The sequence below is a fragment of the Thiocapsa marina 5811 genome (assembly GCF_000223985.1).
GTDB classification, from domain to species: domain Bacteria; phylum Pseudomonadota; class Gammaproteobacteria; order Chromatiales; family Chromatiaceae; genus Thiocapsa; species Thiocapsa marina.
Map to the genome: position 1 here is coordinate 111,895 of NZ_AFWV01000001.1, position 57,671 is coordinate 169,565.

Below are 57,671 nucleotides of genomic sequence, written 5' to 3' on the forward strand. Positions count from 1 at the left end.
GATCCACACCGTCTACGGCGGCAAGAACCCCCATCCGAACTGGCTGGTCGGCGGGATGCCCTGTGCCATCAATGTCGACGGCACGGGCGCGGTCGGCGCGATCAACATGGAACGGCTTAATCTGGTCAGCAGCATCATCGACCAGACGATCGAATTCATCGACAAGGTCTACATCCCGGACCTGATCGCGATCGCCTCCTTCTATAAGGACTGGACCTACGGCGGCGGGCTGAGCAGTCAGGCGGTGATGTCCTACGGCGACATCCCGGATCATGCCAACGACCTGTCCTCGGAGAACCTGCTCCTGCCGCGCGGCGCGATCATCAACGGCAACCTCAACGAGATCCACGAGATCGATCTGCGCAACCCCGAGGAGATCCAGGAATTCGTCGACCACTCCTGGTTCAGCTACAAGGACGAGACCCGCGGCCTGCATCCCTGGGACGGGGTGACAGACCCCAACTTCGTGTTGGGGCCCAACGCCGTCGGCACGCGCACCCGGATCGAGGCGCTCGACGAGCAGGCCAAGTATTCATGGATCAAGGCCCCGCGCTGGCGCGGACATGCGATGGAGGTCGGTCCGCTGGCGCGCTATGTCATCGGCTACGCCCAGGGCAACCCGGAGTTCAAGGAGCCGGTCGACAAGCTGCTGACCGATCTCGGACTGCCGCTCGAGGCGATCTTCTCGACCCTGGGACGCACCGCCGCACGCGGGCTGGAGGCCTCCTGGGCGGCCCACAAGATGCGTTATTTCCAGGACAAGCTGGTCGCCAACATCAAGGCCGGCGACACCGCAACGGCCAACGTCGACAACTGGGACCCCAAGACCTGGCCGAAGGAGGCACGCGGTGTCGGAACGACCGAGGCCCCGCGCGGGGCGCTTGGACACTGGATCGTGATCAAGGACGGCAAGATCGACAACTACCAGGCGGTCGTCCCGACCACCTGGAACGGCTCGCCGCGCGATCCGGCGGGGAACATCGGGGCCTTCGAGGCGTCGCTGCTCAACACCCCGCTGGCCAAGGCGGACGAGCCCTTGGAGATCCTGCGCACGCTGCACAGCTTCGATCCTTGTTTGGCCTGTGCGACGCACATCATGGGGCCGGACGGGGAGGAGCTGACCCGCGTCAAGGTTCGCTGAAACGTGTCTCGAGGACGTTTGATGGGGTCGGGGTGAGCTTGGCCTCGACGCCGCATGCGAACTTGGCGGACGCGTTTCAGGTGATTCGTTCGACGTGAAATACCCAAAGAACTCGTGACATCCGCTCCGCGGTGTCACGCATGCCCCGTGGCGCTCTGCGCCACGTGAAACGATGACCAAAATGACGAACGAGGCCTGGGGTTTTCCTGTGTACACCCCGGATTCATCGCTCACACTCGGGACGACAACATGAATTCCAGCCTTCCACAGGTCAGACGAACCGCGGTCTATGTCTATCAGGCACCCTTGCGGGCCTGGCATTGGATCAACGCACTCTCGATCACGATCCTGGCCATCAGCGGCTATCTGATCGGCAGCCCGCTCCCGACCTTGCCCGGAGAGGCGAGTGATCACTATGTGATGGGCTATATCCGCTTCGCGCATTTCGCCGCAGCCTATGTCTTCGTGATCGCCTTTCTCTTCCGGATCTATTGGGCATTCGCGGGCAATCGCTATTCACACCAATTGTTCACCTTGCCCTTCTGGCGTGCGAGCTTCTGGCACGAGCTGATTCACGAGGTCCGCTGGTATGCCTTCAAGGAAACCGAGCCGGCCAAATATATCGGCCACAATCCGCTGGCTCACCTCTTTATGGTGGTCATCATCACCGTGGGCGGTCTGGTGATGATCGTCACCGGGTTCGCGCTCTATTCTGAGCAGACCGGGCTCGGGAGTTGGCAGGACGAGCTATTCGGCTGGGTCATCCCCTTCGTGGGCCAGAGCCAGGACGTGCGCATGTGGCACCACTGGGGGATGTGGGTGATCGTCGTTTTCGTGATGCTGCATGTCTACACGGCGATTCGCGAGGACATCATGTCGCGCCAGAGCCTGATCAGCACCATGATCAGCGGCTGGCGGATGTTCAAGGACGATCGGCCATGAGCGACCGAGCCATCGGGAACAACCCCGCCATCCTGATCCTGGGCATCGGCAACCTGCTCTGGGCCGACGAGGGCTTCGGCGTGCGGGCGGTGGAGGCGATGCAACGCGACTGGCATCTGCCCCCGAATGTTCAACTGCTCGACGGCGGAACCCAGGGGATCTATCTGGTCGACCGGGTGCGCACGGCCGATGTGCTGGTGGTCTTCGATGCGGTCGACTATGGCCTGCCGCCGGGCACCATGAAGCGGGTGGAGGGCGACGAGGTGCCGCGCTTTCTCGGCGCAAAGAAGATGAGCCTGCACCAAACCGGCTTTCAAGAGGTGCTCGCGCTCGCGGCCATGCTCGGCGAGTATCCGGAGTATCTGCTCCTGATCGGCGTGCAGCCGGTCGAGCTGGATGACTTCGGAGGCAGCCTGCGCCCGCAGGTCAAGGCGCGGATCGCCCCGGCGATCGCGATGGCCCTGGAGTATCTCGCGCAGTTCGGCGTCGTCGCCCTGCCGCGCAGCGACTCAAGCGCCGAGAACCATGATCTGCCCCATCCATCGCTCGATCTGGACGCCTACGAAGCCGGCCGACCGGCGCCGGAGATCGCCTGCCGCATCGGCGACGAGCGCGTCCTGGCAAGCCTGCCCGGCCGTACGAGCCAACCCCGAGATCCCCACGGAGAATATCAATGACCACACCGATAGACCTCACGACGACGAGGCGGATGCCGGGAACGCCCTTCAGCGTCGTGGTCGACGAAGGTCCCGACTATCTCTCGATGCCGAAGGGCATGGCGACCTATCAGCCCCCGCCGCTGCCCGAGCCGGAGTTGCTCGACGGCTGCGCCGCCGGACTGGATCTGTTGCGGCGTCTGCATGCGACACTGGCGCGGCATCGCGTGGGCCAGCCGGCGGAGGTCCTGGATCTGGCTCCACTCGACCTGATCGATCGCCAGCTCGTCGACCAAACCCTCGGCGAGGGTGAGGTCAGCGTGATTCAACAGGGTTTGGAGGGCACCCGTGCGCAGGAGACACGCCTCGCCGGGGTCTGGCGGCTGCACGTCCCCGCGTCGGACAGCGGCCCGGGCCGCGAGGTCATCGAGGTATCGGAGATCCCGAGCTTCGTCCGGGAGACCGCTTTTGCCGATACAGCGGAGACGATCGGACCCGTCGGCGATCTCGCGGACGGCGTCATGAACGCCCCGGCGCTGATCGTCGAGATCGAAGCCAAGGTCGCCGAATGGCGTCCCGGCACCCCGACCCACATCATCAATCTCACCTTGCTTCCGATGACCGAGCAGGATCACGCCTATCTCGACGAGCGACTCGGTCGCGGACACGCGACCATCCTCTCGCGCGGCTACGGCAGTTGTCGGATCGTCGCGAGCGGCATTCGACAGACCTGGTGGGTGCAACACTTCAACTCGGACGATCGGCTCATCCTGAGCACGCTCGAGGTGACGGATGTCCCCATCGCCGCGCTGGCCGCACAGGAGGACATCGACGACAGCCGCGATCGGTTGGCGGAGATTCTGGAGACATTGGATTGAATCCGAGCCGAGGTCTCGACGGGCCGGATCGGCGCAGCGCATTTCCGCGGACGACATCGCAAGGGTTTGCCGGCGTCGATGCGGGGTGACGAGGCGCACCGACCTCGACGCTGACCCGCTTTGGGCAGCGGGGCGTGTCATCCGGTCCCTACCCCGATAAACGACAGACCTTGCGTACTAGGCGCCTTTGCGGGTCAAATCCATGCCGAAACCCTAATCGACCGCAACGGAAACGCCACCCGAAACGATGCCCAAACCCGAGACCCCGGCGTGAGCGCCGCCCGACCGACTGTTCTGCTGGTCGACGACGAACCGCTGTCGCTCGAAACCCTGACCAGGACGCTCGACGAGTCGTTCGAGGTGTTGACGGCAACCAGCGCCGCCGCCGCCGAGGAGATCCTCGCGCAGGAATGGGTCCAGGTCATCGTCACCGATCAACGGATGCCCGAGACCACCGGGGTGGAATTCCTCGCTCGGGTCAGGGAGCGTTGGCCGGACGTCGTGCGCATCATCATCTCGGGCTATACGGATCCCGGAGACATCATCGAGGGCATCAACCGCGCAGGCATCTATCAGTACATCACCAAACCCTGGCATCCCGACACTCTCCTGCTGACCGTCGGGAACGCCTGCCATCTTTATCGCCTCCAGCGCGAGCACGAGCTCCTCTCGCTCGAAACCCGCCTCACCGCCGCGACCCTGGAGCAGAAACTCGCCGCACACCGCGCGCGACTGAAACGGACCTTTCGGCTCGACGCCATCGTGCGCAGTCCCGGCGGCCCTCTCGACGCGGCGTGCGACCTGGTGGAGCGCGTCGCACCCTACGACATCCCGGTGTTGTTGACCGGCGAATCCGGTACCGGGAAGGAGCTCTTTGCGCGAGCCCTGCACTACAACAGCCACCGAGCCGACAAGCCTTTCGTCGCGGAGAATTGCGGCGCCATGCCGGATCAACTCCTCGAGAGCGAGCTGTTCGGACACAAAAAAGGCGCCTTCACCGGCGCCGTCAACGATCGGATCGGTCTCTTCGAGCAGGCCGACGGCGGCACGATCTTTCTCGACGAGATCGGCGAGGTCTCGCGGGCGTTCCAGGTCAAACTACTGCGCGTCCTGCAGGAGGGCGACGTGCGCCCGCTTGGAAGCAATCAACGTCGCCGCGTCGACGTGCGCGTGGTGGCGGCGACGAATCGGTCGCTGGAGACCGAGATCGACGCAGGCCGCTTTCGGGAGGATCTCTATTACCGACTCGCCGCGGTTCGCCTCCATCTCCCGCCGCTGCGCGAGCGCCCGGGCGACATCCCGGTGCTCGCCCGTCATCACCTCGAGGCCGCCATGGCCGCGTTCGGAAAACCCGTGACAGGACTCAGCGACGCTCTGATCGACCGCCTCCAACGCCATCATTGGCCGGGAAACGTACGGGAGCTGCAGAACGAGATCCAGCGCATGCTGGTGATGTGCGACGACAACGAGCTCGGAGCGGATTTGCTCGATCCCGGCATCCTCGGCGCTACCGCGCGCTCCGAGCCCCCGGCCTCCGAACCGCTGCAGGCGCAGACCCTCAAGGCACGCATCGAGGCACTCGAGGTCAACATCCTCGGCGAAGCACTCGAGCGCAATCGCTGGAACAAATCACAAACCGCGGCGGAGCTGGGCCTGTCACGCGTCGGCCTCAGTGCAAAGATCGAGCGGTATGGGTTGTCGAGGCCGCAGGGGAACGATCGGCGCGATCCGTCCTAAACCGCGTCCAGAGCGAGATGCTCACTTTAGCGTGAGTTCGACGTCGGGTGCATCCACGGCTCTTAGCGGAGACGCGGTTTAGAATTTTATATCTTTTAATACTTTAAACCGCGCCGGCTCCGACAATGATCGGAGCCGGCGCGGCCAAACCAAATCAACAAACGACGCATGCCGCGCTGGGCGCGGTTTAAACCTTGAAGATCCGACGCCTCACCCGCCGGGTCGCGGCCGCTACGACCTGATCCGCGCCGGGCAGGTTAGGCCCGACGCGAGCTGCCGCTAATGCGTATGCGCCTTCATCATCAGCTTGAGGATCTTCAAATTGATGACGATGAAGCGATAGAGCTGCCATACGATCGATGTGCGCATGTATCGCGTCACGCGCGTGGGCACCGGCGGATAGTAGGCCTGTTGATAGGGCTCTCGGTTCTTTGCGGTCATGAACGTGTCTCCTCGATGATCTGATGTTGTCTCCCGAGCGCAAAACCCACGCGCGCTCGGCCTATCAATCGGGCAGCATCGACCAACCCGGCCGGAGCTTGGCCTGATAGATGAAGACGTGGTGCAGGATGTATTTCATCCAATGCCCCGCCAAACCGATCTCGCCGAAGGTCAGATCCATGTCGCGACCGTATTCCGGGTATTTGTCGTAGTCCGGCACCACCGGAAACACGGTCATGGTGGCTGCGGTCCCTTTGAAGATATCCGATCCGGTCGAGGCCACGCAGGCCGCGCCGATCTCGGCCATCGACGCCGTGTGCGTGGGCGCGGAGGCGCCCTTGATCATGTCCCGAATGCTCGTCGCCACGGCCTTGCCGATCGCCGCGGACGGCATACCGGTGCGTGGCGGTGTCGGGTTGATCGGGGTCCCGTTGGCGCTCTTCATGGGTTTGCTGATCAGATGCGGAGGCGCAAAGGCGATCCCGACCGCGAACATGTTTTTGTACAGCGGGGTCTGATAGGTCTTCGGCCAGTCCTGCGGACCCCAATCCTCGTAAGGCTTCTGCTCGTAGTCCGCGTCCACCTTCATGAAGCCGTTCGGCGCGAAGATCTTGGCGGTGATGTCCTCGCCTGATTTGTCGTACGCCTTCAAGGGCTGCCCGGCAAACGGCGGGATCAGCATGGAGAAATCGAAGTCGAGCTCGTGGAAGCTGCCGTCGAGGATCTCGTAGTGGATCTTGCCCGGCTCGACCTTGGTAACGGCCGCACGGGTGATCCATTCCATACCCCGCTCGACCATCAGGGACTCGGCGAAGACCTTGCCGTTGGTGACATAGCCGCCGCGATGGATATGGACGCCGCCCATTCCGAAATCGCCGAGCTCGTACTCGTTGCTGATCCAAACCAAGCGCGCCTTGTCGCGCACGCCCGCCTCGCGCAGCGCATGATCGATGTTGTAGATGTATTCGAAGGCGGCCCCTTGGCACGTACACATGCCATGGCCGGTGCCGACGACAAAGGTCTTCTTCGCACCGGCCTTCATCTCCGCGATCATCTTCTGCAGGTGCTCGTTGGCCTCCTTGGCATGGTCCGGGGTGCAGACCGAGAGGCTATAGCCGCCGTCCGGCCCGAGGCCCGGGGTTGCACCGAAGTTCAGTTTGGGGCCGGTCGCGTTGACCAGATAATCGTACTCGATCGCATCGGTCTGGCCGAGTCGGGCCGGATCCGTGTATTCGATCGTGACATAAGGCGCGGTGTGCTCTGCGCCCCCCTCGGGATGGATCGAAACGGCACCGGCCTGGCGAAAATCCACGCCGAGCTTCTTGTAGATCGGCGCCAACTCGAAGGTCACCTGCTTCTCGGTCATCTCGCCGACGCCGACCCAGATGTTGGACGGGATCCAGTTCCACTTCGGCTTGGGCGAAACAACCGTGATCGAATGCGACTTACCGAGCCATTTTCCGAGATATCGAGCGACCGTATGCCCGGAAATGCCCGCCCCGAGGATAAGGATTCGTGCCATCTGTGTAGCCTCGCAATGGTGGTATCAAGCCATAGACGCTAGCAAGACGCGCAGCCCCTGGCAAAGACATGGATCAATGGATTCGACATCCGTCAGGGGCTTGCCGGAAGCTTGCGCTGACCGGCTCCGCACTCGATGAAGATGGGCTGCGGACAGGTTGCGCAGATGGACTTGTCCAGCTTCTGGTAGATCGCACGGATGGCAGCGTTCTTGGCCTGGAAGACATTACGCCCGCCGGTCGCGTCGATGCAACCACAACGTTCAAGGGCATCCCAGAGCCCGGCCTTGACGTTGATGAGATAAAGCCCGCCACCCTCGGCTTGGCGCCGCTTGGCCTCGCGCACCAGCGTCTCCCCGCCCTGCAGATCCACGAAGTTGATGCCCTCGGCAAGGACCGCCAAGTGCTTCTGCGCCGGATGCGTCGCGCGCAGCCGGTCGAATGCGCTCTCCACATGTGCCACCGAGCCGAAAAACAGCGAGCCGTCGATCCGCATGATGTGCAGCTGCGGGCATTGGGCGACGTCCGGCTCGCAGGAGAAGGCCCGATTGGGCAGGCGCGGATCCGGCGCCAAGTGAACGATGCGCGGCTTGGAGGTGCGATCCAGATAGAGTACGAGCGAGAGCAGAACCCCGGCGAAAATGGCAAACTCAAGCTCCAGGAAGAGCGCCGAGAAGAAGGTCACCGCCAAGACCGATGTCTCGCGTTTGGAGGCTTTGAGGATGTGCCCGATCTCTTTGAAATCGACGAGCCCCCAAGCGACCAGGAACAGCAATCCCGCCATTGCGGCCGTCGGCAGATAACTCGCGTAAGGCGCGACCAAGGGCACGATCCCGATCAGCAGCACGCCCGCGAAGATGGCCGCCAACGGCGTGCGCGCGCCGGCGGCATAGTTCACGCCGCTGCGGTTGAACGAGCCGGTCGCGACGTAGGCCGAGAAGAAGGAGCCGGCGATGTTCGAGAGGCCTTGGCCGATAAATTCCTGGTTGCCGTCGATGCGGTAGCCCCCGCGCGCCGCGAGCGAGCGGCCGATCGACACCGCCTCGGTGAGTGCGAAAAGCGTGACCGCCAGAGCGGTGGGGGCCAACTCCTTGATGTGATCGAAGGTCAGATCAGGGGCCGACAGCGGCGGGAATCCCGCAGGCAAGGCCCCGACCGTCGCGATCCCGGTCACCTCGTTGCCGAGCCAGGCGTCGAGTCCAAAGGCGACCAGGCTGCCGCCGAGCATGGCGGCGATCATATATGGGATCTTCGGCAACCAACGCTTGAAGGCGATACCGATCAGAAGGGTCGAGACCGCGACCAACGTGGTCGCCGGGCTGATCTCGAGCACGTGGTGACCGAACTGGATCAGGATGTCGTGCAGGTGCCCCCCGCTGTCCATCTCGATACCGAAGAAGTGCTTGAGCTGCTTGGCCGCAATCAAGAGCGCCGCACCGGCCGTGAAACCGACCACCACCGAATGGGAGATGAAGTTGACCAGGGTTCCCATGCGCGCCAGACCAAGCGCAAGCTCCATGAGCCCGACCATGAAGGTCAAGGTCAAGGCAAGCGTCACGTAGTCCGGCGAGCCGGGCATCGCCATGACCGACAAGGAGGAAAACAACACGACCGACGCCGCCGTCGTCGGCCCCGAGACCAGGTGACGCGAAGACCCGAACAACGCCGCGATGATGGCCGGCACCATCCCGGCATAGAGCCCGTATTGGGGCGGCATGCCGGCGATGGTCGCAAATGCCACGGCCTGCGGCAGCACGACCAAGGCGCCGATGACGGCGGCGAGCGCATCGCCCTTGATCTCCGTGCGCCCGACCCCGGGCAACCAGGACATAAAGGGAACGAGCCAGGACCAACGATGCGAAACCGAGTACGACATGATTGCGGCATCTCAATGAGGAAGATCGGAAGCGACGACCGACAGGTGCCGCCGATGTTGCCGAGGTGACCGACCTGCGGCTCGGCGGCGATCGTTACAGGCCGAACACGCCGCGCACCAACCCCCCGAATTGTACGCGATTCAACCCCGGCACCGTCGTGTCGATCGTGTCGATCCGCCGAACCGACCATGCGCCTACTTCTGCGTTGCAACCCGGGACGGTTATATTGATCTCCAGCGCGACCACAGGGACCGCCGAACATGGCACATCGGACATCGCTCGCTATCTTGATCTGCACCTACAACAACGCACGGCTTCTGGAACGCACCCTGGATGCGCTTCGCCGGCAGCGGGTGGCGCCGTCCGTGGATTGGCGGGTGGTGGTGATCGACAACAATTGCACCGACGACACCCCGGCGGTCGTCGATCGCTTTCGACCCTTATTCGATGTCCCCTTGACCCGCGTACCCGAGCCGCGGCAAGGGCTCACGCCGGCACGGGCGAGAGGCGTGCTGAGCACTCAAAGCGACTGGCTTGCGTTCGTCGACGACGACTGCCTGCTTGCCGATGACTGGATTGATCAAGCCGCGATCTTCGCGTCGGAACACCCCGAATGCGGGGCATTCAGCGGAAAGGTCATTCTCGAATGGGAGGACGCCGATCCACCCGCCTACACCGACGGTTACGGCTGGGCCTATGCCGAGACGGACCTCGGCGACCGGCCGCTGCGCCGGGATTGGCTCGCAGGGGCCGGCATGGTTCTGCGTCGCACCACGCTGGCGCAGAGCGGCTGGATCGATCGGCAGCTTCTCGACGACCGGATCGGCAAACGCCTGATCTCGGGCGGGGACGTGGAGATCGGCCTGCGCATCGCGCGCATCGCCGAGGTCTGGTACAACCCGGCTTGCCGGCTGCGACATCTGATCCCGGCTGACCGCACCACGCGGCGTTACCTGCGCCGGATGATCTTTGGCTTGGGTGCGAGCGGCCACAATACCGGAGCGCTGACCTGGACCGGCACCTATCCGGGCTGGCTTGTGCGTTCTACTGTTCAGTCGATGCGACTCTTCGGTCAGGAGCTGCGGCGCCTCGTCGGCGATGTCTATCATCGCCGCCCCGGCCGCGACATCGGGATTGCACTCGGTTTCGTCGCAGGCTGGTGGTGGGCGATGTGGCAGATGCTCTTCATGAGCCGGCTCGCAAGGCGTCGGCTGCTCGGCGGCATCCTCGCGGCGCCCGCGAGCCGTTCAGTCCGGGTTTGACGACCCGACCGATTCCCCGATGACGCTGAAGATCTGCCATCCCCTGCGAAGATCGGCACCTCTCCCTGTGCCGAGGGTGAGCCTGACTCCATCGGCGTCTCCATACTCGGACGCGCGCCGCGCTTGAAGCCGCGCGGTCAGGACCCCGCTGGACAAGAGACCCGATGGACATCACGAACCAGATTATCCTCGTCGCCTCCCTGGTGCTCTTTGCGAGCATCCTGGACAGCGTCGTCACCAGCCGCTTCGGTGTGCCCCTGCTGCTGGTCTTTCTTTTTATCGGGATGTTGCTCGGGGAGGAGGGGCCAGGCGGAATCCACTTCGACGACGTCCAGATCGCACACCTGTTCGGCAGCTTAGCCCTGGCGATCATCCTCTTCGACGGCGGTCTCGTGACGCCGTTTCGGAACTTTCGCGTCGGCCTCAAGCCTGCGGTCGGTTTAGCCACCGTCGGCGTCCTGATTACGGCTGCGGTGACGGGGCTCTTCGCAGCTTGGTGGCTCGGACTGCATTGGATGGAAGGCCTCTTGCTGGGCGCGATCGTCGGATCGACCGATGCCGCCGCAGTCTTCTCGCTGCTGCGTTCGCAGGGGCTCGAGCTCAAGCAGCGGGTCGGCGCCACGCTCGAGATCGAGTCCGGCAGCAACGACCCCATGGCCATCTTTCTGACGATCGTACTCATGGAGCTGATCATCAGCGGCAGCGACGATATCGGCTTGGTGCTGCTGCTGGAGTTCGTGCGTCAGATGGGGCTCGGCGCCCTGTTCGGGATCATCGGCGGCTTGGGTCTGGTGCGCCTGATCAATCGCCTGGAGATGTCGACCGGGCTTTATCCGTTGGCCGTCATGGCCGGCGGCCTGAGCATCTTCGGGATCACCTCGGTGCTGCAGGGCAGCGGTTTCCTGGCCATCTATCTCGCCGGCCTGGTGATCGGCAACCGGCCGCTGCAGTCGAGCCAGTACATCAAACGCTTCCACGACGGCATCGCCCGGCTGTCGCAGATCGGGATGTTTCTGATGCTCGGACTCCTGGTGACTCCTTCCGAGCTCTTACCCGTCGCCTCGGATGCCTTGTTGTTCGCCGCGGTCCTGACCCTGGCCGCCCGCCCGCTTGCGGTCTGGCTTTGCCTGCTGCCGTTCCGATTTCCATGGCGCGAGCAGGTCTTCGTCGGCTGGGTCGGGTTGCGCGGGGCAGTGCCGATCATTCTGGCGCTCTTCCCGCTTCTCGCCGGGATGGACCAGGCGTCCATGTATTTCAACATCGTCTTCTTCGTGGTGCTGGTGTCGCTGCTCATCCAGGGGTGGACGGTCGCCTCCTCCGCCCGCCGGCTGGGGCTGGAGGTGCCGCCGACCAGTCATCAGGTGCAGCGTGTGGAGCTCGATATTCCGGGCCAGCGCGAGCTCGAGCTGGTCGGTTATCGTCTGGCGAAAGACACACCCGTCGTGGTCGAGCGGCGCGATGCAGTGCGGCTCCCGAAGAACGCGCGGGTGGCGGCGGTTCTGCGCGGGAAACACCTGATCGAGACCCTCGACCTGTCCGACCTGAGACCGGACGACTATCTTTACCTCATCGCCGACCCGGCCGACCTTGCCGATTTGGATCGGCTCTTCGTCGCAAGCGCGGCGCCCGAGCGCTTATCGGATCAGGTCTTCTTCGGCGAGTTCGTGCTCAACGGCGAGGCGCGGGTCGGGGATCTGGCAGCCGCCTACGCGCTGGATCTACGCGGCTCGGACCATGCCCTGACATTGGATGCCTTCATCAGGCGTGACCTGCACACCGCCCACCCCGTGATCGGCGACAGACTCCAACTCAAAACGGTCGATCTGGTGGTACGGGAGGTCGAAGGCGACCGAATCCTCAAGGTCGGCTTGAAGCTGGTGCGCAGCGGCTGATCTCAGCGCGGGAGTCTTTGGTCGTTTTCGGAATCGGCCCTGAAGCCCATCCCGCAAGCCGCGGCGAAAACCCGCCGCGGCACGGGGCGATCGACACCGCGCCTCACCAATCAGCCGACGCATTGAGTGCGGCCCTGGCCTCCTCGCTCGGAAACAGGACGACGCCCGCCTCGTCGATCAGCGAGATCGCCAGGGTGGGGCAACCCTCCGCAGCGGCTCGCATGATGTGCTGGTCGCCCAGCCCCCCCGTCGGGAGAGCCTTAAGGTCGTCCCCGACTATCGTGCTCTTTGAAGGCTTGGGGGCAGGCCACCCAGCAGGTCCCGCAGCCGATGCAGGCGGCGTCGATAACCTCGATTTTACTGATCATAAGTGCAAGCAATCCGTATTCGAATTCGTTGAGCGGCCCGAGCCGCGCGCGTCGGGCGCAAAGATTACGCCGCACGCCGCCATGGCGCAACGCTGCAAGCCCCAACCTCATCCCGATGCGGGCCTGACGAATCGCGTCCGCGGGTGTACCTTACGCGATCCTCAAGATTCAGGCGAAACGCAGGAGACGCTTCATGTCCGACGCCCCGTTCGAGCTCGTCGACGCCAAAGACAACTTCATCGACAGCGACTGGTTCCATCAGTGCCGCGAGACCCGCACACCCTTCGTCGTCGTGCGTAGCGGCGAACACTCGGCGGATGTCCTCTGGGATTACATCACGTTGCCGCCCGAGTGCGACGCGGCGCTGCGGGAGAACCTGCCCGCATTGGAGCGTGACGCCCGCGCCATCTTCGATCGCTACGCCATTCCAGAGTCCTATCTCCGCGTCAAGGCTACCCTGATCGGCTTCGATCGCCTGCCGTTCGATCGCGCCAAGAGTGCGGCGGCAGAGCTCTACAACCTGATCGCCGCCTACCTTCCTCCGGCGGCCGAGGCCGTCCCCGCCGGCACGATGCTGCACGACGCGCACGCGGAAACCGACGCACGTCGGGACACCGCAGCGTCGACATCGCGCCGCCTCTGGGTCGAAGCGGTCAGCACCTCCTCTGCGGCCTGACATCCGGCAGCGCACGAAAACACAACATAGGGTTCAGCGTTTCCGGATTCTCCACAAGATATTGTGTTCATGAGCACTGGACATCCGCGACGAATGCCCTAAACTCCCGTGTCACGAACGCACCGGAGCGACCACCGACATGTTTGGCCGACGGCCGTCGGAAGCCCCCTGCATGCCGAGCTCGCCAACCGAATCCCATCGAGGAGACACATGATGCTGAACTGGGACGACCCACTCGCCACGACCGGATCCGCCGCCCGAGATCACCGGGGGTCTTGCCTCGTCGATCCGACCGCCCCCCGCGAAGACTGGTCCACCGACGAGCCGTCCCGCACGCCGACGGCAACCGCGCCTCGCCCGGCCCTCGGCAACGCGCATGTGCGTCCCGGCCAAGGCTTGGTCAGCAATACCGACTTGATGGCGACGGCCGGCGCAGCCCCTGTGGTCGACCCCAACCCATTCCCTGCGTCCGCAACGCAGCAGAGCGAGCTGCCGATCGGCGACACACTGCTGCCGGCCGAGCCGCGGTTGCACAGTCAGCAGACGGATGACGGCATCGTGGGCGGTGCCACTGGTCTCGAGTCGCTCGAGATGGGCGCGGGACGGGTGCGCGTCGACGACAAGAAGATCATCAACTGCCACGCGGATCTCAACCAACTCGTCCCCTTTAAGTACGAGTGGGCCTGGCAAAAGTATCTCGACGCCTGCGCCAACCACTGGATGCCGCAAGAGATCAACATGAACGCGGACATCGCGCTCTGGAAGGATCCCAACGGCCTGACCGACGACGAGCGCACCATCATCAAGCGCAATCTCGGCTTCTTCTCCACCGCCGATTCCTTGGTCGCCAACAATCTGGTCCTGGCCGTCTACCGCCACATCTCCAACCCCGAGTGCCGCCAGTATCTGCTGCGCCAATCCTTCGAGGAGGCGCTGCACACCCACGCCTATCAGTATGTCGTCGAAAGCCTGGGCCTGGATGAAGGCGAGATCTTCAACATGTACCGCGAGGTCCCCTCGGTCGCACGCAAGGCCGAGTGGGCCCTGCCCTACACCCAGCACCTGGCCGACCCGCACTTCAAGACCGGCACCCCCGAGAACGACCGCAAACTGCTGCGCGAGCTGGTGGCCTTCTATGTCATCTTCGAAGGCATCTTCTTCTACGTCGGATTCGTGCAGGTCCTGAGCATGGGGCGGCGCAACAAGATGACCGGCACCGCCGAGCAGTTCCAGTACATCCTGCGCGACGAATCCATGCACATGAACTTCGGCATCGACGTGATCAACCAGATCAAGATCGAGAACCCGCATCTGTGGAGCCCGGAATTCAAGCAAGAGCTCATCACCATGATCCGCGATGCCGTGACCATGGAATCGCGCTACGCCCACGACACCATGCCCCGCGGCGTCCTCGGGCTCAACGCACCCATGTTCGAGGAATATCTGCAATTCATCGCCAACCGGCGTTGTGCGCAGATCGGTCTGCCGGAGCAGTATCCGGGCGCATCCAACCCCTTCCCCTGGATGTCCGAGGTGCTTGATCTGAAGAAGGAGAAGAACTTCTTCGAGACCCGGGTGACGGAATATCAGACGGGCGGCGCGTTGAACTGGGATTAAACCGCGTTTTGTGGGTCACTTGCGGGATTCCATCGAGCCCGGCCCGCTGGAGCCCCAATGGGTCTTTGAGTCACGCGGTTTAAGGTTTTTTGGTCAATTATCGACTTAAACCGCGTCTGCTCCGAGATTGGCTGTTTCCTTCGACGCTGACCCAGCGCGCATAGAGCGCATTTCACAGGGAGACGCGGTTTAATGCGCGCCGAAACGAGCCTTTATATCTCGATGACGGACGAGACAAACCTGCTCTCCGCCGTCTCTCCACAACCATTCTCACTCGACGGCGCCGAATGGCCCACGGCCGAGCATTATGTCCTGGCCATGCAGTTCGAGGATCCCGCGCTCATGGCCGAGATCCGCTCGTCGCTCGACCCGCAGCAAGCCCGCAAACTCGCCAAGCGTCACAAGCGCAAGATCCGCAGCGACTGGGAGTCGGTGCGGCGTGTCTATGTGACCCGCGCCGTCTACACCCGCTGCCTCAGCCATCCCGAATCCGCGCAGGCACTCCTCGAAACCGGCGACAAACGCATCATCGAGAGCAGCCTCTATGACTACTACTGGGGCTGCGGCCGGGACGGACGTGGACTCAACACCTATGGAGAGGTGCTCATGGACGTCAGGGAGAAACTCCGCTCGGTGGCGGCCGTCTCTGCGGTATAGTGGTCCGCCCGGGCTCATGACCCGACGGGGCGAGCTTGACCGACCGCATCCGCCACGAGCGCATTCAGCTCCCGAGCTGATTTAGCCGCTCGACACTCGACAACGAAACCACGCCGCGACGCATCCAGGAATGCCGATTCCAGACACGGGCCAACATGATCACACTTGAATCGATGGAGCTCGGTCTGAGACAGGGTGAGTTCTTCCTTGAGTATCTCCCCACGATTTCTCTCGTGGATGGACGCTGCACAGGTGCAGAGGCATTGATCCGCTGGCGGCGATCCGATCAATTAACCATACCCCCTGGCGACTTTATCCCCTTCGCCGAGAACACCCGCGTTTCCGGAACACTCACGTACTGGGTCATCGAGACTGTCGCCGTCGAGTTGACGCCATGGCTCCGAGCCAACCCCGACGCCAAACTCGCAATCAACATACCGCCGGAAATCGTCGGGCGCGGCGGAATCCGTTACGCGGCTGATCGAAGCGGCCTCAGTGAATTCACGGATCAAATCATCCTGGAGATGACCGAGCGGGGAATACCGGACATGATGGCGGTCACGGCGATCAACGACTATCTGTCGACCGGCGGTTGCGTCGCCCTCGACGATGTCACCCTGGTCGGCGGCGGCAACCTGGCCGTTCTCGCGCGCTGCCACATCAGCATCATCAAGCTCGACAGGTCCCTTGTCTCCCAAATCGTCGAGCATGAGCCCGCGCCCGCGTGGCTGGAAAGCGTCACGGCATTGCTGCGCTCCTCCCAACTGAAGGTCGTCGCCGAAGGGGTCGAAACCCAGTTTCAGCTTGCCTCACTCCGCGCCGCGGGTATCCAGGAGGCACAGGGCTTCTATTTTTCCCCTCCCGTCCCGGCAGCGGAATTCGTGGCCTTTCATCATAAGACTCGCGGTTCTTGATTTAGGGTGACTCACCCGACCACGATGCCCGTTTCGTAAAGAACGCGCTTGTGACAGCTCGCTGCACGCGCAAGGCCTCTTGATGCCGCCCGCTTGCGCATGAATCCTTTAGCCGAGTGCAGCAAGGCGGATGGGTCGAAGCCGCTCGTTGTCGTTGTCGCAATCGACCACCGATATGATCGCGATTACGACAACGAGAATAATCTCGGGCGGTCTCGAATTCCCTGCTCTGCACCGCAGCGCCTGGAGAAAGTGCTTGAGACCTAAACCGCGTCACACCGAGATCGAGGACACCTCCGAAGCCAAACGCAAGACGAAAATGTCGCATGTCGCTCTAGGCGCGGTTTAGGTCGCGCGCGGCCGCTTCCAAGTGTAGACGGCCGTCACCGCATAGTTCCAAACCGCACCGACCAGGATCCCGGCGAGCGCCGAGAGGAACCAGCCTGAGTGCCCGCCTTGGAAGAGATAGTCGGCGATGCCGACATTCGCCAGAGCGCCGACGCTGCAGGCGGCGACGAAGGACAGCCAGCCTCGGATCAGCTGACGGCCGCGCAGACGCATGTCGCGATACGTCAGGATGTTGTTCAGGAAGAAGTTGCTGGTCATGGCGACCAGTGTTGCCGTGGCCTGACTGATCAGGAAGGCGTCCGTCCCGAGCAGGGTCAGCATGGGCCAGAGCACGGCCATGTGGACGAAGACACCGAACCCGCCGATCGCCGAGAAGGCGATGAAGCGCACCGGAATCACCGGGCCGATCAGCTTCTGAGTCAGCATCAGCAGGTATTCCCAGAGGACAGCGTTGTCGAGCTTGCTGCTGCCGGCCTCGCGCGCACGGAAGGTGAAGGGCAGCTCGCGAAAGCGCAGGGGATGCTCCGCCTCGGCGAAGATGTCGAGCAGGATCTTGAAGCCGACCCCGCTGAGACGCCGCACGCACCCCTGGACGACCGAGGCACGCACCAGAAAAAACCCGCTCATCGGATCCTGCAGGTCCGCATGGATCAAGTACTGGCCGATCCGCGTCGCGAACCGGCTCATGGATTGGCGGCGGGCGTTCCAGTCACCCATCCCTCCGCCGGAGACGTAGCGGCTGCCGACCACGATGTCCAGGTTCTCGGCCTGGATGACCTCGAGCATCTTGGGCAAAAGGGTCTCGTCGTGCTGGAGGTCGCCGTCCATCACCGCCATGAAGGGTGCGGCGGTGGACATCATGCCTTCGATGCACGCCGAGGAGAGTCCGCGTCGCCCGATACGCTGAACCAGCCTGACACGCGAATCCTGTCGCGCAATCGCGCGGACCCGGTCAGAGGTCCCGTCGGGCGAGTCGTCGTCCACGAAGATCAACTCCCAGTCGATCCCCTGCAACACCGCCTCGACCCGCCGGACGACCTCGTCCACCATGTCCGACTCTTGGTAGGTCGGTACGATGACGGCTAACTCGGGCGGAGGGCAGTTGTGTCGGGGCATCGGCTGATCGGAGATCCTAGTGGCCATGAGCGGAGGGTCGATTCGTCGCGGGAAGGAACGTGCGGTGCGCGCCCTTTCAAGTAGACTGCCGCCCGCGGCCGCGGTCACCGGAGCGGTGCCGAGACCGCAGAGCCGAGCTCCGAAGTCGTTCTATTCTAAACCGCGTCAAGAGCGACATGGGTCATTTTCATTTGGTGTTGGGCTTAGTGATTTTTCCGACTTTTGCGGAGGCGCGGTTTAGAATTTAATTTTTTTAATGTCTTAAACCGCGCCGCCTCCAACGAAAGTCAAGTCTGCGGGCGCCGATCCCATCCAAAAACGTCGCATACCGCGCTGGGCGCGGTTTAACGCGATCGTGTCACCGGCACCTCGACCGATCGCGACCGACCTCCGCCGAATCAGATCACCGACCGAGTCACTGGACCATGGAAACGACCCGAGGCATCGATACACCCCGTCAGGCTTGGGGCCTACTGCTCGCCCTGATCGCGGCCATGACGGCTTGGCGGCTGAGCATCGCCGCAGTCCTGCCCGTCACGCAGGACGAGGCCTATTACTTCGACTGGGCCCGCAGCCTTGCCTGGGGCTATTTCGACCATCCCCCGGGTGTGGCACTGCTCGGGATCGGCACCTGGCTCGCCCCGGCGTCGGCGCTCGCAGCACGCGCGGGCACACTGATCGCCGGCGCATTGACGCTGCTCGTCCTTGCACGCTTCTTCCGCAACTGCGGCCTGACGGCGACGCGCGATCTGGCCTTGGCATTGGTCCTGGTCTTCGCGACCGTTCCCGGATTCGCCGGCGGCGTCATCACCACGCCCGACACCCTGTTGGGCCTGGCCTGGGCACTGGCCCTGCACGAGAGCGAGCGCGCGCTCGCCGGGGAGCGTCGGCGGTGGATCACCGCCGGAGCAGCGGTCGGTCTCGGCCTGCTCGGGAAATACACCATGGTCCTGATCGGGCCGGTCCTGCTGTTGGCCATCATTTTCAGCGACCCGCGCGCGCTGCGCACCCGCTGGCCCTACGTCGGCGGACTCGTCGCACTCTTGGTGTTCGCGCCGAACATCCTCTGGAATCAGCACAACGAGTGGCTGACCATGCGCTTTCAGTTCGGCCACGGCTTCTCGACCGAGGTCGGCGCGCTGCCGGTCGGCGCGCCTGGTGCCATCGCGCACGTCGGCCCCCAATCGACCGGAGAGCGTCTGGGCAGCCTTTCGGGTTATCTCGGCACCCAGCTCGCGTTTTGGGGACTGATCGCTATTCCCCTGCTCCTTGCGCCTTTGATCAACCGGGCGCGACGCAACAAACCGAGCCAGGAGATGGCCGGGACACTCGTCCGCCACGCCACTCCTCTGCTGTGGGCTGCAACCCTCTTCCCGTTGGGCTTCTTCGCCCTCGTCGCGACCGGCAGCGAAGTGGAACCGAATTGGCCCGCCGTCTATCTCATCTCCGCAGCGCCCTTGGCGGCGTTGCTGTTGCGCAATCTGCGTCCCTGGGTCATCGCGGCCGCACTGGGCAATCTGCTGCTTCTGAGTCTCTACGCGGTCCATGCCGCGACCGCGGCACTGCCGCTCGGTGACAGTCAGAATCGCGTCCTGCGCGAGACCCATGGGTTTCGGGAGTTGGCCGAAACCGTCGGCAGGCTCGAGGAGCCCGTCTATGCCGACCGGTATCAGACGACGGCGATGCTGCGCTTCTACGCGCCGGGCTTGGACACCACGACCCAATGGCCCGGACTCACCCGACCCTCCGAATATCTCCGAGGACAGATCGCGCCGCGACTGAATCCGGAATCCGTCGACTCCCCCTTCTGGCTCGTCTCCGGATTCGGCGCACCGCCGGCCATCGCGGATTTTCGCAGCGGCACCCATCGACGGCTCTTCGATTGCGCCGGGCAGCCGCTGAGCGAAGCCGCTGAAGCGCCCTGCCTGCGTCCCTTACACACCTGGAATCTGTATCGGTACCATCCTGAGGGCTGAGGCAAACCGATGGTGTAGGTGCACCTTGCACCTATTGAAGGGCAGCGAACAACGGCCTTGTCATGCTCGCGGAAGTCGCTCGCATGCCGACGGGCGTGGCGCGGAGCGCCAATGGATGCGTCACACCGCCAGAGCGGTGTCACGAGTATCTCCTGCAGAGCCCGGTCGCCAATCCTGCGAGCCGGCCTTGGGGATCTAAACCGCGTCCAGAGCGAGATGCTCACTTTCGCGTGAGTTCGACGTTGGGTGCTTCCACGGCTCTTAGCGGAGACGCGGTTTAGAATTTTATATTTTTTAATACTTTAAACCGCGCCGGCTCCGACGATTATCAGAGCCGGAGCGGCCACGCCAATTCAACAAACTACGCATACCGCGCTGCGTGCGGTTTAATTCGACGCACCTGACCGCAGCATGTCACGGACCTCTTCGATCGAACGTGTGCATCCTCCAAGATGGATGACGGCATGGCAGTTCGGGCAGACAGGCCGCAGGTCAGTGATCGGGTTCACGGCATATCGAGCGACGATCTCGGATAAGGGTGTGAGATGGTGCACTTTGATGAAGCCCTTCGCAGCGGGGCCAAACGACGTCAGGAAATCGAAGCAACAGATGACACACGAGCACCCGTAGTGTTCGATGCAGCGTTGGCGAGCGGCAGGATCACGTTCGTAAGTAACGATTCACTAACAAGTAAGGCATTTTACCTCAGCCATCTTGTATGAAAAGTGCGTTAGCGACTTGAAAAAGAATCGACGTGCTGCGAGCATCGCTCCCGATGATCCGAACGGGAGTGGTTGCCGCATGAACGAATTTCCGGGCTACGGCGCAGCGCACGAGGAGACGATGCGGATGTTCTCGCGCACCTTGGACGAGGACCATCGCCGCCGCTACGCGGCGATCGAGGCGCTGAAGATCGGTTTCGGCGGGATCGCCTACGTGGCGCGCGTGCTGGGGATGAGTCGACGCACGCTCTACACCGGGATTCGCGAGTTGGAGCAGTTGCGCGAAGACGACCCGGACCATCCGCAGCGCCCGAGCGGCGATGCCAAGCGGGTGCGCCGCCCCGGCGGCGGTCGCCCGCCGATCACCGAACGCAAGCCTCAGCTGGAGTCGACTCTCCACGAGGTGCTCGACGCCCACAGTGCCGGCAGTCCGACCGACGAGCGGGTGCGTTGGACCGATCTCAAACCGCTGCAGTTGGCCCATCGCCTGCTCGAGCGCGGGTTCGAGATCAGTCGCAACACGGCCGCCGCGTTGCTGGATCGGGCCGGCTTTCGCCGCCGTGCGCTGCGCAAGGAGTTGATCACCGGCGTGGTCGACCCGACGGCACGCGACGAGCAGTTCCGCCACATCGCCGCGCTGCGCCGTCTGGCACGTCAGCGCGGCATTCCGGTGTTCAGTATCGACACCAAGAAGAAGGAGGTGCTCGGCACCCTGTCGCGGCCCGGCCAGTGTTACACCACCGCACCGCAAACGGTCTTCGATCACGACTTCCGCCACCTCGCCGACGGCGTGCTGGTGCCGCATGGCGTCTACGACGTGCTCGCCAACGTCGGCTTCATCACGCTCGGGACCTCGCGCGAGACCAGCGCCTTCGTCTGCGACGCCATCGCCTTGGCCTGGACGGTGCTGTTCAGGGCGATGTACCCCAACGCGACCGAACTGCTGTTGCTGTGCGACTGCGGCGGGGCCAATGCCGCGCGCTCGCTGCGCTTCAAGGAGGACTTGATCGAGCTGGCCACACGCTTGGGCGTGCGCCTGCGCATCGCCCACTATCCTCCTTATACCTCCAAGTGGAACCCCATCGAACATCGCCTGTTCAGCCAGGTCGAGCGCGCTTGGAGCGGGGTCATGCTCGACTGCCCGCAGACGGCTCTGCGCACCGTCGAGCAGACGCGCACACAAACGGGGTTGAGCGTGACCGCGCGGATCCTCGACGCGACCTACGAGATCGGCCGTACGTGTTCCGACACCTTCCGCGACGTCAAGGATCGGTTCATTCGCCACGATTGCGTGAACGGACAATGGAACTACCTCGTCGATCCAAATGGGTTCGCTTGTTAAAATGTTTAACTAGTTTTTGAACCGTTACTAAGCGTTGACCGTTACCCGGCGTTTGGCACCCTCGAAAAATGTCGAGCCATCGGTCAATTCCCCCGGCCATGAGAATGCCTTGGCGATAATGGCCTGACACTCGAGCAGATGACTGTGCCGCTCGACGCCGGCATATTGCGACAGTTCGGCCCAGTTCGTCCGCCTGCCCGTCTCTCCGGCCGGGCGTCCCGTCAGCCTGCGTTGCATCGGGTTTCGACTGATCCCCGCGTCGTCGCACATCGCGACGATGTTCTGGATCTTCATGCTGATCGATGCAGGACTGCGTGACTGAAGCGCGCGTATGGTCTCGATGCCTCCGATCTCGGCGATGTCGTATCGCGCCGCATAGATGCAAAGCACGATTTCATCTCGGGTGAATGCTTTACGCGTTGCCATTGACGTCCTTCGTTTCCCGCCTCACGCGTTCATCTCGAAACGTCGAACCACCCGGTTCCGCCGTCGAGCACAGGTACCGCGATGCGGTTCGCTGGCTCACCGCATCTTACGGAATGTGTCGGCCTGGTTCGTAACTCCCGGCCATCGAGGCATGTAGCGCAGAACACGACGAGGCATGCGTGACACCAGGGAACGGATGTCCCGAACCCCTAAAGGCTCGGATGGCAGGCCGAGTGAGCAAGGTCGGATGGGCGACCGACGTACTCGTGATCGGGACGGACCATGTCGATCAATGATCGTCTCCGCGATTGCTCGCCTTATCCGCCGAGATCCGATCCATCATTGCGAACAGCAGCCCGGAGACGACGAAGGTCATGTGGATGCCGACCTTCCAGGCCAGCTCTTCGTTGGTCAGGCGATCCACGTACATGAAGGCCTTGAGCAGCTCGATACCGGAGATGGCAACGATGGAGCCGATGAGCTTCATCTTCAGCTCGGCGAAACCGACGTGTCCCATCCACCCCGGGCGATCTTCATGGTTTCCCGTATCGATTCGGGAGACGAAGTTCTCGTAGCCGGCGAGCACGATGATGAGCACCAGATTGGCGATCATGACGACGTCGATCAGGGAGAGCAGCCCGATGATCACCTCGCCGGCCTCGGCATTGAAGACCAGCGGGACGAAGTGGATGAACTCCTTGACGAACTTGACCAGCAGGAGCGCGATGGCCAAGACAAGGCCCAGATAGAAGGGCGCGAGCAGCCAACGGCTGCTGAAGATCACCAACTCCAGAAAGTGTTCGATCTGTTTCATGTCGAGGTTCCGGTTTGCCGTCAAGCCGTTGAGTCCGAGTGCGGCGCTTGCGCGCGGGGGCGAGCGACCGAGCGGGCGGGATCCTACGCGGGGGCGGGCGCCACTTCAACGGCGTTCGATCGATCGGCGCTCGGGCCTCGGCTCGGGCGCGTGCTCAGGGTGCCGGCGGCTCCTCTTCGAAGGCGATCGACACGCTCGTGCAAGCTGCCAGCGTGCGATAGACCGGGCTGCGGGCGGCAACCTCGAGCAGTCGGGTACGCTCCTCGGGCGTGAGCGCGCCGAGGATGTTCAGACGCACATCGATATTCTCGACCCGACCTTCCTCGTGATCGCAATCCCGGCAATCCCGGCCGTGAACCCGCTCCTGACTCAGACGCACCTCGACGTCGTCCAACGCAAGGCCCTGATGCCTCGCGTAGGTCCGCACCGTCATGGAGATGGAGGCGCCGAGCGACATCAAGAGCAGATCGTAGGGCGTCGGACCCAGATCGGACCCGCCGACCGACTTGGGCTCGTCGGCCAGCCATTGATGACGATGGGTGTAGAGTCCGCGCTGGAAGCGGGTATCCAGCTCGGTGACCAGGACCTCTTTCTCGGCCACACGCGGTGCGGTCCCGATGCTCTGCTCGAAGCCGTGCTTGCCGAGGCCCAGATAACGGCTCGCCCAGGCGACCAGGGTCTCGGCGACGTACTCGGCATCTTCGCGATTGCCGAGCAGATGATCGGCCTTGTCGAGCGAGATGAAGCTCTTGGGGTGCCGCGCCGCCTGGTAGATCTTGCCGGCCTCCCCGATCGAGACGATGGTGTCGAGCGGCGAGTGGAACACCAGAAGGGCGCGGTTGAGGTGACGGATGTGGTCCGCCGAGGCGTATTGATCCAGGTCGTCGAGCAATTGCTTGCGAATGCGGAAGCGCCGCTGCCCGATCTGGACCTCGGCCTCGCCCGTCTCCTCCAACTGCCCGCGCGCCCCGCTGAGGAGGTGCTGAACATGGGAGGCGGTGGCCGGGGAGGCGATGGTCACCACCGCCTCGACGGACGGGAGCGCATGCACGGCGGCCAAGACCGCTGCGCCGCCCAGGCTGTGCCCGATCAGGAGCGCCGGGGCCTCGTACTCCTCCTCGAGCTTGCGCGCCGCGGCGAGCAGGTCGGCCACGTTGGATGAGAAATTGGTGTTCGCGAAGTCGCCGTCGCTGTTGCCGAGACCGGTGAAGTCGAAGCGCAGCACGGCAATCCCGCGCGCGGCCAATGCCCGGCTGATGCGCGTCGCCGCGGCGATATCCTTGCTGCAGGTGAAGCAGTGCGCGAAGAGGGCATAACGCGACGTCGGCACGCGATCCGGAGGGGTCTCGAGCAGACCGACCAGCGTGTGCCCCTCGGGATTCGGAAATTCGAGCTTGATACGAGCCATGCCAGTTCCTCTCGTTGGAGATCCGTCGATCCGGGAAAAGCCTCCGGCTTCCAGCCGCCGGCCGCCAGCTTTTTTTATTCATGGTATGGATAGGGTCGGCCGACCGGATCCTTGGGATGGACAAGCGCCAAGGGTGAACAAGCATCGTAGGGTGGACGAGCGGGAGCGAAGTCCACCGATCCCCGCGCCGGCGTTGGTGGACTGCGCTGCGCTTGTCCACCCTACACCTCTACGGCTCGTCGACCGTCCGACAGAGTGCCTGGAGACCCTCCAGCTCGACCTCGTCGAAGCCCGCCTCGCGCCTGGCCGGGAGGTTGAGCGGACAGCGGATCTCGGCGCGCATGTACTCGCGCAGCAGATCGAAATAGAGCGGCCCGGGGTCGAGGCCGCGATCCTCGCACAGCCGCTTGAACCAACGCGAGCCGACGGCGACGTGCCCGACCTCATCACGGAGGATGACCCCAAGACTGGCCGCCGTTTCAGGATCGCCTGCCGCCTCGAAACGCGCGATCATCCCGGGCGTCACATCCAATCCGCGCGCCTCGAGGACACGCGGGACCAGGGCCATGCGCACGAGCGGGTCGTGGGCGGTCGCGCGCGCCATCTCCCAGAGTCCGTCATGGGCGGGGAAATCGCCGTAGTCATAGCCGAGATCCCGAAGTCGGTCGCGCATGAGGCCGAAATGCTCCGCCTCCTCGGCCGCGACCCCGATCCAATCAGCATAAAAGTCCGTCGGCATCGCGCGGAAGCGCTGTACCGCGTCCCAGGCGAGGTTGATGGCGTTGAATTCGATGTGAGCGACCGCGTGGATCATCGCCGCTCGGCCCTCGCGGCTCGTGAGCTTGCGCGCCTTGAGTGCACGCGGCGCAACCAGCTCGGGCCGCGCCGGACGCCCCGGCAGATCCCGGACAGGGTCCGCGCCCGACGCATCCGCATGCAGGCAGCCGTCCCGCCAGTACTCGGCCGCCGACTGCGTTGCGGCCTGTTTGCGGGCCGGATCCGGCTCGGCCAGACAGGCGGCTGCCACATCGAAGAGATTGCCCTGTCTTTGCGTCATCCGCGCCACCCCAGAATCAGATCCATCACGTTGGTCCCCGTCGGTCCGGTGCGGATCAGGTCGCCGCTGGCCTCGAGCAGCCGGCCTGAATCGGCGTGACGCAGCCCGTGGGCGGCGTCGAGTCCGGCGTCTCGGATCCGCTCGAGCGTCGCGCCATCGACCAGGGCCCCGGCGTCCTCGGTGGGACCGTCGGTGCCGTCGGTGCCGGCGCTCAGCAACGCGGCATCGGCATGACCGGCAAGCTCGATCGCCGCAGCCAAGGCCAAGTGTTGATTACGACCGCCCCGCCCCGGCGCATCGGGCAGACGCAGTGTCGTCTCCCCGCCCGCGATCGAGAGCCCCGGCGGGCCAGCCAGCAAGGCACGCGCGAGGCGTCGGCCGGCGAGCACGGCATCACCCTCGAGCGGTTGAGCCTCGACCCGGACCGCAAGACCCGCGCGACGCCCCGCCTCGGCTGCCGCGGCCTTGGCTGTGTCCAAGGTCGCGACCAGCTCGACGCACGGACCGGGCCTCGGCAACGGGCCCCGCTCCGTTAGACCGCGCTCGACCCAATCCGAAAGCCAAGCCGGCAGATCGAGCCGTGCAATCCCCTCGGCCAAGCCGACCTCGGGGACCAACAACCCGGAGCCGATGACGCCCGGATCATCCCCCGGCACATCCGAGATCGCGAGCACGCGCGTCGGCCGGTCCCCGAGCGCGCTCAGCAGCCCTCCGCCTTTGATCCGAGAGACCGACTTGCGCACCCGATTCACCGCGTCGATCGGCAGACCGCTGCCGAGCAGCCATCGGTTCATGCGGCGCAAATCGGCGAGATCCAACCCGGCGACCGGGACCTCGACCAGACTCGAGGCCCCGCCGGAGAGGAGGAAGAGCACCTCGGTCTGCGAGCGCAACTCGCCGAGCGCGCAGAGGAGGCGTTGGCCGGCCGCCAGACTGCCGGCATCCGGCACGGGATGACCGCCGAGCAGACATTCGATCCCGCGCCCGGCGAAGGGCGCGGGATCCAGATGGCCGGGCTTGGTGATCAGCAGGCCGCCGACAAGTCCCGAACCCAGCGCATCGCAAGCGCCTAGCGCCATGGACTGTGCGGCCTTACCGATCGCACAGATCCACACCGGGCCCTCCGGGGGCCGCGCGACGAGCGCCTGCCCGACAACCGCACGCCCCTCTACCGCACGCAGGGCCGCGGCGAAGACATCGAGCAGCAGACAACGAGCGAAGGCCGTGTCAGCCATCGAGACTGCGCCGAACGACGGGTTGGAAAACGGCAACCCGAGCCTCCAAATTGACAATCCTCAATGTCATCTTCCGAAAAGACATGTCTAAGTGTCGGCAAGGTCTGAATGTCGTTACGCAAAGGGTCCGGCAGCAACAAAGGGATACAGACAGCCGGAGTCGCCCGAGAACAAAAAGGATCCCCACTGAACCCATTTCCAACGAGTCCAACCCATGAAGCTGTGCCCGAAATGTAGTCGTTCCCCGCTGCCCTTCGTCATGGTCTTGCTGATCTCCACCGTGCTGGCCTTTATCACTTGGCTGGTTTTGGGGCTCTCGCAGGTCGAGCCCACCGCCAGATTGGCCGCCGCCGCGGCGGTCTTCCTCGCCGTCGGCGGAACCCTGCTGCACTATGTCATCAGCTGTCTAAAGCGCCACTGCCGGCATGACCAGAAGCATCAACGCGTCCACGGCCATACCTTCAGCCGACCCGCGTGACGCGATCCCTCAGATAAACCGGAGCCGCCAGCTCGGGCGGCACCCTATGCCCCGCGGCAAACTCGGCGGCGCCGAGTAAGAGCAGATCCCGAGCCTCGCAGATCGACTCCTCGGCATGGATGTCTGCAACCGCGCCGGTTCGTGCCGCGAGCTCGGCGCCGTAGACCGACCAGCCCGGCCCGACACCGAGCCACCCATCGCCGTGCGGGGCCTCGACTGCCTGCGGCGGGCAGACACGCTCTTCGCCGCAGGCCACGGCCAAGCCGCTTTCGTCGATCTCGAAACAGCCCCAGTAGACCTCGGCCATCCGCGCATCCAGAGCCACCAGGAGACGCCGCTCGCCGCTGCGTCGAAACGCGCCCTGCGCGATTGCGGCCAATGTGGAGATCGGCACGAGCGGCAACCCGGCGCCGAACGCGGCCCCCTGCGCGACGGCGACCGCGATCCGCACCCCCGTGAAGGATCCGGGACCGCGCGCGAAGGCGATGGCGTCGAGTGCGTCCAGACGCGTCCCGGCGGCCTCCAGGACCTGCTGCATCATGCCCAGGATCAGCTCGCCGTGCCGACGCGGGGCGGTCTCGAGCACCTGCTCGATCCGCTCGCCCGAGAGCAGGGCCGCCGAGCAGGCGTCGCCCGAGGTATCGATCGCGAGGAGAGTTGTCATGGGTGAAGAAGGGAGCGCTGCAGCCAAGTAACCTTGGCTGCGATTCTATACGGAGTCGGCGCCGAGCTGCGGATATCCGATCGAGCCGCCGTGCGCGGCGTCAATCCTTACGACTGGAACGCGCTATCCCCGAGGCCGTGCTCGGATGTCTCGGGAAGGCGCGCCGAATCGAGCATGCGGACGAAATCCTCGGGCGGAAACAGAACCCAACCGCGAAAATCCGGGCTCAAGGGTCCGGCGCACTCGCAAGGCGGGGCATCGTCGGCGAGATCCACAAGCCATAATCCACGCTGACCGGACAGGCCGAACGGGGTCTCCAAGCGGGTTTCGGCCGCCCATCCGTGCAACCCGCTCGTGCGATCACCGATCGCGTTCACGAAGACTTGCGCGATCAGCCCGAGCAGAAGGACTTCCTTATATCTGAGCTCGACCGACCTGGTGCGGTGATACCCGACATCGGGGCCGGCGACCCCTAAAGCCTCGGCCGACCGAGGATACCGAGAGCTGACCACAAGCCGCACCGACAGTGCATGAAGATCACGCCAGGATCCCGCAGGGAGCGGAATCCGCAAGCGCGCGGCCTGTCGGATCTGCTGTTGAAAAAAATGAAACAGGTTATGAACCGCCCAAGCGGTTAAATCGGCGTCGGGAGCACGTTGACGATCCGCGACGCGCTCGATGGCCGCTGCAAGGTTGCGGAACATCAGCCGATAGAGACGCCCCTCGAACACCGACCCCCCGGACCCGCCGCTGCGCGTACCGGCATCTGCACCGATGCGGTCGCAGGCCCCCAGTAAGGGAGCCTTCCAAGCGTGGAGAAGCCGGAATCGTTCGGCGGCGTTCAAATCGCTCGCCAGCAACGCTTCCAACATCTCGATCAGCTTGGCGGGAGAGATCCTGTCCCCGACCGAGGGCAGAGTCGCAAGCGTGCCGCTCGCGGATTCCTGACGAGGGGACGAGACCGGCTCGCCGATCGCGATGGACAGGTTCATCCCCGCCGGCAGGCCGGGGGCGGGTCGAGCAGAGGTCTCGAAGGTCATCATGCCAAATCCGCGGGTCGATGACGAACCGCCGCGGATCTCTCGATGGACAGGTCCGCGGATATCGCCCCCCTTGGCGCAAGTCCGTACACTGATCAGAATCCATTGGCTGAATCCTAGACCCGTTGGACGGCATCGAACTGCCGACCGCTCCGCAGATTCGAAAAGCGGTCGGATCGTTCAGCGGTCGAACTCTTTCAGGATTGCCTGTGTTTGGTCGGCGGAGATCCTCGGGCCGAGACTGGTCACCAGCTTCGCCGACGCGGCCGACGCGAGATTGCCTGCCCGTGCGTAGTCCCAGCCTTGCCCGAGGCCGTAAAGGAAGGCGCCCGCAAACATGTCTCCCGCACCGACCGTATCAACGGCCTTGACCTTCACCGGTGCGATCTCGATCAGTGTCTCACCGTCCCAGACCAATGCACCGTCCGGCCCGCGCGTGACGGCGAAGGTCCGACTGATGGTCTTGAGATAGTCCACCGCGACATCGAGGTCCTCGCTGCCGGCCATGCCCATCGCCTCGAACGCGTTGGCGAACAGCAGATCCACGCCGGAGCCGATCATGTCGAGCAACCCGGACTTGAAGAACTTCACCATATTCGGATCCGACAGGGAGATCGCGGTCTTCACCCCGGCGGCATCCGCGATCCCCTTCGCGAGGATGGACGCCTCCCGAGCGGCCTCCGATGTCACCAGATAACCTTCCGTGTAGAACCACTCGGAGTCGCGCAGGGCGTCTTCGACAAGCTCGTTGGCGGACAGGGCGCCGCTCACCCCCAGGAAGGTGCACATGGTGCGATCGCTGTCCGGCGTCACCAGGACGACGCAACGACCCGTATGTCCCTGGTCCTTGCGGGTGTGGTTGTTCGTATCGACACCGCCGCGCACCAGATCGTCCATGTAGAAATGACCCAGCTCGTCGTCGGCCACCTTGCAGGAATAGAAGGCCTTGCCGCCGAGCTGGCTGAGCGCGATGACCGAGTTCGCGGCCGATCCTCCCGAACCGCGCCGGGGTCGGTGATGCTTGAGATGCGACATGATCGCCGCTTGCTGCACCTCGTCGACCAGGGTCATGACACCCTTGTCGATCCCGAGGATGCCGAGATCCGTCGCATCCACCTCGTATTCCATATCCACCAGCGCGTTGCCGATGCCGTAGACCTGATATTTCGCCATAAGTCCCTCGTCTCCTCGCTCAAAAGCCGTCAGTTTATACCGAGCGCGCGATGGGTCCAGAATCGGCCGGCGCGCTCGCGCCATGTCGAGGGGCCATCGATGGTGCCGTCCGGCCGAAGTCGCAGCTCGATCGCGCCGACAAGACCCGTGTCCAGTGCGGGGATTGCGCGCGCCGAGAACCGTTCACGCACCTCGGCGACCGGAAAGCCGAAATGGTTGGCATAGCCGGAGGCAAAAAGGACGAGCCCGGGCGCGACCGCATCCAGAAACTCGGGATGTGTCGAGGTCGCACTGCCGTGATGACCGGCGACAAGCACATCGCTCGCAATCATCTCGCCCGATTCGCGTGCCAGGCGACGCTCGACACGCGCCTGGATATCGCCCGTCAGAAGGATCGAACGGCCACCGGTTTCGACACGCAGCACGCAGGAGGCGTCGTTGCCTCGGAACCCTGCATCGGACGGGTGGATAAACCGAAACGACACACCGGACCAGCTCCACCCCTCGCCCGCCCTGCACGGCTCGACGCCCGGCACACCCAGACGCGCCGGCTCTCCGCTGTCGATGCGATCGATCGGGATGCGTTCGGTCAAACCGGCGAGACCGCCGGCGTGGTCGCGATCGGCATGGCTGATGACCAGGCGCTCGATCCGACGCACACCTTGGGCCGCGAGAAAGGGCGCGACCACCGCACTGCCCGTATCGAAGCCGCTCGGAAACCCCGGCCCGGTATCGTAGACGAGCGTGCCCTCCCGAGTGCGCACCACGGCCGACAGACCGAGCCCGACGTCCAGCAAGGTGAACCAAGCCTCGCCCTCGCCCGGCTGCGGCACGCGCAGCACGAACATCGGAACAACGAGCAGCAGACCCGGCCAGCGCCCCGGCAACCCGCGCGGCGCAAGCATCAAGAGAGCCCCGGCAGCCGCGGCCGGCCAGACCCAGAGCGGACGCTCCGGCAGCACCATCGCAGCCCAAGGTAAGGCCGCGATCCAGGCGAGTCCGTCCAGACACCACCCGAGCAGATACGCCGTCCACTGCAGGGGCCACCAAGTGACCGTGCCGAATCCGGGGATCAAGCTGAGCAGGCTCGTCGTCAAGACCAACGGCAGAAGGATCAGACTGAAGAGCGGGACGGCCACCAGGTTCACCGGCGGCGCAATCAGTGAGGCCCGCCCGAACAGCAGAAACAGCAGCGGCAACAGGCCGATACCGACCGCCCATTGGGCCCGACCCCAGCGCGTCCAGAGATCGCGACTCGGCAGACGTTGCCCGAGGCTGAACAAGAGCGCCGCGACCGCGCCGAATGACAGCCAGAACCCGGGCGACAGGACCGCCCTTGGATCGACCAACAGCACCCCGACCAGCGCGAGCACGAGGGCGTGGTAAGGCCGCAGCGTCCGTTGCCAGAGGAGCGCCGCGAAGACCACCGCGATCATCACGAGCGCACGCTGAGTCGAGACCGCGAAGCCCGCCAATCCCGCATAGCCCAGCGCGGCGATCAGGGCGCCGACAGCCGCCGCACGCGGTGCGGCGAACGCGACGGCCAGACGCGCACTGCGCGACCAGAGCCAACGCACCAGAACGAACATCGCGCCGGCGATCAGGCCGACGTGCAGCCCCGAGATGGCGACCAGATGATTGGTCCCGGTGCGCGTCAGCACCTCCCAGTCGTCCTGATCGAAGCCCGAGCGATCGCCGATCACCAGGGCCTGTACAAGCGGCAAGGCCGGCGCACCGTCCAGGACCCGGGCCAGATGCTCGGACAGGGCCTGCCGCCGACGGTCGAGCCAATAGCGACCGGCGCCGGCATCGAGCCGCTGCGGCGGCTCGCCCCCGCGCAGATTACCCGTCGCGCGCACCCCCTGCTCGAACAACCAGCGCTCGAAGTCGAAGGTGCCCGGATTGGCGAGACCATGCCGGGGCTTGAGCCTTACCGGCATGCGCCAGCGCTCGCCTGCACGCAAGGGCGATGCATCCTCGTACCAGGAGAGTCGGACGAGCCCGGTGAAGGGGATGAGCTCCCCCTCGTGCCAAGCCTGCTCCACCTCGAACAGAAATCGCCGCGCAAGACCCGAATCGGTCGGGATCGAGGCAATGCGCCCTTCCACGATCAAAGGCGCACGGGCCAGCGCATCCGGAAAGGGCGCGCAGAGCAGGAGGCAGGCATTCCAGTGCGCCCAGAACGCGCCGAGCAACAGCCAGAACGGCAATCGAAGCGGACGCCAGCACCACGCGGCGACCCCCAAACCGACAATGACGAGTCCGACAGCGGCAAGCGGCGGCAGCCATGGCAGCAGGTAAGCGACGGCAACACCGGAGGCGAAGGCGAGACCCGGGCCGATCGTGCTTGCGGTCACCGTCGGGGTGCCGCGAGCGGTTTACGGCAGCGACTCGACGGGCTGCGAGGATCGCGAGAACGCGGATCAAGGCATCGGTCCATGACTGCTATATACTCCCTGCTCTGTCCCTCTGACGTAAGATCCCCCGGACTTGCGGCGTGAAACGATGGCTTAAGCGAAATCTACCCGCCGCCGGAGCCATCCGGGCCAGCGGCCGTTTCGGGGTTTTCGGCAAGCTCCTGCATGACCCGAACCTCTGGCATCTGAACCGGCATTCGGTCTCGGGCGCGACCGCGCTCGGGATATTCGTCAGTTTTCTGCCGCCCTTCGGCCAGTCCCTCATCGCAGCCGGGGCAGCCATCATCCTGCGCGTGAATCTACCGATTTCGGTCGCGCTGGTGTGGGTCACCAATCCGGTGACCATCCCGCCGCTGTTCTATTTCACCTATCGACTCGGCTGCTGGATGCTGGGGATTGAGCCCGGCGAGTTCGAGCTCGAGTACTGGCTGAACTGGCATCACTGGATCGCGGTCATCTGGCCGTTGGCGCTCGGCAACCTGGTGTGCGGAACCCTCTGCTCCGCACTGGGCTATCTGACGATTCAGCAGATTTGGCGCCGGCGGCTGATGCGCCGCATCCGCGAGCGGCGCGAACGCTATCGCGCCTCGGCGTCGCGCGACAACCGTCCGTCGTCCAATCGCCAGACCTGATCCATGCGCCCGGCCAGCTCCTGGTCGTGCGTGACGATGACCAGACTCGTGCCGATCGCGGCGTTGAGCTCCAGCATCAGATCGAAGACCCGAGCAGCGGTGACCCGATCGAGGTTGCCGGTGGGCTCGTCCGCCAAGAGACAGGCCGGATGGGTCACCAAGGCGCGCGCGACGGCGGCGCGTTGACGCTCGCCGCCCGACATCTCGCCGGGCTTGTGCCGGGCACGGCTCGCGAGACCGACGCGATCCAGCAAGGCCGCCGCACGATCGCGCGCATCGCTCGGCCGGCTGCCGCCGATCAGGAGCGGCATGGCGACGTTCTCGAGCGCGGTGAACTCGGCAAGCAGGTGATGGAATTGATAGACGAAACCGAGGTGGCGGTTGCGCAGCAGGCCGCGCTTGTTTTCCGAAAGCCTGCCGACCTCCTGACCGAGCCAGCGCAGGCTTCCGCTGCTCGGGCGCTCGAGTCCGCCGACACAGTGCAGCAGCGTGCTCTTGCCCGAGCCCGAGGCCCCGACGATCGCGATCCGCTCCCCGGCACCGACGCGAAAATCCACATCGCGCAGCACCTCGACCTCCAGCGGACCCTGGCGGAAGGTCTTCGACAACCCCTTAACCTCCAACACCGGCATGAGATCACTCATAGCGAAGGGCCTCGGCCGGTTGGGTCGCGGCTGCACGCCAGGCCGGATAGATGGTCGCAAGCACCGACATCAGGAAGGCTGCACCGCCGACGAACAGCACATCATTCAGATGCACGTCGGAAGGCAGCGCGCTGATGTAATAGATGGTCGGATCCAGGAAGTGAACGCCGAAGAGCCCCTCGATCCCGGCGACGACGCTCTCGACATTGAGCGCCAGGATCACCCCGGCCACCATCCCGATCAGGGTTCCGACCAGACCGATGGCCGTCCCCTGCACCATGAAGATCCCCATGATGCGCGCGGGCGAGGCACCCAGGGTGCGCAGCACGGCGATATCCGCCTGCTTGTCGGTGACGACCATGACCAGGGTCGAGACGATGTTGAAGGCGGCCACGGCCACGATCAGGAAGAGGATGATGCTCATCATCCGCTTCTCCATCGCCAACGCACTGAAGAAGTTGCTGTGGACCTGCGTCCAGTCCAAGACGCGGTAGACCCCGTCCAGCTCATAGGCGATGTCGCGCGAGAGCTGCGGGGCCAGCCACATGTCGGTCAACTTGAGCCGCACACCCGAGACCGCATCGCCCAGGCTCAGCAGCTTGGCCGCGTCGTCCATCTGCATGAAGGCGGCATTGCGGTCGTAATCCGCCATGCCGACCGAGAAGACACCGCTCACGGTGAAGCGTTTGAGCCGCGGCATGATCCCGACCGGCGTCGCGCTCACCTGGGGCGTGACGACGGTGACCTTATCGCCGGGCACCACGCCGAGGAAGTTCGCCAGATCCTGTCCGAGGATGATCCTGAACTCGCCGTCGACCAGGTCGTCCACCGAGCCCGTGACCATATCCCGTCGCAGCTCCGCGACCTGGTCTTCCTCGGTCGGAACGATGCCGCGGATCAGCGCGCCGCTCACCTGCGAGCCGTTGACCAGCATCCCCTGAACCTCGACGAAGGGCGCCGCGCCGACGACGTCCGGATGGGCTCGCACCCGCTCGAGCACATCGCGCCAGTCCTCGATGCCTCCGCCGTAGGGATCGGCAAGTGTGGCGTGCGAGGCCATGCTCAGGATGCGAGCTTGGATCTCCTTGTGGAAACCGTTCATCACCGAGAGCACCACGATCAGCGCCACGATGCCGAGCGTGATGCCCACCATCGAAGTACCGGAGATGAAGGAGATGAAATGATTACGGCGCTTCGCTCGCGTGTAGCGCAGGCCGATGTAGATGGCGATGGGATGGAACATGGCGCGGGATTTAACCACAAAGGTCGCCGCAGCGCCCGAAAACCGTGAAGGCCCGTAGGGTGGACAAGCACAGCGCAGTCCACCCAACCCGCGCCGGCGCTGGTGGACTGCGCTACCGCTTGTCCACCCTACCGCGCTCGTCCACCCCTAAGGCTTCACCACAACGCCGAAAATCACTCCAAATCCCAATCTCGCAGATCCCCGGGCTCGATGCCGCCCCATTCCGGCGGATACCAACCCTCGGCGACCGCACGACGGAAAGAACTATAGGGCCAATCCCCGGCCGCACGCGCGAGTCCATGTTTGACGGGGTTGTAATGGACATAGTCGATATGTCGACGCCAGTCCTCCTCGTTTCGAATCGCATGCTCCCAGAATCGCCGCTGCCACACCTCCTTTTCGCCCCGCCGATTCACGGGCGCATCGGCGCGGACAGAGACGTCGTGTTTGATATCCCTCCAGCGTCGGGAGAAATCGGCATCTCCCTCGGGGAGCTGCCAGACGGTGTGAAGATGGTCCGGCAGCACGACCATGGCTTGAATCTCGAACGGCCGACGCCGTTTGACATCCCGCATCGCCTCTCGCAAAAGCTCCACAGGCTCGGGTCGACCGAAAAGCGGCCGTCTGCCGTATGTCACGACGGTGAAAAAATAACAGCCGCCGGGGAGGTAACGCCGCCTGTAGTCGCTCATGCTGCGGATTACGTTCTGCTGTGCGAAGTCGAGGCATTGGCGGGTCTTCTGCCGTAGGGTGGACGAGCGGGAGCGAAGTCCACCGATCCCCGCACCGGCGTTGGTGGACTGCGCTGCGCTTGTCCACCCTACGGCGTTTGTCCACCCGGCGGCGTTTGTCCACCCGGCGGGGTTTGTCCACCCGGCGGCGCTTGTCCACCCGGCGGGGTTTGTCCACCCGGCGGGGTTTGTCGATCATACACGATTCGCAATTAAGCTTCGCCGATGGTTCTCCCGTAGGGTGGACGAGCGGGAGCGAAGTCCACCGATCCCGGCTCCGGCGTTGGTGGACTGCGCTGCGCTTGTCCACCCTACGGCGCTTGTCCACCCTACGGCGCTTGTCCACCCGGCGGCGCTTGCCCACCCGACGGGGTTTGTCCACCCGGCGGGTTTGCGGGGCGCTCGGTGGTCGCAAGCGCGTAGGGGTTTCCGTGCGTGTCCAGCAGTGCGGTGGGATGGATCAGCACGGATAGACGGCGGCCGTCGGCATGCAGCCGCGCGCTCTCGAACGGCTCGACGCGCTCGCCGCGCTGCAGGCGCTCGATCGTCGTGCGATGGAGCTCCATCGCCTCCGGCGGTATCAGGCGTTCGATCGACATCGCCAGGGCGTCGCTCTTGCGGTATCCGTAGATGCGCTCGGCCGCCGGGTTCCAGGCACGGATGGACCCGTCGAAGCCCTGCACCGTCATGGCATCGTCGGCATCCTTCACCAGGACCGCCAGACGCTGCTCCTGCCCCAACGCGTTGCGTAGACGCTCGGACCTCTTCACCTCGTCCACGTCGACGAACGCGATCACCGCGCCCTCGATGCGGTTCTCCGCGGACTTGTAGGGGCGAATCCGCACCGAGTACCAGTGGCCGTCCTTGTCCTGTATCTCCAGCGTCTGGGGTGTCACCCGGTCGATGACCGCCTGAACCCGGGCCTCCAGATCGGGGATCTCGATATTCGGCTTGATGTTGCCGATGGGACGGCCGAGATCGGAGGCGATCAGGTTCAACAGCCGTTCGGCCTGGGGCGTGAACTGGCGGATGCGCAGGTCTTCCCCGAGAATCAGCACGGGTAGACGGACGCTGGCGAGGAGATTGCCGAGATCGCTGTTGGCCTCGGCCAGGTCGTTGTTGCGGTTCTCGAGCTCGCAGTTGACGGTGGCCAACTCCTCGTTTGTCGATTGAAGCTCTTCCTTGGCCGTCTCCAGCTCCTCGATGGTGCTTTGCAGCTCCTCGTTGGCGGACTGGATCTCTTCGTTGGCGGATTTGAGCTGCTCGTTGTTGCGCTCCTGCTCCGCGATGATGGATTGGAGATAGTCGCGCGTGGAGGTCAGCTCGCGCTCCAGCGCGACGATGCGCTCGTCCACCGGCATCGTGGGCTCGCTGGTCGCGTCCGGGGCGGGGACCGAGCCCGGCTCGGCGCTGGCTGTCTCGTCGAACAAGACCAACAGCCGATCGGGCGACCCGCCGTCGTCGATCGGCAGCACCCGCAGACCCACCCAGGCATCGGTGCCGTTGCGCCGATACCAGACACGACGCTTGTTGACGGCCGACCCGCTCGTACGCGCCTCTTGGATCGCGGTGCGCAGCTCGACCGCGAGCTCCCGGCGCGCGAGCTTGAGCAGATTCAGGGTTGCCGCCCCCGGGATCGGATCGAGATAGCGACCGGTCTCCCCGCGGAACAGCAGGATATCCAGATCGCCCGAAATCACCACGCCCGGCGGACCATAGTGTTTGAGGATCATCCGATCGGTTGCTTCGGTCAGGTCGATCGGCTCGTTCACACCCCGCGCCGGGGCGACGACCCGGGCATCGCCCGGCGCTTGAAACGCGCGCGGCATGAGCGCGGGGTCGAGCCGGGGCGCGTTTGATTTCTTCGTGTAGATCTTGCTCTTCTGATCGAGCAGCGCGAAAAGGTCGGCCCGTGCCCCGATGGACTCGGACGACCCCAACATCAAGAACCGATTCGGCTCCAAGGCATAGTGGAAGATCTGCAGCGCCTGTTTCTGCAGAGGTGGCCCGAAATAGATCATGAGGTTGCGGCAGGAGACCAGATCCAACCGGGAGAACGGCGGATCCTTCACCAGGTTCTGGACGGCGAAGATGCACAGATCGCGCACCCGCTTGGCAACCTCGAATCCGCCGGGGGCCTTGACGAAGAAACGCTTCAGCTGCTCGGGTGTCAGGTGCGCGACCAGCGGGTCGGCAAAGAGACCGGCGCGGGCCTTTTCGATCGCCTTCGGGTCGATATCGGTCCCGAAGATCTGGATGCGCGTCCCGGCCGCCCGCTCTCCCAGAGACTCGAGCATGGCGATGGCGATGGAGTAGGCTTCCTCGCCGGTGGCGCAGCCGGGCACCCAGACACGGACCGGGCGCTCCGCATCCGGTTCCGCGAAGAGAACCGGAAAGACCTTCTCGCGCAGGGCGTCGAACGCCTCGGGCTCGCGAAAGAACCCGGTGACGCTGATCAGCAGATCGTCGAACAGCCTCGACACCTCCTCCGGCTCGGATTGGAGATAACGCACGTACTCCGCAAGCCGGTCGATCCGATGCACGGCCATGCGCCGTCTGATGCGCCGCAGGATCGTGTCGCGCTTATAGAAGCTGAAGTCGTTTCCGGTGCGCGTGCGCAGCATCATGAAGATCCTGCCGAGATCCTCTTCGTTGCCGCCCGGCAGCTGCGCGATCGTGCGCGCGGGTTGGCGCAGGTAGGGATGACGGGCGATGCGCGCGAGCTCGCTCGCCATCTCCGGCGGTGCCAACACCAGATCCACACAGCCGGCGGCGATCGCGCTGCCCGGCATCCCGAAGTGCTCCGCGCTGCGCTCGTCCTGGGCGAAGGTCATCCCGCCCGCCGCCTTGATCGCCTTCAGCCCCAGGGTGCCGTCCGAGCCGGTTCCGGAGAGGACCACGCCGATCGCCCGGGGCCCCAAGTCGTCCGCCAGGGTTTGCAGAAAGGTGTCGACCGGCAGGTGCAGCCCGCGCTCCTCCCGGCGCGCCAAGACGAGCAGGCGCCGATGGTGCAGCCCGAGTGAACAATCGGGCGGGATGACGTAGACATGGTCGGGCTCGACCGACTCGCCGTCCACGGCCTCGCGCACCGGCATCCGGGTCGCCCGCCCCAGCAGATCGACCAGGAGGCTCGGATGCGCGGGATCCAGATGTTGGATGAGGGCGAAGGCCATGCCGGTGCGCGTCGGCAGATGGTGCAGCAGACTGCGGAAGGCATCGAGCCCGCCGGCCGAGGCGCCGATGCCGACGATCGGGTAGACGCCGCGCTCGGCCTCCGGGTCCCGGTCGGGAGGGTTGTCGTGCTCGCCGCGCTTGGGCTCCGCAGACGAATCGTGCTCGCCGGCGCCGTTCTCGGCGGTGCTCGAGGGGTCTTGCGACGGCTCGGAGACCGGTTCCGGCGGAGCGGTATTCCTCGATGCTTGCGGATCAGGGCTCATCGTTGACTCCTCGGGGTCGATCACGGGATCAATACACGACCGCAACAGCCTGTCAACTCGATGAGAGCAACCGCGCCCGGCCGAATGCGCGAACGATGGCGGCGTGATTCAGCGGGGGATCGGTAAAACTACTGAGCCCGCCCGCAGATAGCCACAATACAAAAATCCACTAGTTACTCATATAGTTGTGGCTGATGAACGCCCGACATGAAGACCGGGCAATACCGACAGAGGAACCCTCGGCACGCGCCTGATCCGCCGGGTAGATTCCAAGCGTCGAGGCGGCGACGCTCCAGCGAAGATTCAATCGAGCGGGACACACATGGACGCACAGATGACGAAACAACCGGGTTGGGGCGGGGATGACACCGACCCATCGAGCGAATGGTCATCGGAACAGGCGGGCAGCGCAGACGAGCTGCACCGCCTCATGCACGATTTGAAGGCCCATCAGATCGAGCTGACCCAGCAAAACCGCGAGCTTCAAGACGCGCAGCATGCGCTCGAGATCTCGCGGGACCGCTATGCCCGACTCTACGACCGGGCACCCGTCGGCTATTGCACCCTGGATCGGGGCGGCATCATCCGCGAGATCAACCTGACCGGTGCAGCAATGCTCGGGACGGAGCGCGGGCACCTCGTAGGTACGCCGTTGTGGAGTCATCTCGATGCCGGTCAAGCACAGGCGCTGCACGCGCACATCGAGGCGGTCCAACGCGGCGCCGAGCGCCGCACGCTCGGCGTCCGGCTGACACGGCGCGACACCGGACACACCCTCGATCTAAGGCTCGACAGCGAGCCCGCGCGCGGCGAAGAGGGCGATGCGGTCTGTCTTACCGTCATGCTCGATGTCACCGAGCAGCGGCACCTGCTCGAGCAGCTCAGCGCGCGCGAGCAGTCGCTCTCCCGGCTCGCCCTGCATGATCCGCTCACCGGCTTGGCCAACCGCGCCTTGTTCTCGGATCGCCTCGATCAGGCGATTGCCCGCACGCAGCGCACCGGGGAGCAGCTCGCCGTTCTGTTCATCGACCTCGACCGCTTCAAGCTCATCAACGACAGCTTCGGACACCCCTTCGGCGACGAGGTCCTCAAAGAGGTCGCTGCTCGACTCAGAGAGCAGGTCCGCAAGGACGACACGGTCGCCCGCATCGGCGGGGACGAGTTTCTCATGCTCGTCGCCCCGGCGGACTCGCCGGACGCCGCCGCCGCGGTCGCGCGCAAGCTCATCGAGCTGCTGCGCCGTCCCTATGCCGGTCCCCGAGAAGAGATCGCGCTGACCGTCAGCATCGGCATCAGCCTCTGTCCGAACGACGGCACGGAGGCGGAAGACCTGGTGCGTCAAGCCGACACGGCGATGTACATCGCCAAGCAGAGCGGTCGCAATACCTTCCGCTTCTACGCCCCGGACATGACCGCGCAGGCCTTCGACCGTATCCTTCTCCGATCGGGTCTGGCGCACGCCGTGGAACGCAACGAGCTGGTCATGGCCTACCAACCGCAGCTCGCATTGGATACCCGGCGCATCCCGGGTATCGAGGCGCTCGTGCGATGGAATCATCCGGTGCTCGGCTGCTTGGCGCCGAACGGGTTTCTGGCTTTGGCCGAGGAGACCGGGCTGATCCGCGGAATCGATGCCTGGGTCCTGCGTACCGCGTGCACCCAGCGCAAACGCTGGCAGGCCGAGGGGCTCGACGAGGGAACTCTCATCAAGGTCAATTTGTCGAGAAGGGAGCTGGAGCGGCCGGAGCTTGCAGACGATCTGGAGACGCTGCTGCGCGAGCTGGATCTCGACGCGCGATTGGTCAGCCTGGAGCTGACCGAGACGGGGCCCGTCTCGGACTCCGCCTCGGCACTGGAGACGGTGCGCCGGTTGAAGGGGCTCGGGATCGAGCTCTCGATCGACCATTTCGGGGCCGTCTCATCCTCGCTCATGGACCTGAAGCGGCTGCCGATCGGGGAGCTTAAGATGGACAAATCCTTGATCGACGGACTTCCGCAAGACAGCGACGATGCGGCGATCGCTCGCGCGATCCTCGCACTGGGCAAGACCCTGGGCATGCGCGTCGTCGCCCAGGGGGTCGAGACGCAATATCAGGCCGATTTCCTGCGGGAGGCCGGCTGCACGATCGCGCAGGGGTTTCTCTACACCCAACCGCTCGGTCCCGACGAGCTGATGCGGTTCGTCAAGGCTTGGACATAAGAGACCGCGCGGCGAGGGCCGGAACAACTCCGCCGACGCGGGACCTGTTGAAAGGAGGACCCGTAGGGTGGGCGAGCGAGAGCGAAGTCGACCGAACCCGGCGCCGGCGTTGGTGGACTGCGCTGCGCTTGTCCACCCTACGGCGCTTGTCCACCCTGCGGCGCTTGTCCACCCTGCGGAGCTTGTCCATCCTCTGCGTGCTTGCGCGCCCTACCCGTGTCGATCAACGACGGTAACGGGCTTCAGGGCGAGGACGTCGCAGGAGAGCGGCGCAAAACAGAACGAGAATGAACGGAAGGAGAGCACCACCATGACACGACTCGACTCGATGCGCGCACCGACGGCATCCTCGGCCTCACGGAGCGCAGGCGGTCAGGCCATCGGCGTCCTTGGACTCCAAGATCTCGGGCGCCGGGGCCCCGACAGAACGGGCGACCCCGCCCCGAGGATCGCGACCCCTGCGGCAGATCTGGAATACGAGGTCGACGACGGCCACCTTTCCATTCGGATCGAGGGTCCGCTGGACTTGCGCTGCGCCTTTGCCTTGCTGCTGATCGGCCAAACGGTGGACGAGAGCATCGACACCTGTACGCTCGATCTGACAAGCGTCGACCCGATCTTCGACTCCGGCATCGCCGCTCTCGTCTTGGTCACGCGGGAGCTGAAGGAGAAAGGCGTGGAACGGATCCGGATCCACGGCCTGGACCTCGACAGCGCGACCCTGAAACCCTTCTTGATGTGAGCATCCCGGACCCCAAACCATCGATCATGGGGTCTCACCTTTTCAACCCCCTGCCGGTGATCACCGCCGGCCAGGGTCGACTGAACACGCATCGGCTCGAATCTTCTAAACTAAAGGTGTGTGGAGGGCGTTTTCGTCGAACGCTCGGGCCGCGCCGAGAAACGGCGGCCGATCCCGCAAGGCATTGCAGGCGGGCAGACCACAACGGTCGAAACGCAACGCCACACCCCGGCACGGCAAGACCCCGGACGGGTGTCGAGCACGTCCCCGAACGCCGGCATCGGAACCCAATTCGCCGACAGCACAATGGAGGTGCCGCTCCAATGGCAAAATTCGACCAAGCGAGTGACGCGCAACTGGCACGTCTCTTGGCGGAGATCGAGCGCGCAGGCAACGGGTCCGACGAGCTGACCCGCCTCGTGCACGATCTGCAGGTCCATCAGATCGAGCTCGAGCAGCAAAACCGCGAGCTGCTCGCCGTGCGTGCGGTGCTGGAGGAGTCGCGCGAGCGCTATGCGGATCTCTATGACTTCGCCCCCGTCGGCTACCTCTCGATCGACGCCGCGGGCAGGATCCAAGACATCAACCTGACCGGGGCCAAGCTGCTGGGGCAATCGCGCAACGCGTTGATCAACCGGGCCTTCAGCGGTTTCCTGCGTCCGGAAGACCGCGCACGCCTGAACGGTCATATCGCCGAGATCCTGTACGCACGTGAGCCTGGAAACTGCGAAGTGCGCCTGCGAGCGCGCGACTCGGCCGACTCCGTCGACGCCGCCGAGCCGCGGACCTTGATGCTCGAAAGCCGGCTCGAGGACGGGAGTCCGCCCGCGCGGATCCGCATGATTCTTTCGGACATCACCGAGCGCAAGCAGGCGGAGCGCGAGCGCAGGCAACGCGAGATCGCAGCGGCCGCGGCGGAGTCGAGACATCGGCTGGTCAGCGGACTCGAGCGGCTGTCGGCCGCGGCAACGACGGCGTTCGACCCGCAGACCGTCTTGAACGATCTGTTGCGGGTCGTGCAGGATCTCCTGCGGGTGGATCGCGCCTGGTTGCTGTATCCGTGCGATCCCGACGCAACCGAGGTCAGAATTCTGGCGCAGTCCGCCGTTCCGCGCTGCCCGGGAGAACCTCTGACCGACCGCAGCATCCCGACCGACGAGCCTCTGCGCCGTCTGATCCGATCGGCCCTGAACGCATGCGATCCGGTACAGGATCCGGACCCGGGCGCCATTGCGATCCTCGGCGGCGGCTTCGCGCCGCGCTCGCGCCTGATCATCGCCGTGCGTCCCGAGGATGATCGGCCCTCGCTGCTCGGCCTGCATCTGTGTCGGGTCGAACGCACTTGGAGCGAGGACGACCTGACCCTCGCGCGGGCGCTCGCCGGCCGACTCGCCGATATCCTCGACATCCTCGCGGTGCGGCGCGCGTTGACCGAAAGCGAGGAGCGCTTTCGCGCAACCTTCGAGCAAGCGGCGGTCGGCATCTGTCACCTCGACCGGCAGGGCTTTTTTCTGCGGGTGAACCGCAAGCTCTGCGCCATCCTGGGCTACACGGCGGAGGAGCTGCTCGCCCGGACCTGTCGCGGCCTCGTCCACCCGGACGATCACGATGACTTGATGGAGTACATCGCGAGGATCGGCGAGGATCGGGCCCGTGATCCGGAGAGGGAGCCCGGTACATCGCAGAGCCTGGAGCTGCGACATCTCGGCAAAGCGGGCCACGTCATCTGGTGCAATCTGACGATGGCCGCCGTGCGCGATTCGAGCGGAGGCCTGCGCTATTTTATCGGCGTCATCGAAGACATCAGCGCCCGCAAACGCCTCGAGGAGCGCGAGTCCAGACACCGCCACGCGCTCTTCAGGTTCGGGCGCATCAGCACCATGGGCGAGATGTCGAGCGCCATTGCACACGAGGTCGCCCAGCCGCTCATGGGCATCAGCACCTATGCCGGCGGAGCGCTCGAGCGCCTCGACAACGCACCGGTCGATGTCGAGGCGCTGCGCCTCGCCCTGCATCAGATCTCCAGGCTCGCAGCGCGTGCGGGCCGGATCATCGAGCGCATTCGGGATTTCTCCAGGCAGCATGCGGGCGCACCCCGACCGATCGACATGGAAGCCGTCAGCCGAGCGGCCGTCGGCATGATCGAGCCTGAGATCAGGGCAAACGACGTGAAGGTCGAGATTCGGAGCAACGACGACGTGCCCCTTGCCAGCGGCGATCCGGTCGAGATCGAGCAGGTCTTGATCAACCTTTTGATGAACGGCATGGACGCGATGCGCGACACGCCCCCCGCGGAGCGCCGCTTGCGCATCGCGATCAAGCGCGCCGGAGCGGATCAGGTCCGGGTCGCCGTCGGCGACCGCGGGGTCGGGTTGGACCAAACCGACCCGAGCCGGCTGTTCGATCCCTTTTACACGACAAAGGAGGGCGGTACCGGGCTCGGGCTTTCGATGAGCAGAACCATCGTCGACTCCTACGGCGGACGCATCTGGGCCGAACCCCGTCCAGGCGGCGGCGCGGTGTTTGCCTTCACGCTGCCCCGGCACCTCCCGGCCGAAGCGAGCGACCGGTCGTCCGCGAAGACGCCCGCGAGCTCGACCGATCGCCGGCTCGCAGACCCGCCCGATGCCGCCACAGGAGACCCGACATGAGCCATCAGTCGACCGTATTCGTCATCGACGACGACGAGGACGTGCGCGAGTCGCTGCGCTGGCTCTTCCAATCGGTATCCATGCCGGTCGAGGTCTTCGCATCGGCGGCCGAGTTTCTCGCCCATCCAGACCGCGATGGCCCTGGATGCCTGGTGCTGGATGTGCGCATGCCGGAGATGGACGGGCTCGAGCTGCTCGAGGTTCTGCGCACGCACCGCATCGGCCTGCCCGCAATCATGATCAGCGGACACGCCGACGTGCCGATGGCGGTCAAGGCGATGCAAACCGGTGCCGTCGATTTCATCCAGAAACCGGTCAATCACCAGGATCTCCTGCAGCGCGTGCGCAGGGCGCTCGCCGCGGACGAACGTTTCCGCGAGGAGATCGGCGACCCGCGGATCATCGCCGAACGGCTCGAGCAGCTCACAGCCAAGGAGCGCGAGGTGCTCGAGTCGATCGTCAACGGCAGCACCAACAAGGCGATTGCCGGCGCGCTCAAACTCAGTGTGCGTACGGTCGAGACACATCGCGCCAACCTGATGCGCAAGCTCGGTGTCCACTCGACCGCGGGTCTGGTGCGCGTGACGCTCGCGTGCAGACTGCGCCCTTAAACCGCGCCCGGCGCGCTCTGTGATGTGATTGAATGGGATCGACCCCGGCAGACGTGACGACCGCTGCAGCCGACGCGGTTTAGGTCCTTCCATCCGCGCCGGAGTCTTCGACTTGCCTGATCCGGAGGTCCACGTGACTCCAAGAGCACGATTCCCCCGCCCCATGAACCAGCAGAAGAGGAGGACTCGAGAGGATGGAACGCCGATGGCATCAGCGAATCGAGATCGACGTCCCGGCAACCCTCGCGATCAACGGCAAGCACCGCCCTGGTCCGTGCCGAATCAGAAACTTCAGTGCAGGCGGGCTCTTCCTCGAGACCGCCGTGCCACTCGAGCGCAACCAATTCGTCGAGGTACTCATCCATCCGCACGGCGTCTCGCCGCGTGTTATCGACGGGATGGTTGTTCATGTCGGGGACAGCGGGGTCGGGATCGAGGCCGAGACCCGCTTCTGGTCGCAAGCGCTGAACTGGGCGTGAAGAGGACCGCGCGGGATACAATAAAGGCATCGACAACCCAACTAAACCGCGTCCAGAGCGAGATGCAAAATTTTCGAGTGAGTTCGACGTTTGCTGCATCCACGGCCCTTAGCGGGGACGCGGTTTAGAATAATATATTTTTGAATATCTTAAACCGCGCCGACTCCAGCGGCCGCCAAGTCTTCCGGGGCCGATCCCATCCCAAAACATCCCATACCGCGCCGGGCGCGGTTTAAGAGGCCTTCCATGCGCCGATTCCCCGCCGAATGGGAACCCCAGAGCGGGGTCATGCTCACCTGGCCTCACGAGGACACCGACTGGGCCGACCAGTTGGATCGCGTCGAGCGGCTCTATGCCGACCTCGCCGCCCTGATCGGGCGCTACGAGCCGGTACTGAACGTCTGCCGAGACGCCGAGCATGCCGCGGCCGTCCGCGCACGCCTCGCAACCGCCGGAGCCGATCCCGAAAGTCAGCGTTTCGGGATCGCCCCGAGCAACGACACCTGGGCGCGCGATCACGGGCCGATCGGCGTTCGCACCGAATCGGGAGAACACCTCCTGCTCGACTTCCGTTTCAACGGCTGGGGTGGCAAGTTCGCCGCCGATCGCGACGACCGCATCACCGAGACGCTGAGCGCAGGCGGTCTTTTCGGAGAAACCCCGCGCGAGCCCGTCGACCTGGTTCTCGAAGGCGGCGCGATCGAGACCGACGGTCGGGGCACCCTGCTCGCGGTCACCCGAACACTGGTTGACCCGCGCCGCAACCCGGGCCTGACCCGCGACGCAATCGAGCGGATCCTCGCCGAGCGTCTCGGCATCCGTCGTTTCCTGTGGCTCGAGCACGGCGCCATCAGCGGCGACGACACCGACGGACATATCGACACCTTGGTTCGCTTCTGCGCGCCCGACACACTCTGCTACGCCCGCTGTACCGACCCGACCGATGCGGACTTCGACGAGCTTCAGGCGATGGAGCAGGAGCTTCGAGGCTTTCGCGACCCGCAGGGCAGCCCCTACCGCCTGGTGCCCTTGCCGACCCCCGAACCCGTCCTGGACGGCGACGGCGAGCGCCTCCCGGCCGGCTACGCCAACTTTCTCCTCATCAACGGCGCCGTGCTCGTGCCGACCTACGACACCCCCGCCGACGTCGAGGCGCTCGACACCTTCCGCCGTCTCTTCCCGGACCGCGCCGTCTTGCCCGTCGACTGCCGCCCGCTGATCCGCCAAGGCGGCAGCCTGCACTGCATCAGCATGCAGCTCATGGATGGCGTGCTGGCATAGGCGATTTCCGGAACAAACACCGTTGGGTGGATGAGCGCCGCAGGGTGGACAAGCGCCGCAGGGTGGACAAGCGCCGTAGGGTGGACAAGCGCAGCGCAGTCCACCAAACGCCCGCGCAGGACTCGGTGGACTTCGCTCTCGCTCGTCCACCCTACGGCAAATGTCCACCCGGCGCTTATCCGCCCGCATCCCGCCTTCGTTGTCTTTCTTATCCAAACCGCGTCACAGCAGGGGGTCTTGGTATCCGCTAGCGTACGAACACCCGCCGACGCCCGGATGAACCAAGGACGCGGTTTGGATCATTCGATCTCGCTAACGTGCTAATGAGGTGCGCTGCATCAAATCAGGGCCGCCTCAAAGCGCCTAGAATCTCCAACAAAGAGGCCGAGGTGTGCAGAATGTCATTGCTGGATCAGATCCCTGTAGTCGTCGAAACCGGCTCGGCCGTTCCCGAGGGTGATCCGCAATCGCACGGCAACGCCGACCCCGTCCTCCATGAAGTCCGCCATGCCCTGTCGCGTCTGATCGCCACGGGAGAGACCACCAAGATCGATCTGAAGGCGATGCCGTTTGGCCCGGGCGACCTGGAGCGGTTGCTGTCCGTGCTGGGCACGGGCGAGGTTCAGGCCAGTATCGATGCCTTGGGTCCGACACGCGTCCAGGAAACCGCCATCCCCGGCGTCTGGCTGGTGGACTATCTGAATTCCGAGGCGAATCGCCTCGCCCTGCATCTCGAGATCGCGACTGTTCCCGAGATCCTGTGTCCGCAGCCGCAGGATCTGGACGACGCGATCGCCGCGCTCGACGCCCGCTTGAACCCGGGCCGGAGCGACCCGCCTCTCGCGTCCTGACATCTGAAGGAGGGACTATGGCTGCCCGTAACCCCACTGATAAAACACTCGGCGAGAGCCTTCGCGAACGTGGCGTCTCGCGCCGCGGCTTCCTGAAGTTCTGTGCCGCGACCGCCTCGATGATGGCGCTGCCGCCAAGTATGGCTCCGGCGATCGCCGCGGCGCTGGAGAAGGCCAAGCGCCCGTCGGTCATCTGGCTGTCGTTCCAGGAATGTACCGGCTGTACCGAGTCGCTGACCCGCAGCCATGCCCCGACGCTAGAGGATCTGATCCTCGATGTGATCTCGCTGGATTATCACCACACCCTGCAGGCCGCGGCCGGCGATGCCGCCGAGCATGCACGCGAGCAGGCGATGGCGGCGAATCCGGGCGAGTATCTGGTCATCGTCGACGGCTCCATCCCCGGGCCGGACTCCAATCCGGGCTACTCGACCGTTGCCGGTCACAGCAACTACGCCATGCTCATGGAGACGGTCGAGAACGCCGCCGCCGTGATCGCGGTCGGCACCTGTGCGACCTTCGGCGGACTGCCGGGCGCCAATCCCAATCCGACCGGCGCCATGTCGGTCATGGATCTGGTGAAGGACAAGCCGGTCATCAATGTCTCGGGCTGTCCGCCGATCCCGATGGTGATCACGGGCGTCATCGCCCATTACCTCACCTTCGGACGTCTGCCCGAGCTCGACGCCTACAACCGCCCGATGGCCTTCTTCGGCCAGTCGATCCACGACCGTTGTTATCGCCGGCCCTTCTACGACAAGGGGCTGTTCGCCAAGACCTTCGACGATGAAGGTGCGCGGCTGGGCTGGTGTCTGTACGAGCTCGGATGCAAGGGTCCGACCACCTACAACGCCTGTGCGACCATGCGCTGGAACGACGGCACCAGTTGGCCGGTCGAGGCGGGGCACCCCTGCCTGGGCTGCTCCGAGCCGAGATTCTGGGATGCCGGCGGTTTCTACAACACGGTCTCGGTGCCGACCTCGGCCTCCGGCGTCGACGTGCTCGCAGCGGGTGCAGCGGGTGCCGTCGTCGGGGGCGCGGTCGCGGCATTGGCCAAGAAACAGACCAAGACAGCCGTCGCCCATCGCCAACCGGTGACGGTCGAGGAATTGGAGGCGAAGCTATGAGCGGCTCGATGGAGTTTCTGCTTTGGACCAAGGGTCCGATGTTCAACATCGCGATCGCCATCTTCGCGATCGGCCTGCTGGTGCGCATCGCCGAGATCTTCGTGCTCGGACGCAAGAAGAACTTCGCCGAGGCCCGCGCGGGCGAGTGGGGGCCGGGCTTTCGGACCATGCTCACCCGCACCGTCGCGGATCCGGGCACCTTCCAGCGCGCGCCCTTCAACGTGGTCGTCGGCTGGGTGTGGCACATCGGCTTTCTGATCGCGCTGCTGCTCTTCCTGCCGCACATCGCGCTGATCGAGAGCCTGACCGGTCTGTCCTGGCCTGCATTGCCGAACCCGGTCATCAGCCTGGTCACCTCCGTCACCCTGGTCGCGCTGATCGCCACCCTGGTGCATCGGATGACGCATCCGGTGAAGAAACGCATCAGCACGGTCGAGGACTATGTGGTCTGGGCCGTGGTCTTCGCGGTCGTCCTCACGGGCTGGCTGGCCTATTACCGTCTGGTCAACCCCTATCCGCTGGTCCTGGGCATGCACATCCTCTCGGCCGAGATCATGTTGATCCTGCTGCCCTTCACCAAGCTGACGCACATCTTCACGACCTTCATCGCACGCTGGTACAACGGGGCCGCATTCGGCCGCAAGGGGGTTCAGTCATGAGCGAGCTGACACTCGAACGAGGCCTCGCGGCCTTTCGCGCCGAGGTCGACGGTCCGGTCGCGGCCTTCTTCTCGAGCTGCGTGCACTGCGGCATCTGCGCCCAGGCCTGTCCCTTCTATCTCGAGACCGGCGATGCCAAATACACGCCGATCCTCAAGCTGGAGCCGCTGCGTCGCGTCTGGGAGAACGACTTCACGCTCTGGGGCAAGATCAAGGGCATGATCGGCCTCCAACAGAAGGTGACGGACGCGATGCTGGCCGAATGGGAGGAGCTGCTCTACGACTCCTGCTCCATGTGCGGTCGCTGCTCCATGGTCTGTCCGGTCGGCAACGATCTGGCGCTGATGATCCGTAAATCACGCGAGGGCATGGTCCAGGCCGGACATGCACCGGAAGGGCTGATCGCCGCCTCGGTGCGCGCCATCCAGACCGGCAGCCCCATGGGGCTGCAATGGAAGACGCTCGCGGTCCAGATTCAGCATGTCGAGACCAGCTCGGGGCTGAAGGTCCCGGTCGACCAGCCCGGCGCCGACTATCTGGTGCTGCTCTCCTCGATGGAGATCATCAACTTCCCCGAATACCTCGAAGCCATCACCAAGATCTTCGACCATGCGGGGGTGACCTGGACGCTGTCCACCGAGTGCTTCGAGGCGACCAACGCCGGCATCCAGATCGGCAACAAGGACATCGCCGCCCAACTGGTCGAGCGTGTCGTAGCCGCCGCCGAAGCGCTCAAGGTGCCGAAGGTGATCAGCCCGGAGTGCGGCCATGCCTTTACGGCCATCCGTTGGGAAGGCCCGAACCTGATCGGCCGGCCCTACCCCTTCAAGGTCTTCCACATCATCGAGGTCCTCGACGAGCTACGCGCGAGCGGGCGGATCAAGACCGAAGGGATGGAGACCGATCGGCTCTCGATGCACGATCCCTGCAACCTCGCCCGCAAGAGCGGTGTCATACAGCAGCAGCGCAACCTCATGAACCTGGTCGCGGAGAACTTCGTCGAGCTCAAGGAGCACGGCAAGTTCCAATGGTGCTGCGGGGCGGGCGGCGGGGTGAGCTCCAACGAGCGTGCCGAGCCGCTGAAGATGGCCGCCTTCAAGCGCAAAAAGGCGCAGATCGAGGAGGTCAACCCGGAACGCATGGTCACCATGTGCGCCACCTGCCGGACCCAGCTCGAAGAGGGTCTGGAGGAATTCAACATGGAGATCCCGGTGGTCGGTCTCACCGAGATGATCGCCGAGCACCTGGTGGAGAAGAACTGACATGAGCGAACGCATCGTCGTCGATCCCGTCACCCGCATCGAGGGCCATCTGCGCATCGAGGCCCAGATGGACGGGGAGAACATCGCCCAAGCCTACAGCTCCGGGACCTCGGTCCGCGGACTGGAAACCATCTTGAAGGGCCGCGACCCGCGCGATGCCTGGGCCTTCGCCCAACGCATCTGCGGCGTCTGCACCCTGGTGCACGGCATCGCCTCCGTGCGCAGCGTGGAGGACGCGCTAAAGATCGAGCTGCCGCCCAACGCCCAGCTGATCCGCAATCTCATGATCAGCTCGCAGTTCGTGCACGATCATGTGATGCACTTCTATCACCTGCACGCGCTCGACTGGGTCGACGTGGTCAGCGCGCTGAGCGCGGATCCCAAGGCGACCTCGGATCTGGCCCAGTCCATCAGCAGCTGGCCCAAGTCCTCGCCCGGCTATTTCGCCGACACCCAGAAGCGGATCAAGACCTTCGTGGAATCCGGCCAGCTCGGCATCTTCGCCAACGGCTACTGGGGCCATCCGGCCTACAAGCTGCCGCCCGAGGCCAACCTCATGGCGGTCGCGCACTATCTGGAGGCGCTGGCCTGGCAGCGCGATGTCGCGCGTCTGCACGCCATCTTCGGCGGCAAGAACCCGCATCCGAACTTCGTCGTCGGCGGCGTGCCCTCCCCCATCGACATCGATTCGGACTCGGCCATCAACGCCAAACGGCTTGCCGAGGTGCAGCAGATCCTGCAAACCATGCAGACCTTCGTCGATCAGGTCTATGTCCCGGACACCCTGGCGATCGCGAGCTTCTACAAGGATTGGGGCGAGCGCGGCGAAGGCCTGGGCAACTTCATGAGCTACGGTGATCTGCCGGCCACCGGGACCATGGATCCGGCGCAGTTCCTGTTCCCGCGCGGCGTCATCCTCAACCGGGATCTCAGCACCATCCACGAGATCGACCTGCACGACGCCGGTCAGATCCAGGAATACGTCGCGCACTCCTGGTACGAGTATTCAGGCGGCAACGACCAGGGGCTCCACCCCTACGACGGCGAGACCAACCTGGAATACGACGCGCGCGGCGGCGTGAAACCGCCCTACACGCAACTGGACGTGAACGACGGCTATTCCTGGATGAAGGCCCCGCGCTGGAAGGGTCACGCCATGGAGGTCGGCCCGCTCGCCCGCGTGCTTCTGCTCTATGCCAGCGGCCACGAGCAGACCAAAGAGCTGGTCGAGATGACCCTGACCACGCTGGACCTGCCCGTGCGCGCCCTCTACTCAACGCTCGGACGCACCGCTGCACGGACCTTGGAGACCAAGATCCTGACCGACACCGCGCAGGACTGGTACAACCAACTGATCGCCAACATCAAGGCCGGCGACAGCCGCACCTTCAACGAGACCCTCTGGGAGCCGTCGAGCTGGCCCGCCGAGGCCCGCGGCGCCGGTTACATGGAGGCCCCGCGCGGCGCGCTCGGTCACTGGATCGTGATCAAGGACGGCAAGATCGCCAACTACCAGGCGGTCGTCCCCTCGACCTGGAACGCCGGCCCCCGCGACCCGAGCAGCCAGCCCGGCGCCTACGAGGCCGCGCTGCAGGACAACCACCAGCTGGTGGATGTGAAGCAACCGATCGAGATCCTGCGCACCATCCACTCTTTCGATCCCTGCATCGCCTGCGCGGTACATCTGACCGACCCGGACACGGGTGAGCAGATGGAGATCAAGATCGCCTGAGGCGATCGTCTTGAAGGAAAAAAGGCCGCTCGGCGCGGCCTTTTTCATCGTGAGTCGCATCATCCCCTCGCGTTCGAGCGCCACTCCCTCGAACGCCGCGAGAACACAGGCGCATCCGATTCCCGGTCCTGCGCTCCAGGCCGCGATCGTCGACGTCGCCCCTCCCCAGAGGCCAAGTCAAAGGGACAGCGTCCCGAACCGACTCGACGGAGAACACGCCATGGAGTTTTCAAACCGACCGCAAGGGCGAGAAGAAGACATCATCGCGCTTTTCACCGTGACCTTCACCGCGTCCGAAGGCACGGAGGAAGGCGCACTGATCGGCGCTCTGGCGCGAAACCTGCTGATCGGTACGGCCGAGAAGGATCTCTTCGTCTTCACCGCCGAGGAGGATGGCACGATGATCGGCAGCATCGTCTTCTCGCGGCTGACCTACGAGGGCGATGACCGAACCGTGTTCGTTCTTGGCCCTGTCGCCGTTGCGACCGACCGGCAGGGAAAGGGCATCGGACAGGGATTGCTGAGCCACGGCTTGGCGTCACTGCGAAATGCGGGCGTGGACATCGCCGTGACCTACGGCGATCCGAATTACTATGCCAAGGTCGGCTTCATGCCGATCAGCGAGGCGGAGGCGCAAGCGCCCTTCGCGTTGAAGCATCCCGAAGGCTGGCTGGGACAGTCGTTGACGGATCGGGCGATGACGCCGTTGAAGGGTCCGTCCCGCTGTGTCGAGGCGCTGAACGATCCCCTGTTTTGGTAGGGGCATCGTCGTTGACCGTGATCTCGGGGCGGGTGGACGTCGGCGGATGGCAACTGCATCACGAACGCAGAGCACGCACTAAGCAACGCCGAGCATCGAGGGGCGGTCGTCGCCTGCACCCAGCCAGATCGATACTTCCATGCCGTCGGGATGCTCTTCGTAGTACTCCAAGTGGCTTTCCACGTAGCGAGATCGGTAGAGGTTGTAGGGATTGGTCCGCACGTACTTCAGGTAATCGCGTGCATCGAAGAGCGGTCCCACATTGTCCGCGACGATGATGCTGCCGGGCTCGATGAGACCCTTCTCCTCGATGCGCCAGAGATCGACGAGATACTCGTCCTTGCTGTGGTCCAGGAAGACCAGGTCGAATGGACCGGCCAGCGTAGGGATGATCGCGCCGGTCCATCCCACCATGATTTGCACCTGATCCTCCACCCCGGCAAACCTGCACATCGCCTTGGCGATCCGAGCGTGGCGAGGATTCGCTTCGATCGAAATGATCTGCCCGCCCCCTCGAAGCAGCCGCGCCATCCGCACCGCGGAGTAGCCGCAGTAGGCGCCAAGCTCGAGGACACGTGCGCTCGAAGGCAGCCCGGCCACAAGCTCATCCAAAATGCACCCTTTTCCGTTCCCTAGGTTCATCATGAAGCGTTGCTCGCGTGCAAAGCGATCAAGGGCGCGCAGCACAGACTCGGCGTCGCCCTCGACTGCGTGTGCGCGCACGAACTCCAAGGCCGCTCGCTCCCGACGCGGTTGTCCGCCGAGCATGGCCCGTGCCGAGCGGCCGATCTCGCGCAAGATCGCCCCGATCAAGCCGATGCGTTTCGGGATCGCCCGGAAGTCCGTGAGCAGCGTTGCGGAGATGCCGAGGGCAAGAGCGGCGATAGTCTGATTCATCGATCGTATCCTCAATGGTCACCGGCTCGGGAATCGGAGTCGGAGGAGCCGAAGAAACTAAGCGCGCGGGCGGGAAGCGATGCGCATCCCGCCCGAGGGACTCAATGCTTGCCGGGCTTCGGCAGGCTGTCGGGAAACGCAATCAGAACGTATAGCGCAGGCCGAGGGTCATCTCGTGGGAGCCCAGATCGTCGAAACGCATGCTCTGCCCGTTGATGTCCCCGCCGGTTTCCGCGCTCCCGAGATCCACGTACTGATACTCCGCGGTCAACGACAAGCGCTCGTCGATCGGATAAGCAAGCCCTGCGCCCAGGGACCAGGCGAACTCGGTATCCGTTGCCGAGGAGTAGACGCCCCACCCGGCGGAAGGACCCATGCCGAGCTCATCCACATCCGCCTCGTTCCAGGCCGCACCGATCCCACCCTTCAGGTACGGGCGCAGCTTGGTGCTCTCCAGAATGAAATCGTAGACGAGGTTCGCCATGAAGGTCGTGCTCGTCACCGAGCCGTCGGCGGAGGACGGAGCGCCGAAGCCTGCGTGGGAGATCCCGCCTGCGTCGAACGCGCGGTAGCGCAGCTCGCCCTCCAGTCGCAGTCCATTGCCGAAGCCGTAGCCGCCGCCGAGCCCGGCGACACCGCCGTTCTCCAGGTCGTAGTCCGGCCCCCGGCCAGGATCGTCGCCACCATAAATCAGGCTTCCTTCCGGGATCGCGAGACCGAGGTTGAGCGAGCCATACCAGCCGGGCTCATCCGCGTTTGCCGTTTGCGCACCGGCGACGATCGCCGACATCAGGATCAATTGGGTCTTGTTCATCGATGACTCCGATTGGTTCAACAAAAGGGGCCACAGCCCCCCGACACGCGTTCAGAGTACGTCGCGACCTTGAAACGAGAATGTAGCGAATGTGAGAAGTTCATGAGGACGGGGGCGTCGCAAAGGCGATACCGATTGATTGGCCATCCCGGGCAAGATTCGGACGAAACCGGACAACGCGGTTTAGGCCGGCCAGCGATCGAACGGCTGCTTCTCCAGGCGCATCTGCCCGTCGGCACCCTGGTGGATATTGATCCAGGCCTGCCAATTCGCGTCGTCCATCTCCGGGTAGTCGATCCGGAAATGACTGCAGCGGCTCTCCTTGCGCATCAGCGACGCCCGCAGCTTCATCTCCGCGCTGAGGATCATGTTCGCGGTCTCATGGGCCAGCCGAAGCTCATGCAGATCGCCGGCGCACAGCATCGGCAGATGGTGATCCCGCAGCTCTTCGATATAGGCGAGCGCCGCATTCAGCATGGACTCCTTTTTGATGTAGAGAACGAAGTTCGGAATCATGACGCCCTGCAGGGTCTGCGTGACCCAAGCCGGGCCATAACCCGCCTCGCGCCGCAGCGGCGCCAGCATCTCGTTCTCCACCTGGGCCAGCTTGTCCGCCGGCACGGACGGCATCGGCACACCCCGGCTGTAGCCTGCGGCGGCCTCGCCGGCGACGGCTCCCTGAACCGCGGATCCGGCCAGGGAGGAGCCGATCTGGGTGTAGATGGCCCCGGCCATGTAGGACCCCAGGGCATCGCCAGCCGCATAGAGCCCGGGGATGTTGGACTCGCAGCGGTCGTTGATCGGCACCAGACCCTCTGATTTATGGATCGCCATGCCGGCCGAGGAGCCGCCGACCGGCGCTCCGCGCATCCCGGGCGGACCCTTGTCCCCGCCGGGTCCACCCCCGGCTCCACCATCGGCGCCCGGGAGCGGCGGGCGATGAATCGGACCGCCTGTCAGCCAGCCACCCCCGGGCGGCGGCGGTCCGTGCGGGCGGTCGAAGCCTCGCGGCCGGGAGGGACCGCCGTCCAGCCGACCGAGCAGTCTATCCGGCGGACCCGGCGGCAAGGGTGCGCCCTTGGTATAGGCGACGTAGTTCAGCTCTACGCCGAGATCGTGGCGAACGTCCACGCCGGTCACGTCCGGTTTGCGCTCGAACATGCCGTGCCAGCCGTCGAAGCAGGCCGCCGGGTTCTGCGCCTGACCCGGGTGACCGTCGTTCCACTCCTTTCCGGTCACCTTGGCACCGATCCGGTAGGCCATGACGGTGCCATCATGTGTCAGGTCGCAGATCGGGAATCCGTTGGGCTTGAATCCGCCGGCACCGGTGCACAGGACCACGCTCTTGGCTGAAACCTGGATCAGGTGCCCGTCGTCCAAGGTGAAGCCCGCGGCGCCGGCGATGCGGCCCTCGTGCTCGATGAGATGGGTGACCATGACCCGCTCGATCAAGGGGATGCCGCGCGCCTCCATGGGACGCGAGAAGGCCTTGTTGCAGAGCGGCGAATCGAAGAATCCCCAGTCCCGAAGCTCCGCGACCCTGGCGGCGGAATGCTCCGCCATCTGGCGCGTGTAGACCGGGTTGTTGGTGCCGAGCGCCGAGCGCGACACCTCCGCCACGAAGGCATCCAGCGACATTCCCGCCTCGCGCGCGTCGAACGCGAAGATACCCTTCGCGAACGGCGTTTGTCCCGACGCGCCGAGCCGCCCCTTGGACAGGACCACCACCCGCGCACCGGCGTCGTGCGCCTTGACCGCCGCGAACAGCCCGGCCATGCCGCCGCCGATCACGAGGACATCGGTCTGGTGGGTCTTTTGGTCCATGTTGTCGGGGTCGAAGGCGGCCCGGTTCTCGCCCCATCCCGGGGCCATCCCCATGGCCGCGAGCGTCGCCGCCCCGGCCGTGCCACCGGCCAGCGTCAGGAAGCGGCGGCGTGACATGCCGTTGTTCTCATGCGGAGCCTTCATGGGCGAGCACCCCGGGTTTGTGATAAGGGATTGGAATAGTCGTAGACGGCTTGCCGGATCACCACGAGCACCGCCGCACAGGCCAGCATCACCACCAGCAGCGCGACGGCCGCATCGGTGTGTCGGCCCAGCTCGATGGCGTGCCAAGAGGCGACG

At 64.7% G+C, this 57,671-nt stretch carries 49 protein-coding genes (2 of these 49 only partly in view); 27 read left to right on the plus strand and 22 right to left on the minus strand.

Annotated features, from left to right (window positions below):
• From THIMADRAFT_RS00520 to THIMADRAFT_RS00540, 5 genes are all read left to right on the plus strand, one after another.
• Positions 1-1,141: the 3' portion of a nickel-dependent hydrogenase large subunit gene (locus THIMADRAFT_RS00520; RefSeq protein WP_007190983.1), read on the plus strand. 650 nt of this gene lie to the left of the window's left edge; 1,141 of the gene's 1,791 nt are visible here — the last part of the coding sequence; its start codon lies beyond the left edge, outside the window; the stop codon is at positions 1,139-1,141.
• Positions 1,142-1,390: 249 nt separating this feature from the next.
• Positions 1,391-2,083: a Ni/Fe-hydrogenase, b-type cytochrome subunit gene (gene cybH, locus THIMADRAFT_RS00525; protein WP_007190984.1), complete on the plus strand. Its 693-nt coding sequence runs from the start codon at positions 1,391-1,393 to the stop codon at positions 2,081-2,083.
• Positions 2,080-2,760: a HyaD/HybD family hydrogenase maturation endopeptidase gene (locus THIMADRAFT_RS00530; RefSeq protein ID WP_007190985.1), complete on the plus strand. Its 681-nt coding sequence runs from the start codon at positions 2,080-2,082 to the stop codon at positions 2,758-2,760. The genes cybH and THIMADRAFT_RS00530 overlap by 4 nt, the downstream gene beginning before the upstream one ends.
• Positions 2,757-3,617: a hydrogenase expression/formation protein gene (locus THIMADRAFT_RS00535; protein WP_007190986.1), complete on the plus strand. Its 861-nt coding sequence runs from the start codon at positions 2,757-2,759 to the stop codon at positions 3,615-3,617. Before THIMADRAFT_RS00530 ends, THIMADRAFT_RS00535 begins: the two co-directional genes overlap by 4 nt.
• Before the next feature lie 270 nt (positions 3,618-3,887).
• Positions 3,888-5,354, plus strand: a complete 1,467-nt coding sequence (locus THIMADRAFT_RS00540; RefSeq protein ID WP_007190987.1) for a sigma-54-dependent transcriptional regulator — start codon at positions 3,888-3,890, stop codon at positions 5,352-5,354.
• 279 nt (positions 5,355-5,633) lie between these two features.
• Here the strand turns inward: THIMADRAFT_RS00540 and THIMADRAFT_RS27320 are convergent, their stop codons facing one another.
• The 3 genes from THIMADRAFT_RS27320 to THIMADRAFT_RS00550 form a co-directional block, all read right to left on the minus strand.
• Positions 5,634-5,795, minus strand: coding sequence for a hypothetical protein (locus THIMADRAFT_RS27320; RefSeq protein ID WP_007190988.1), 162 nt, complete (start codon positions 5,793-5,795; stop codon positions 5,634-5,636).
• 64 nt (positions 5,796-5,859) lie between these two features.
• On the minus strand, positions 5,860-7,317 hold the full coding sequence (locus tag THIMADRAFT_RS00545) for an NAD(P)/FAD-dependent oxidoreductase (protein WP_007190989.1): 1,458 nt from the start codon (positions 7,315-7,317) through the stop codon (positions 5,860-5,862).
• Between the two features lie 92 nt (positions 7,318-7,409).
• The gene (locus tag THIMADRAFT_RS00550; protein ID WP_007190990.1) at positions 7,410-9,191 is read right to left on the minus strand and encodes a SulP family inorganic anion transporter; all 1,782 of its coding nucleotides are present in this window, start codon (positions 9,189-9,191) and stop codon (positions 7,410-7,412) included.
• A 261-nt stretch (positions 9,192-9,452) separates the two neighbouring features.
• Here THIMADRAFT_RS00550 and THIMADRAFT_RS00555 point away from each other — a divergent pair, with 261 nt between their 5' ends.
• Both THIMADRAFT_RS00555 and THIMADRAFT_RS00560 read left to right on the plus strand, forming a co-directional pair.
• Positions 9,453-10,454, plus strand: coding sequence for a glycosyltransferase (locus THIMADRAFT_RS00555; protein ID WP_007190991.1), 1,002 nt, complete (start codon positions 9,453-9,455; stop codon positions 10,452-10,454).
• 164 nt (positions 10,455-10,618) lie between these two features.
• Positions 10,619-12,346, plus strand: coding sequence for a potassium/proton antiporter (locus tag THIMADRAFT_RS00560; protein ID WP_007190992.1), 1,728 nt, complete (start codon positions 10,619-10,621; stop codon positions 12,344-12,346).
• A 260-nt stretch (positions 12,347-12,606) separates the two neighbouring features.
• Here THIMADRAFT_RS00560 and THIMADRAFT_RS28335 read toward each other — a convergent pair whose 3' ends face one another.
• The gene (locus THIMADRAFT_RS28335) at positions 12,607-12,825 is read right to left on the minus strand and encodes a ferredoxin (RefSeq protein ID WP_324603118.1); all 219 of its coding nucleotides are present in this window, start codon (positions 12,823-12,825) and stop codon (positions 12,607-12,609) included.
• A gap of 82 nt (positions 12,826-12,907) precedes the next feature.
• Here THIMADRAFT_RS28335 and THIMADRAFT_RS00570 point away from each other — a divergent pair, with 82 nt between their 5' ends.
• The 4 genes from THIMADRAFT_RS00570 (at position 12,908) to THIMADRAFT_RS00585 (ending at position 16,578) form a co-directional block, all read left to right on the plus strand.
• Positions 12,908-13,390 carry a hypothetical protein gene (locus THIMADRAFT_RS00570; protein WP_007190993.1) on the plus strand — a complete coding sequence of 161 codons (483 nt, stop codon included), beginning with the start codon at positions 12,908-12,910 and terminating at the stop codon, positions 13,388-13,390.
• A 213-nt stretch (positions 13,391-13,603) separates the two neighbouring features.
• Positions 13,604-15,007 carry a ribonucleotide-diphosphate reductase subunit beta gene (locus THIMADRAFT_RS00575; protein ID WP_007190994.1) on the plus strand — a complete coding sequence of 468 codons (1,404 nt, stop codon included), beginning with the start codon at positions 13,604-13,606 and terminating at the stop codon, positions 15,005-15,007.
• 222 nt (positions 15,008-15,229) lie between these two features.
• On the plus strand, positions 15,230-15,664 hold the full coding sequence (locus tag THIMADRAFT_RS00580) for an NADAR family protein (RefSeq protein WP_199484191.1): 435 nt from the start codon (positions 15,230-15,232) through the stop codon (positions 15,662-15,664).
• 173 nt (positions 15,665-15,837) lie between these two features.
• The gene (locus THIMADRAFT_RS00585) at positions 15,838-16,578 is read left to right on the plus strand and encodes an EAL domain-containing protein (RefSeq protein ID WP_158308347.1); all 741 of its coding nucleotides are present in this window, start codon (positions 15,838-15,840) and stop codon (positions 16,576-16,578) included.
• Between the two features lie 345 nt (positions 16,579-16,923).
• Here THIMADRAFT_RS00585 and THIMADRAFT_RS00590 read toward each other — a convergent pair whose 3' ends face one another.
• Complete coding sequence (locus THIMADRAFT_RS00590) at positions 16,924-18,042, minus strand: glycosyltransferase family 2 protein (protein WP_040729297.1); 1,119 nt, start codon at positions 18,040-18,042, stop codon at positions 16,924-16,926.
• 425 nt (positions 18,043-18,467) lie between these two features.
• Here THIMADRAFT_RS00590 and THIMADRAFT_RS00595 point away from each other — a divergent pair, with 425 nt between their 5' ends.
• Both THIMADRAFT_RS00595 and THIMADRAFT_RS00600 read left to right on the plus strand, forming a co-directional pair.
• The gene (locus tag THIMADRAFT_RS00595; RefSeq protein WP_007190998.1) at positions 18,468-20,018 is read left to right on the plus strand and encodes a glycosyltransferase family 39 protein; all 1,551 of its coding nucleotides are present in this window, start codon (positions 18,468-18,470) and stop codon (positions 20,016-20,018) included.
• Positions 20,019-20,819: 801 nt separating this feature from the next.
• Entirely contained in the window at positions 20,820-22,082 is a 1,263-nt protein-coding gene (locus tag THIMADRAFT_RS00600) for an ISAzo13 family transposase (protein ID WP_007190999.1), read from the plus strand.
• Between the two features lie 27 nt (positions 22,083-22,109).
• Here the strand turns inward: THIMADRAFT_RS00600 and THIMADRAFT_RS24280 are convergent, their stop codons facing one another.
• From THIMADRAFT_RS24280 to THIMADRAFT_RS00625, 5 genes are all read right to left on the minus strand, one after another.
• A complete protein-coding gene (locus THIMADRAFT_RS24280; protein WP_007191000.1) occupies positions 22,110-22,508 on the minus strand; it encodes a hypothetical protein in 399 nt (132 codons plus the stop codon).
• A gap of 289 nt (positions 22,509-22,797) precedes the next feature.
• On the minus strand, positions 22,798-23,322 hold the full coding sequence (locus THIMADRAFT_RS00610; RefSeq protein ID WP_007191001.1) for a TIGR00645 family protein: 525 nt from the start codon (positions 23,320-23,322) through the stop codon (positions 22,798-22,800).
• Between the two features lie 154 nt (positions 23,323-23,476).
• A complete protein-coding gene (locus THIMADRAFT_RS00615; protein ID WP_007191002.1) occupies positions 23,477-24,730 on the minus strand; it encodes a bifunctional alpha/beta hydrolase/OsmC family protein in 1,254 nt (417 codons plus the stop codon).
• A gap of 229 nt (positions 24,731-24,959) precedes the next feature.
• Entirely contained in the window at positions 24,960-25,787 is an 828-nt protein-coding gene (locus THIMADRAFT_RS00620; protein WP_007191003.1) for a ferritin-like domain-containing protein, read from the minus strand.
• Positions 25,784-27,022, minus strand: coding sequence for a glycerate kinase type-2 family protein (locus tag THIMADRAFT_RS00625; RefSeq protein ID WP_040729187.1), 1,239 nt, complete (start codon positions 27,020-27,022; stop codon positions 25,784-25,786). Before THIMADRAFT_RS00625 ends, THIMADRAFT_RS00620 begins: the two co-directional genes overlap by 4 nt.
• A gap of 214 nt (positions 27,023-27,236) precedes the next feature.
• Here THIMADRAFT_RS00625 and THIMADRAFT_RS00630 point away from each other — a divergent pair, with 214 nt between their 5' ends.
• Entirely contained in the window at positions 27,237-27,500 is a 264-nt protein-coding gene (locus tag THIMADRAFT_RS00630) for a hypothetical protein (protein WP_007191005.1), read from the plus strand.
• Here the strand turns inward: THIMADRAFT_RS00630 and tsaB are convergent.
• The 4 genes from tsaB to THIMADRAFT_RS00650 form a co-directional block, all read right to left on the minus strand.
• Positions 27,484-28,164, minus strand: a complete 681-nt coding sequence (gene tsaB / locus THIMADRAFT_RS00635; RefSeq protein ID WP_007191006.1) for a tRNA (adenosine(37)-N6)-threonylcarbamoyltransferase complex dimerization subunit type 1 TsaB — start codon at positions 28,162-28,164, stop codon at positions 27,484-27,486. The two genes, THIMADRAFT_RS00630 and tsaB, sit on opposite strands and share 17 nt — an antisense overlap.
• A gap of 107 nt (positions 28,165-28,271) precedes the next feature.
• Positions 28,272-29,207, minus strand: a complete 936-nt coding sequence (locus THIMADRAFT_RS00640; protein WP_007191007.1) for a hypothetical protein — start codon at positions 29,205-29,207, stop codon at positions 28,272-28,274.
• Positions 29,208-29,384: 177 nt separating this feature from the next.
• The gene (locus THIMADRAFT_RS00645; protein ID WP_007191008.1) at positions 29,385-30,377 is read right to left on the minus strand and encodes an adenosine kinase; all 993 of its coding nucleotides are present in this window, start codon (positions 30,375-30,377) and stop codon (positions 29,385-29,387) included.
• A 29-nt stretch (positions 30,378-30,406) separates the two neighbouring features.
• Complete coding sequence (locus tag THIMADRAFT_RS00650) at positions 30,407-32,734, minus strand: DNA internalization-related competence protein ComEC/Rec2 (protein ID WP_007191009.1); 2,328 nt, start codon at positions 32,732-32,734, stop codon at positions 30,407-30,409.
• Positions 32,735-32,874: 140 nt separating this feature from the next.
• Between THIMADRAFT_RS00650 and THIMADRAFT_RS00655 the strand changes: the two genes are divergently transcribed.
• A complete protein-coding gene (locus tag THIMADRAFT_RS00655; RefSeq protein ID WP_007191010.1) occupies positions 32,875-33,426 on the plus strand; it encodes a DUF2062 domain-containing protein in 552 nt (183 codons plus the stop codon).
• Here the strand turns inward: THIMADRAFT_RS00655 and lolD are convergent.
• The 4 genes from lolD to THIMADRAFT_RS00675 form a co-directional block, all read right to left on the minus strand.
• Positions 33,372-34,070, minus strand: a complete 699-nt coding sequence (gene lolD / locus THIMADRAFT_RS00660) for a lipoprotein-releasing ABC transporter ATP-binding protein LolD (RefSeq protein WP_007191011.1) — start codon at positions 34,068-34,070, stop codon at positions 33,372-33,374. The genes THIMADRAFT_RS00655 and lolD overlap by 55 nt on opposite strands.
• Positions 34,063-35,313, minus strand: coding sequence for a lipoprotein-releasing ABC transporter permease subunit (locus tag THIMADRAFT_RS00665; RefSeq protein WP_007191012.1), 1,251 nt, complete (start codon positions 35,311-35,313; stop codon positions 34,063-34,065). The genes lolD and THIMADRAFT_RS00665 overlap by 8 nt, the downstream gene beginning before the upstream one ends.
• Before the next feature lie 173 nt (positions 35,314-35,486).
• Entirely contained in the window at positions 35,487-36,005 is a 519-nt protein-coding gene (locus tag THIMADRAFT_RS00670) for an REP-associated tyrosine transposase (protein ID WP_007191013.1), read from the minus strand.
• Between the two features lie 368 nt (positions 36,006-36,373).
• Complete coding sequence (locus tag THIMADRAFT_RS00675) at positions 36,374-39,481, minus strand: chemotaxis protein CheB (protein WP_007191014.1); 3,108 nt, start codon at positions 39,479-39,481, stop codon at positions 36,374-36,376.
• A 334-nt stretch (positions 39,482-39,815) separates the two neighbouring features.
• Between THIMADRAFT_RS00675 and THIMADRAFT_RS00680 the strand changes: the two genes are divergently transcribed.
• From THIMADRAFT_RS00680 to THIMADRAFT_RS00735, 12 genes are all read left to right on the plus strand, one after another.
• Positions 39,816-41,681 carry a putative bifunctional diguanylate cyclase/phosphodiesterase gene (locus tag THIMADRAFT_RS00680; protein WP_158308348.1) on the plus strand — a complete coding sequence of 622 codons (1,866 nt, stop codon included), beginning with the start codon at positions 39,816-39,818 and terminating at the stop codon, positions 41,679-41,681.
• 310 nt (positions 41,682-41,991) lie between these two features.
• Complete coding sequence (locus THIMADRAFT_RS26360) at positions 41,992-42,423, plus strand: STAS domain-containing protein (protein WP_007191016.1); 432 nt, start codon at positions 41,992-41,994, stop codon at positions 42,421-42,423.
• A 323-nt stretch (positions 42,424-42,746) separates the two neighbouring features.
• A complete protein-coding gene (locus THIMADRAFT_RS00690) occupies positions 42,747-45,074 on the plus strand; it encodes a PAS domain S-box protein (RefSeq protein ID WP_007191017.1) in 2,328 nt (775 codons plus the stop codon).
• Complete coding sequence (locus THIMADRAFT_RS00695) at positions 45,071-45,685, plus strand: response regulator transcription factor (protein ID WP_007191018.1); 615 nt, start codon at positions 45,071-45,073, stop codon at positions 45,683-45,685. Before THIMADRAFT_RS00690 ends, THIMADRAFT_RS00695 begins: the two co-directional genes overlap by 4 nt.
• Before the next feature lie 194 nt (positions 45,686-45,879).
• Complete coding sequence (locus THIMADRAFT_RS00700; RefSeq protein WP_007191019.1) at positions 45,880-46,164, plus strand: PilZ domain-containing protein; 285 nt, start codon at positions 45,880-45,882, stop codon at positions 46,162-46,164.
• A 246-nt stretch (positions 46,165-46,410) separates the two neighbouring features.
• Positions 46,411-47,445, plus strand: coding sequence for an agmatine deiminase family protein (locus tag THIMADRAFT_RS00705; protein ID WP_007191020.1), 1,035 nt, complete (start codon positions 46,411-46,413; stop codon positions 47,443-47,445).
• A gap of 398 nt (positions 47,446-47,843) precedes the next feature.
• On the plus strand, positions 47,844-48,296 hold the full coding sequence (locus tag THIMADRAFT_RS00710; protein WP_007191021.1) for a hydrogenase expression/formation protein: 453 nt from the start codon (positions 47,844-47,846) through the stop codon (positions 48,294-48,296).
• A gap of 17 nt (positions 48,297-48,313) precedes the next feature.
• Entirely contained in the window at positions 48,314-49,423 is a 1,110-nt protein-coding gene (locus tag THIMADRAFT_RS00715) for a hydrogenase small subunit (protein ID WP_007191022.1), read from the plus strand.
• A complete protein-coding gene (locus THIMADRAFT_RS00720; RefSeq protein ID WP_007191023.1) occupies positions 49,420-50,082 on the plus strand; it encodes a hypothetical protein in 663 nt (220 codons plus the stop codon). The genes THIMADRAFT_RS00715 and THIMADRAFT_RS00720 overlap by 4 nt, the downstream gene beginning before the upstream one ends.
• On the plus strand, positions 50,079-51,344 hold the full coding sequence (locus tag THIMADRAFT_RS00725; protein ID WP_007191024.1) for a (Fe-S)-binding protein: 1,266 nt from the start codon (positions 50,079-50,081) through the stop codon (positions 51,342-51,344). The genes THIMADRAFT_RS00720 and THIMADRAFT_RS00725 overlap by 4 nt, the downstream gene beginning before the upstream one ends.
• Position 51,345: 1 nt before the next feature.
• Positions 51,346-53,076, plus strand: coding sequence for a nickel-dependent hydrogenase large subunit (locus tag THIMADRAFT_RS00730; protein WP_007191025.1), 1,731 nt, complete (start codon positions 51,346-51,348; stop codon positions 53,074-53,076).
• Positions 53,077-53,296: 220 nt separating this feature from the next.
• Entirely contained in the window at positions 53,297-53,836 is a 540-nt protein-coding gene (locus tag THIMADRAFT_RS00735) for a GNAT family N-acetyltransferase (protein WP_007191026.1), read from the plus strand.
• 78 nt (positions 53,837-53,914) lie between these two features.
• Here the strand turns inward: THIMADRAFT_RS00735 and THIMADRAFT_RS24285 are convergent, their stop codons facing one another.
• The 4 genes from THIMADRAFT_RS24285 to THIMADRAFT_RS00755 all read right to left on the minus strand — a co-directional run.
• On the minus strand, positions 53,915-54,733 hold the full coding sequence (locus tag THIMADRAFT_RS24285) for an O-methyltransferase (RefSeq protein WP_007191027.1): 819 nt from the start codon (positions 54,731-54,733) through the stop codon (positions 53,915-53,917).
• 142 nt (positions 54,734-54,875) lie between these two features.
• The gene (locus tag THIMADRAFT_RS00745; protein WP_007191028.1) at positions 54,876-55,547 is read right to left on the minus strand and encodes an outer membrane protein; all 672 of its coding nucleotides are present in this window, start codon (positions 55,545-55,547) and stop codon (positions 54,876-54,878) included.
• 183 nt (positions 55,548-55,730) lie between these two features.
• On the minus strand, positions 55,731-57,515 hold the full coding sequence (locus THIMADRAFT_RS00750; protein WP_007191029.1) for an FAD-dependent oxidoreductase: 1,785 nt from the start codon (positions 57,513-57,515) through the stop codon (positions 55,731-55,733).
• Positions 57,512-57,671, minus strand: partial view of a ferric reductase-like transmembrane domain-containing protein gene (locus THIMADRAFT_RS00755; protein WP_007191030.1) — the final stretch only. It continues 497 nt past the right edge of the window; only the last 160 of its 657 coding nucleotides appear in the window; its start codon lies beyond the right edge, outside the window — the gene reads right to left on this strand; the stop codon is at positions 57,512-57,514. Before THIMADRAFT_RS00755 ends, THIMADRAFT_RS00750 begins: the two co-directional genes overlap by 4 nt.

Excerpts from the sequence above, each read along its gene's own strand:
- THIMADRAFT_RS00535 (WP_007190986.1), top strand. The coding sequence starts at position 2,757 with ATGACCACACCGATAGACCTCACGACGACGAGGCGGATGCCGGGAACG.
- THIMADRAFT_RS00665 (WP_007191012.1), bottom strand. The coding sequence starts at position 35,313 with ATGTTCCATCCCATCGCCATCTACATCGGCCTGCGCTACACGCGAGCG.
- THIMADRAFT_RS00670 (WP_007191013.1), bottom strand. The coding sequence starts at position 36,005 with ATGAGCGACTACAGGCGGCGTTACCTCCCCGGCGGCTGTTATTTTTTC.
- THIMADRAFT_RS00695 (WP_007191018.1), top strand. The coding sequence starts at position 45,071 with ATGAGCCATCAGTCGACCGTATTCGTCATCGACGACGACGAGGACGTG.
- THIMADRAFT_RS00585 (WP_158308347.1), top strand. The coding sequence starts at position 15,838 with ATGGAGCTCGGTCTGAGACAGGGTGAGTTCTTCCTTGAGTATCTCCCC.
- THIMADRAFT_RS00595 (WP_007190998.1), top strand. The coding sequence starts at position 18,468 with ATGGAAACGACCCGAGGCATCGATACACCCCGTCAGGCTTGGGGCCTA.
- THIMADRAFT_RS00690 (WP_007191017.1), top strand. The coding sequence starts at position 42,747 with ATGGCAAAATTCGACCAAGCGAGTGACGCGCAACTGGCACGTCTCTTG.
- THIMADRAFT_RS00590 (WP_040729297.1), bottom strand. The coding sequence starts at position 18,042 with ATGCCCCGACACAACTGCCCTCCGCCCGAGTTAGCCGTCATCGTACCG.
- THIMADRAFT_RS00560 (WP_007190992.1), top strand. The coding sequence starts at position 10,619 with ATGGACATCACGAACCAGATTATCCTCGTCGCCTCCCTGGTGCTCTTT.
- THIMADRAFT_RS00570 (WP_007190993.1), top strand. The coding sequence starts at position 12,908 with ATGTCCGACGCCCCGTTCGAGCTCGTCGACGCCAAAGACAACTTCATC.
- tsaB (WP_007191006.1), bottom strand. The coding sequence starts at position 28,164 with ATGACAACTCTCCTCGCGATCGATACCTCGGGCGACGCCTGCTCGGCG.
- THIMADRAFT_RS00620 (WP_007191003.1), bottom strand. The coding sequence starts at position 25,787 with ATGACGCAAAGACAGGGCAATCTCTTCGATGTGGCAGCCGCCTGTCTG.
- THIMADRAFT_RS00555 (WP_007190991.1), top strand. The coding sequence starts at position 9,453 with ATGGCACATCGGACATCGCTCGCTATCTTGATCTGCACCTACAACAAC.
- THIMADRAFT_RS24285 (WP_007191027.1), bottom strand. The coding sequence starts at position 54,733 with ATGAATCAGACTATCGCCGCTCTTGCCCTCGGCATCTCCGCAACGCTG.
- THIMADRAFT_RS00730 (WP_007191025.1), top strand. The coding sequence starts at position 51,346 with ATGAGCGAACGCATCGTCGTCGATCCCGTCACCCGCATCGAGGGCCAT.
- THIMADRAFT_RS00615 (WP_007191002.1), bottom strand. The coding sequence starts at position 24,730 with ATGGCTCGTATCAAGCTCGAATTTCCGAATCCCGAGGGGCACACGCTG.
- THIMADRAFT_RS00600 (WP_007190999.1), top strand. The coding sequence starts at position 20,820 with ATGAACGAATTTCCGGGCTACGGCGCAGCGCACGAGGAGACGATGCGG.
- THIMADRAFT_RS00545 (WP_007190989.1), bottom strand. The coding sequence starts at position 7,317 with ATGGCACGAATCCTTATCCTCGGGGCGGGCATTTCCGGGCATACGGTC.
- THIMADRAFT_RS00745 (WP_007191028.1), bottom strand. The coding sequence starts at position 55,547 with ATGAACAAGACCCAATTGATCCTGATGTCGGCGATCGTCGCCGGTGCG.
- THIMADRAFT_RS00550 (WP_007190990.1), bottom strand. The coding sequence starts at position 9,191 with ATGTCGTACTCGGTTTCGCATCGTTGGTCCTGGCTCGTTCCCTTTATG.
- THIMADRAFT_RS28335 (WP_324603118.1), bottom strand. The coding sequence starts at position 12,825 with ATGAGGTTGGGGCTTGCAGCGTTGCGCCATGGCGGCGTGCGGCGTAAT.
- THIMADRAFT_RS00750 (WP_007191029.1), bottom strand. The coding sequence starts at position 57,515 with ATGAAGGCTCCGCATGAGAACAACGGCATGTCACGCCGCCGCTTCCTG.
- THIMADRAFT_RS00715 (WP_007191022.1), top strand. The coding sequence starts at position 48,314 with ATGGCTGCCCGTAACCCCACTGATAAAACACTCGGCGAGAGCCTTCGC.
- lolD (WP_007191011.1), bottom strand. The coding sequence starts at position 34,070 with ATGAGTGATCTCATGCCGGTGTTGGAGGTTAAGGGGTTGTCGAAGACC.
- THIMADRAFT_RS00710 (WP_007191021.1), top strand. The coding sequence starts at position 47,844 with ATGTCATTGCTGGATCAGATCCCTGTAGTCGTCGAAACCGGCTCGGCC.
- THIMADRAFT_RS00725 (WP_007191024.1), top strand. The coding sequence starts at position 50,079 with ATGAGCGAGCTGACACTCGAACGAGGCCTCGCGGCCTTTCGCGCCGAG.
- THIMADRAFT_RS00645 (WP_007191008.1), bottom strand. The coding sequence starts at position 30,377 with ATGGCGAAATATCAGGTCTACGGCATCGGCAACGCGCTGGTGGATATG.
- THIMADRAFT_RS00705 (WP_007191020.1), top strand. The coding sequence starts at position 46,411 with ATGCGCCGATTCCCCGCCGAATGGGAACCCCAGAGCGGGGTCATGCTC.
- THIMADRAFT_RS26360 (WP_007191016.1), top strand. The coding sequence starts at position 41,992 with ATGACACGACTCGACTCGATGCGCGCACCGACGGCATCCTCGGCCTCA.
- THIMADRAFT_RS00735 (WP_007191026.1), top strand. The coding sequence starts at position 53,297 with ATGGAGTTTTCAAACCGACCGCAAGGGCGAGAAGAAGACATCATCGCG.
- THIMADRAFT_RS00675 (WP_007191014.1), bottom strand. The coding sequence starts at position 39,481 with ATGAGCCCTGATCCGCAAGCATCGAGGAATACCGCTCCGCCGGAACCG.
- THIMADRAFT_RS00575 (WP_007190994.1), top strand. The coding sequence starts at position 13,604 with ATGCTGAACTGGGACGACCCACTCGCCACGACCGGATCCGCCGCCCGA.
- THIMADRAFT_RS24280 (WP_007191000.1), bottom strand. The coding sequence starts at position 22,508 with ATGGCAACGCGTAAAGCATTCACCCGAGATGAAATCGTGCTTTGCATC.
- THIMADRAFT_RS00580 (WP_199484191.1), top strand. The coding sequence starts at position 15,230 with ATGACGGACGAGACAAACCTGCTCTCCGCCGTCTCTCCACAACCATTC.
- THIMADRAFT_RS00720 (WP_007191023.1), top strand. The coding sequence starts at position 49,420 with ATGAGCGGCTCGATGGAGTTTCTGCTTTGGACCAAGGGTCCGATGTTC.
- THIMADRAFT_RS00625 (WP_040729187.1), bottom strand. The coding sequence starts at position 27,022 with ATGGCTGACACGGCCTTCGCTCGTTGTCTGCTGCTCGATGTCTTCGCC.
- THIMADRAFT_RS00640 (WP_007191007.1), bottom strand. The coding sequence starts at position 29,207 with ATGATGACCTTCGAGACCTCTGCTCGACCCGCCCCCGGCCTGCCGGCG.
- THIMADRAFT_RS27320 (WP_007190988.1), bottom strand. The coding sequence starts at position 5,795 with ATGACCGCAAAGAACCGAGAGCCCTATCAACAGGCCTACTATCCGCCG.
- THIMADRAFT_RS00630 (WP_007191005.1), top strand. The coding sequence starts at position 27,237 with ATGAAGCTGTGCCCGAAATGTAGTCGTTCCCCGCTGCCCTTCGTCATG.
- THIMADRAFT_RS00610 (WP_007191001.1), bottom strand. The coding sequence starts at position 23,322 with ATGAAACAGATCGAACACTTTCTGGAGTTGGTGATCTTCAGCAGCCGT.
- cybH (WP_007190984.1), top strand. The coding sequence starts at position 1,391 with ATGAATTCCAGCCTTCCACAGGTCAGACGAACCGCGGTCTATGTCTAT.
- THIMADRAFT_RS00530 (WP_007190985.1), top strand. The coding sequence starts at position 2,080 with ATGAGCGACCGAGCCATCGGGAACAACCCCGCCATCCTGATCCTGGGC.
- THIMADRAFT_RS00700 (WP_007191019.1), top strand. The coding sequence starts at position 45,880 with ATGGAACGCCGATGGCATCAGCGAATCGAGATCGACGTCCCGGCAACC.
- THIMADRAFT_RS00680 (WP_158308348.1), top strand. The coding sequence starts at position 39,816 with ATGACGAAACAACCGGGTTGGGGCGGGGATGACACCGACCCATCGAGC.